This is a genomic window from Pseudoalteromonas sp. PAB 2.2, assembly GCF_001938575.1.
Taxonomy (GTDB): domain Bacteria; phylum Pseudomonadota; class Gammaproteobacteria; order Enterobacterales; family Alteromonadaceae; genus Pseudoalteromonas; species Pseudoalteromonas lipolytica.
In genome coordinates, this window is record NZ_LYPI01000022.1 from 1 (window position 1) to 57671 (window position 57671).

53 protein-coding genes, 3 rRNA genes and 1 riboswitch (1 of these 57 running past the window's edge) are annotated in these 57671 nt (G+C 41.5%); of the genes, 37 read left to right on the plus strand and 19 right to left on the minus strand.

Features of this window, described 5'->3' with window-relative positions:
• From BWD47_RS20205 to ung, 14 genes are all read left to right on the plus strand, one after another.
• Nucleotides 1-115, plus strand: a 23S ribosomal RNA gene (locus tag BWD47_RS20205); the annotation flags it as partial.
• A gap of 188 nt (nucleotides 116-303) precedes the next feature.
• Nucleotides 304-418 (plus strand): 5S ribosomal RNA (rrf, locus tag BWD47_RS17870).
• A 63-nt stretch (nucleotides 419-481) separates the two neighbouring features.
• Nucleotides 482-596: ribosomal RNA gene (gene rrf, locus BWD47_RS17875) — 5S ribosomal RNA — on the plus strand.
• A 323-nt stretch (nucleotides 597-919) separates the two neighbouring features.
• Entirely contained in the window at nucleotides 920-1348 is a 429-nt protein-coding gene (locus BWD47_RS17880; protein ID WP_065978673.1) for an FKBP-type peptidyl-prolyl cis-trans isomerase, read from the plus strand.
• A gap of 55 nt (nucleotides 1349-1403) precedes the next feature.
• Nucleotides 1404-2021: a histidine phosphatase family protein gene (locus BWD47_RS17885; RefSeq protein ID WP_036966373.1), complete on the plus strand. Its 618-nt coding sequence runs from the start codon at nucleotides 1404-1406 to the stop codon at nucleotides 2019-2021.
• Nucleotides 2022-2296: 275 nt separating this feature from the next.
• Nucleotides 2297-2419: riboswitch (cobalamin riboswitch) on the plus strand.
• A gap of 149 nt (nucleotides 2420-2568) precedes the next feature.
• On the plus strand, nucleotides 2569-3402 hold the full coding sequence (locus tag BWD47_RS17890) for an ABC transporter ATP-binding protein (protein WP_074989057.1): 834 nt from the start codon (nucleotides 2569-2571) through the stop codon (nucleotides 3400-3402).
• Nucleotides 3395-4384, plus strand: a complete 990-nt coding sequence (locus tag BWD47_RS17895) for an iron ABC transporter permease (protein WP_074989056.1) — start codon at nucleotides 3395-3397, stop codon at nucleotides 4382-4384. The genes BWD47_RS17890 and BWD47_RS17895 overlap by 8 nt, the downstream gene beginning before the upstream one ends.
• Before the next feature lie 3 nt (nucleotides 4385-4387).
• Entirely contained in the window at nucleotides 4388-5449 is a 1062-nt protein-coding gene (gene cobT, locus BWD47_RS17900; protein WP_075594418.1) for a nicotinate-nucleotide--dimethylbenzimidazole phosphoribosyltransferase, read from the plus strand.
• Between the two features lie 3 nt (nucleotides 5450-5452).
• On the plus strand, nucleotides 5453-6247 hold the full coding sequence (locus BWD47_RS17905) for an adenosylcobinamide-GDP ribazoletransferase (RefSeq protein WP_075594419.1): 795 nt from the start codon (nucleotides 5453-5455) through the stop codon (nucleotides 6245-6247).
• Nucleotides 6244-6771: a bifunctional adenosylcobinamide kinase/adenosylcobinamide-phosphate guanylyltransferase gene (gene cobU / locus BWD47_RS17910; RefSeq protein WP_075594420.1), complete on the plus strand. Its 528-nt coding sequence runs from the start codon at nucleotides 6244-6246 to the stop codon at nucleotides 6769-6771. The genes BWD47_RS17905 and cobU overlap by 4 nt, the downstream gene beginning before the upstream one ends.
• Complete coding sequence (locus BWD47_RS17915; protein ID WP_075594444.1) at nucleotides 6771-8255, plus strand: cobyric acid synthase; 1485 nt, start codon at nucleotides 6771-6773, stop codon at nucleotides 8253-8255. Before cobU ends, BWD47_RS17915 begins: the two co-directional genes overlap by 1 nt.
• Complete coding sequence (gene cobO / locus BWD47_RS17920) at nucleotides 8255-8854, plus strand: cob(I)yrinic acid a,c-diamide adenosyltransferase (protein ID WP_036966385.1); 600 nt, start codon at nucleotides 8255-8257, stop codon at nucleotides 8852-8854. The genes BWD47_RS17915 and cobO overlap by 1 nt, the downstream gene beginning before the upstream one ends.
• A gap of 37 nt (nucleotides 8855-8891) precedes the next feature.
• The gene (locus tag BWD47_RS17925) at nucleotides 8892-9713 is read left to right on the plus strand and encodes a cobalamin-binding protein (RefSeq protein ID WP_231387333.1); all 822 of its coding nucleotides are present in this window, start codon (nucleotides 8892-8894) and stop codon (nucleotides 9711-9713) included.
• Nucleotides 9710-10381 (plus strand): uracil-DNA glycosylase, encoded by a 672-nt coding sequence (gene ung, locus BWD47_RS17930; RefSeq protein WP_036966388.1) that lies wholly within the window; start codon nucleotides 9710-9712, stop codon nucleotides 10379-10381. Before BWD47_RS17925 ends, ung begins: the two co-directional genes overlap by 4 nt.
• Nucleotides 10382-10411: 30 nt before the next feature.
• Here ung and BWD47_RS17935 read toward each other — a convergent pair whose 3' ends face one another.
• Nucleotides 10412-10600 (minus strand): DUF3545 family protein, encoded by a 189-nt coding sequence (locus BWD47_RS17935; RefSeq protein WP_036966391.1) that lies wholly within the window; start codon nucleotides 10598-10600, stop codon nucleotides 10412-10414.
• Between the two features lie 189 nt (nucleotides 10601-10789).
• On the minus strand, nucleotides 10790-11740 hold the full coding sequence (tal, locus tag BWD47_RS17940; protein WP_036966394.1) for a transaldolase: 951 nt from the start codon (nucleotides 11738-11740) through the stop codon (nucleotides 10790-10792).
• Between the two features lie 221 nt (nucleotides 11741-11961).
• Between tal and yaaA the strand changes: the two genes are divergently transcribed.
• From yaaA to BWD47_RS17960, 3 genes are all read left to right on the plus strand, one after another.
• The gene (gene yaaA / locus BWD47_RS17945; RefSeq protein WP_036966396.1) at nucleotides 11962-12741 is read left to right on the plus strand and encodes a peroxide stress protein YaaA; all 780 of its coding nucleotides are present in this window, start codon (nucleotides 11962-11964) and stop codon (nucleotides 12739-12741) included.
• Between the two features lie 135 nt (nucleotides 12742-12876).
• Nucleotides 12877-13812, plus strand: coding sequence for a mechanosensitive ion channel family protein (locus BWD47_RS17950; RefSeq protein ID WP_075594421.1), 936 nt, complete (start codon nucleotides 12877-12879; stop codon nucleotides 13810-13812).
• Nucleotides 13813-14210: 398 nt separating this feature from the next.
• Nucleotides 14211-14597, plus strand: a complete 387-nt coding sequence (locus BWD47_RS17960; RefSeq protein ID WP_143474508.1) for a hypothetical protein — start codon at nucleotides 14211-14213, stop codon at nucleotides 14595-14597.
• A 151-nt stretch (nucleotides 14598-14748) separates the two neighbouring features.
• Here the strand turns inward: BWD47_RS17960 and serA are convergent, their stop codons facing one another.
• The 5 genes from serA to BWD47_RS17985 form a co-directional block, all read right to left on the minus strand.
• A complete protein-coding gene (serA, locus tag BWD47_RS17965; protein WP_065978662.1) occupies nucleotides 14749-15978 on the minus strand; it encodes a phosphoglycerate dehydrogenase in 1230 nt (409 codons plus the stop codon).
• Between the two features lie 14 nt (nucleotides 15979-15992).
• Nucleotides 15993-16646, minus strand: coding sequence for a ribose-5-phosphate isomerase RpiA (rpiA, locus tag BWD47_RS17970; protein ID WP_065978661.1), 654 nt, complete (start codon nucleotides 16644-16646; stop codon nucleotides 15993-15995).
• 67 nt (nucleotides 16647-16713) lie between these two features.
• Entirely contained in the window at nucleotides 16714-17310 is a 597-nt protein-coding gene (locus BWD47_RS17975) for a 5-formyltetrahydrofolate cyclo-ligase (protein WP_075594424.1), read from the minus strand.
• 13 nt (nucleotides 17311-17323) lie between these two features.
• Nucleotides 17324-17875, minus strand: a complete 552-nt coding sequence (locus tag BWD47_RS17980) for a hypothetical protein (protein WP_036966421.1) — start codon at nucleotides 17873-17875, stop codon at nucleotides 17324-17326.
• A gap of 117 nt (nucleotides 17876-17992) precedes the next feature.
• Nucleotides 17993-19510 (minus strand): S10 family peptidase, encoded by a 1518-nt coding sequence (locus BWD47_RS17985; protein WP_075594425.1) that lies wholly within the window; start codon nucleotides 19508-19510, stop codon nucleotides 17993-17995.
• 242 nt (nucleotides 19511-19752) lie between these two features.
• Between BWD47_RS17985 and BWD47_RS17990 the strand changes: the two genes are divergently transcribed.
• The 5 genes from BWD47_RS17990 (at nucleotide 19753) to mrcB (ending at nucleotide 25487) form a co-directional block, all read left to right on the plus strand.
• A complete protein-coding gene (locus tag BWD47_RS17990; protein ID WP_036966426.1) occupies nucleotides 19753-20991 on the plus strand; it encodes a diguanylate cyclase domain-containing protein in 1239 nt (412 codons plus the stop codon).
• Nucleotides 20992-21163: 172 nt separating this feature from the next.
• Nucleotides 21164-21502: a P-II family nitrogen regulator gene (locus BWD47_RS17995; protein WP_036966429.1), complete on the plus strand. Its 339-nt coding sequence runs from the start codon at nucleotides 21164-21166 to the stop codon at nucleotides 21500-21502.
• Between the two features lie 9 nt (nucleotides 21503-21511).
• Entirely contained in the window at nucleotides 21512-22741 is a 1230-nt protein-coding gene (locus BWD47_RS18000) for an ammonium transporter (protein ID WP_036966432.1), read from the plus strand.
• Between the two features lie 165 nt (nucleotides 22742-22906).
• Nucleotides 22907-23068 carry a YqaE/Pmp3 family membrane protein gene (locus BWD47_RS18005; protein WP_074989046.1) on the plus strand — a complete coding sequence of 54 codons (162 nt, stop codon included), beginning with the start codon at nucleotides 22907-22909 and terminating at the stop codon, nucleotides 23066-23068.
• Between the two features lie 94 nt (nucleotides 23069-23162).
• Nucleotides 23163-25487, plus strand: a complete 2325-nt coding sequence (gene mrcB, locus BWD47_RS18010; protein WP_075594426.1) for a penicillin-binding protein 1B — start codon at nucleotides 23163-23165, stop codon at nucleotides 25485-25487.
• Nucleotides 25488-25909: 422 nt separating this feature from the next.
• On the opposite strand, the gene BWD47_RS18015 is transcribed toward mrcB, so the two are convergent.
• From BWD47_RS18015 to BWD47_RS18045, 7 genes are all read right to left on the minus strand, one after another.
• Nucleotides 25910-28837: a TonB-dependent receptor gene (locus tag BWD47_RS18015; RefSeq protein ID WP_075594427.1), complete on the minus strand. Its 2928-nt coding sequence runs from the start codon at nucleotides 28835-28837 to the stop codon at nucleotides 25910-25912.
• A 519-nt stretch (nucleotides 28838-29356) separates the two neighbouring features.
• On the minus strand, nucleotides 29357-30637 hold the full coding sequence (gene hemL, locus BWD47_RS18020; protein WP_075594428.1) for a glutamate-1-semialdehyde 2,1-aminomutase: 1281 nt from the start codon (nucleotides 30635-30637) through the stop codon (nucleotides 29357-29359).
• 72 nt (nucleotides 30638-30709) lie between these two features.
• Nucleotides 30710-31726 carry an aspartate carbamoyltransferase gene (locus BWD47_RS18025; RefSeq protein ID WP_036966441.1) on the minus strand — a complete coding sequence of 339 codons (1017 nt, stop codon included), beginning with the start codon at nucleotides 31724-31726 and terminating at the stop codon, nucleotides 30710-30712.
• A gap of 105 nt (nucleotides 31727-31831) precedes the next feature.
• Nucleotides 31832-32266, minus strand: coding sequence for a CopD family protein (locus tag BWD47_RS18030; RefSeq protein WP_036966443.1), 435 nt, complete (start codon nucleotides 32264-32266; stop codon nucleotides 31832-31834).
• Between the two features lie 20 nt (nucleotides 32267-32286).
• On the minus strand, nucleotides 32287-33969 hold the full coding sequence (locus BWD47_RS18035; RefSeq protein ID WP_036966445.1) for a chloride channel protein: 1683 nt from the start codon (nucleotides 33967-33969) through the stop codon (nucleotides 32287-32289).
• Nucleotides 33970-34048: 79 nt separating this feature from the next.
• Entirely contained in the window at nucleotides 34049-35278 is a 1230-nt protein-coding gene (locus BWD47_RS18040; RefSeq protein ID WP_075594429.1) for a transporter substrate-binding domain-containing protein, read from the minus strand.
• 205 nt (nucleotides 35279-35483) lie between these two features.
• Nucleotides 35484-37856: a diguanylate cyclase domain-containing protein gene (locus BWD47_RS18045; protein ID WP_083633686.1), complete on the minus strand. Its 2373-nt coding sequence runs from the start codon at nucleotides 37854-37856 to the stop codon at nucleotides 35484-35486.
• A gap of 179 nt (nucleotides 37857-38035) precedes the next feature.
• Between BWD47_RS18045 and erpA the strand changes: the two genes are divergently transcribed.
• From erpA to BWD47_RS18065, 4 genes are all read left to right on the plus strand, one after another.
• Nucleotides 38036-38374, plus strand: a complete 339-nt coding sequence (gene erpA / locus BWD47_RS18050; protein ID WP_036966451.1) for an iron-sulfur cluster insertion protein ErpA — start codon at nucleotides 38036-38038, stop codon at nucleotides 38372-38374.
• 103 nt (nucleotides 38375-38477) lie between these two features.
• Complete coding sequence (locus BWD47_RS18055; RefSeq protein ID WP_036966455.1) at nucleotides 38478-39575, plus strand: efflux RND transporter periplasmic adaptor subunit; 1098 nt, start codon at nucleotides 38478-38480, stop codon at nucleotides 39573-39575.
• Nucleotides 39576-39577: 2 nt separating this feature from the next.
• Nucleotides 39578-42652: an efflux RND transporter permease subunit gene (locus tag BWD47_RS18060; RefSeq protein ID WP_065978657.1), complete on the plus strand. Its 3075-nt coding sequence runs from the start codon at nucleotides 39578-39580 to the stop codon at nucleotides 42650-42652.
• A 503-nt stretch (nucleotides 42653-43155) separates the two neighbouring features.
• Entirely contained in the window at nucleotides 43156-43395 is a 240-nt protein-coding gene (locus BWD47_RS18065; RefSeq protein ID WP_036966461.1) for a helix-turn-helix transcriptional regulator, read from the plus strand.
• A gap of 117 nt (nucleotides 43396-43512) precedes the next feature.
• On the opposite strand, the gene BWD47_RS18070 is transcribed toward BWD47_RS18065, so the two are convergent.
• From BWD47_RS18070 to BWD47_RS18085, 4 genes are read right to left on the minus strand one after another with little or no spacing between them, the layout of a single operon-like run.
• Complete coding sequence (locus BWD47_RS18070) at nucleotides 43513-44892, minus strand: MFS transporter (protein ID WP_075594430.1); 1380 nt, start codon at nucleotides 44890-44892, stop codon at nucleotides 43513-43515.
• 39 nt (nucleotides 44893-44931) lie between these two features.
• Complete coding sequence (locus BWD47_RS18075; RefSeq protein ID WP_036966468.1) at nucleotides 44932-45549, minus strand: peptidylprolyl isomerase; 618 nt, start codon at nucleotides 45547-45549, stop codon at nucleotides 44932-44934.
• 2 nt (nucleotides 45550-45551) lie between these two features.
• Entirely contained in the window at nucleotides 45552-46103 is a 552-nt protein-coding gene (locus BWD47_RS18080) for a YajG family lipoprotein (RefSeq protein WP_036966471.1), read from the minus strand.
• Nucleotides 46104-46116: 13 nt separating this feature from the next.
• Nucleotides 46117-47250 carry a methyltransferase gene (locus BWD47_RS18085; protein WP_075594446.1) on the minus strand — a complete coding sequence of 378 codons (1134 nt, stop codon included), beginning with the start codon at nucleotides 47248-47250 and terminating at the stop codon, nucleotides 46117-46119.
• Between the two features lie 42 nt (nucleotides 47251-47292).
• On the opposite strand from BWD47_RS18085, the gene BWD47_RS18090 reads away from it, so the two are divergent.
• The 11 genes from BWD47_RS18090 (at nucleotide 47293) to nqrM (ending at nucleotide 57144) form a co-directional block, all read left to right on the plus strand.
• Nucleotides 47293-47880, plus strand: coding sequence for an alpha-ketoglutarate-dependent dioxygenase AlkB (locus BWD47_RS18090; RefSeq protein ID WP_075594431.1), 588 nt, complete (start codon nucleotides 47293-47295; stop codon nucleotides 47878-47880).
• A gap of 71 nt (nucleotides 47881-47951) precedes the next feature.
• Nucleotides 47952-48263, plus strand: a complete 312-nt coding sequence (locus BWD47_RS18095) for a BolA family transcriptional regulator (RefSeq protein WP_074989043.1) — start codon at nucleotides 47952-47954, stop codon at nucleotides 48261-48263.
• 109 nt (nucleotides 48264-48372) lie between these two features.
• A complete protein-coding gene (gene fabV / locus BWD47_RS18100) occupies nucleotides 48373-49566 on the plus strand; it encodes an enoyl-ACP reductase FabV (protein WP_075594432.1) in 1194 nt (397 codons plus the stop codon).
• A 349-nt stretch (nucleotides 49567-49915) separates the two neighbouring features.
• Entirely contained in the window at nucleotides 49916-51259 is a 1344-nt protein-coding gene (locus BWD47_RS18105; RefSeq protein ID WP_036969071.1) for a Na(+)-translocating NADH-quinone reductase subunit A, read from the plus strand.
• Nucleotides 51260-51263: 4 nt separating this feature from the next.
• Nucleotides 51264-52466, plus strand: coding sequence for an NADH:ubiquinone reductase (Na(+)-transporting) subunit B (locus BWD47_RS18110; protein WP_036966483.1), 1203 nt, complete (start codon nucleotides 51264-51266; stop codon nucleotides 52464-52466).
• On the plus strand, nucleotides 52459-53211 hold the full coding sequence (locus BWD47_RS18115) for a Na(+)-translocating NADH-quinone reductase subunit C (protein ID WP_036966485.1): 753 nt from the start codon (nucleotides 52459-52461) through the stop codon (nucleotides 53209-53211). Before BWD47_RS18110 ends, BWD47_RS18115 begins: the two co-directional genes overlap by 8 nt.
• Nucleotides 53211-53843, plus strand: coding sequence for an NADH:ubiquinone reductase (Na(+)-transporting) subunit D (locus tag BWD47_RS18120; protein ID WP_036966488.1), 633 nt, complete (start codon nucleotides 53211-53213; stop codon nucleotides 53841-53843). The genes BWD47_RS18115 and BWD47_RS18120 overlap by 1 nt, the downstream gene beginning before the upstream one ends.
• 10 nt (nucleotides 53844-53853) lie before the next feature.
• Nucleotides 53854-54462 (plus strand): NADH:ubiquinone reductase (Na(+)-transporting) subunit E, encoded by a 609-nt coding sequence (gene nqrE / locus BWD47_RS18125; protein ID WP_016708692.1) that lies wholly within the window; start codon nucleotides 53854-53856, stop codon nucleotides 54460-54462.
• Between the two features lie 17 nt (nucleotides 54463-54479).
• Entirely contained in the window at nucleotides 54480-55706 is a 1227-nt protein-coding gene (nqrF, locus tag BWD47_RS18130) for an NADH:ubiquinone reductase (Na(+)-transporting) subunit F (RefSeq protein WP_036966491.1), read from the plus strand.
• Between the two features lie 115 nt (nucleotides 55707-55821).
• On the plus strand, nucleotides 55822-56853 hold the full coding sequence (locus BWD47_RS18135) for an FAD:protein FMN transferase (RefSeq protein WP_075594433.1): 1032 nt from the start codon (nucleotides 55822-55824) through the stop codon (nucleotides 56851-56853).
• Between the two features lie 78 nt (nucleotides 56854-56931).
• A complete protein-coding gene (nqrM, locus tag BWD47_RS18140; RefSeq protein ID WP_036966498.1) occupies nucleotides 56932-57144 on the plus strand; it encodes a (Na+)-NQR maturation NqrM in 213 nt (70 codons plus the stop codon).
• Between the two features lie 66 nt (nucleotides 57145-57210).
• Here nqrM and BWD47_RS18145 read toward each other — a convergent pair whose 3' ends face one another.
• Nucleotides 57211-57671: the final stretch of a M14 family zinc carboxypeptidase gene (locus BWD47_RS18145; protein ID WP_075594434.1), read on the minus strand. It continues 895 nt past the right edge of the window; the window shows 461 of its 1356 coding nt (coding positions 896-1356); its start codon lies off the right edge, out of view; the stop codon is at nucleotides 57211-57213.

The following is a 57671-nucleotide window of genomic DNA, read 5'->3' on the forward strand; positions in this document are numbered from 1 at the left end:
CTTTCTTTTAAAGTCTCTGAAGGGCCGTTGAAGACTACAACGTTGATAGGCAGGATGTGGAAGTGGTGTGAGCCATTAAGCTAACCTGTACTAATTACCCGTGAGGCTTAACCATACAACGCCAAACGCGTTTTATGACAGCGTAACAGACAGAAGTTAGTATACTAAAGTAGATTTTACGATTATCAGATTTCCGAATTTTATGTAGGGTGAACCGCAGCGCTTAATGCGAAATCAGTTCACCTTGCGCAAAGGACTYGTAAGCGCGATGCGCTTTGTCGAGAATCCTTTCCACGCATTTTGCTTGGTGACAATAGCGTTTTGGACCCACCTGACCCCATGCCGAACTCAGTAGTGAAACGAAACAGCGCCGATGATAGTGTGGCATTTGCCATGTGAAAGTAGGACATCGCCAGGCTCCTAATTCAGTCGAAAGACTTTAAATTTAAAAATTAATAATAAGAAAATTGAAAAGAATTTTCTTGGTGACAATAGCGTTTTGGACCCACCTGACCCCATGCCGAACTCAGTAGTGAAACGAAACAGCGCCGATGATAGTGTGGCATTTGCCATGTGAAAGTAGGACATCGCCAGGATCCTAATTAAAGAAAGCCCGACTCGAAAGAATCGGGCTTTTTTGTGTTTAATGCTTTCTACTATATCGGATGTCAGAAAATAGATGTCTGATCACACAGATTGAAAGGTTCTCTTAAATCGCTTATTTCACCTCACGCTGAGATAATTAGGACGTAAAAGGCACTTTAGTGCTGAAAAGTCTCTGAATTGCCACTGTAGTGTATCTTTCAGATTAAGACATTGTTGAGTTTTTAGCGCTTGCTACTCTACTTTAAACTCCTTGCTTCCCTATCTTTGTTATGCGATAAAGCGCTTTATATTTGTAATACAATTAAGGTGTTTTGTGTCTCGTAAGAAAACAACAAAATCGAAAGGCTCATCAGGTTTAAACCGTAAGAATAGTGAAGCATTTATCAGCAAATTTTCAGCTCATCCAGATACACAAGTGTGCCCATCGGGTTTGATGTATAAAGTTGTAGAGGATGCGGCAGGTGACAAGCTCACAGAGTTTGATACTGTTGTTATTAATCAACGAATTATGCTCGCTGACGGTCATGTTATTGCCGATAGCTATAAAGCGGGTATGCCGGAGGTGTTTGCTTTATCGGAAGCGATTGAAGGCCTAAGAGAGGGGCTTTTGTTGATGAATATAGGATCTCGCTATGAATTTGTGATCCCTCCTGCGCTTGCGTGGGGTAAAAAGGGGAATGGTGGTAAAATTGGTGCAAATGCAGTGCTGCATTTTGATGTTCGCTTAATTCGTTTAGCCTAACTCGACACTGAGCTAGAAACGCGTTACCGTCTTGTATGGCTGATTAAGGATATTTATGGACGCATTTACTTCACGGGTTTACTTACTACGTCATGGCGAAATTGCAACTCCGGGCATTCTTTGTGGGCACGTTGATGTTGCTTTGTCAGATGTAGGCTATGAACAGATGCGTCTAGCAAGCGCAAAATTATCTCGCTTCGATGCTATTTATAGCTCTCCGCTAAAACGTTGTTCAACGCATGCAGAATTCTTAGCTCGTCAGCATACAATCAATGTGCAATATAACAATGCATTGAAAGAGTTTAATTTTGGTGACTGGGATGGCCAAGATTACCAACAACTTTGGCAACAAAATGGTAAACCTCATGTCGGTGATTTTTGGCAACATCCGTGGCAGGTTAAAGTGCCAAATGGTGAATTAATGGCTGACTTTTACGCGCGAGTCGAAGCATGGTGGCAGGCATTTTTAGTTTCGCTTACAGAGTCCAAACATACGCAATCATTAGTGATTAGCCACGCCGGTGTAATTAAACAAATCCTCGCTATTATTTGTCATATGCCTAAACAAACGAATACTCACCTTAATGTTTTTCATTTACCTTATGCAGGGTTAATAACGTTAGATGTATATATAGATGAACAAGGGCAAGTGTGGCCTAAAATAGTTTTTTAGCCATCTAGAGTGATATTCATTGAATTATTTACTTAGCCCGCCATAATATACCGAACTACCTCAAAATTTAGATTTCGGCGTTTTACAGGGGCTTTATATCAAGGCGTTACTTTGCAGCACGTTTATAAGTAACAACTTAGAAAGTAAGTTTTTGAACAACGCTCTGCGGGTTGGTATAAAGCGATTAATTCCGCGTTATTGATTTTAGGAAGGGAATAACCATTCTGTGTAATCAATTTCTTTTGCCTATATTGCTTTAATTCCAACAGAAACTCGCATCATGAGGTCGTTTAGGTATATCTATATGCTATGGAATGGGGTGAGATTCTCCAGCTGTTCCCGCAACTGTAATCCATGATGAACATGGTCAGCCAGATACTTAGCAACAACAATTAGTCTTATTATGCTAATACAGTAGAGTGTTTATCGATTTGAGCGATTTAATATTCAAACTAATTAGTATCATTGAGCGGGTCAACTCACGTTATCTACTGATATAGGTCAGTGCTTTCTGGTGCGTTGATAAAACTCGCCAAGAGAGTGTAATTTGCAATTAAAAAGCCAAGGCACAACCCCTTTAATTTCAGTATCTGATTTAAGCTGGGGAATTGCTGATAAAACAATTCTTAAATCAATCAATTTGCAGTTAAATGCAGGTCAATTCATTGGTTTGCTGGGGCCTAATGGTGCCGGTAAATCAAGTTTATTGCGTTGCTTATATCGCTATTTAAAACCACAACAAGGTGCAGTCTTTTTAGCTGGCGATAACATTTGGCAAATCAGTGCTGATGAATTCGCTAAAAATGTTGCTGTGGTTTTACAAGAGTCTCCTTCGCAATTTAATTTATCTGTTTTCGATGTAGTTAGTTTAGGTCTCACCCCACATAAAACCCTGTTTAGTGCGACTAATGCCGATGATAAAAAGCGTATTTATCAAGCAATCGAGCAGGTTGGTTTAAGTCATCACACACAGCAAAGCTTTGATTCACTTTCGGGTGGAGAAAAACAGCGTGCACTTATAGCCCGCTCAATTGTTCAGCAACCAAAGTTATTGATTATGGATGAGCCAACCAGCCATCTTGACGTTAAGTATCAAATTCAAATTATGGAGCTTGCTAAGTCACTTGATGTCACTGTGCTCGCTTCATTTCATGATTTAAATCTAGCTGCTAGCGTATGTGATGAGTTACTTGTTATCGATGAAGGTCAATTAATTACGCAAGGCACACCAAAAGAGGTGCTTACAGAGCAGCTGTTAAGTGATGTTTTTGGTGTTTGTGCAAGAGTGTCTGCTCATCCTCAGTCAACCTCGTTTGATGAGTTCGTGCCACATATTACCTACTATTACGGCTATAACAGACAGGAGCATCAAGATGACTGATAGGGTGCGTTTTAGTCTCTGTGTATGCGTTGCACTTGTCAGTTGCTTTTTAGCACTCAGTTTTGGTGCCGCGAGTACATCAATGAGTGATGTGCTGCATAGTTTAATCAGCCAGGGCAGTGATGAATTTATCCAGCGTATTATTTTGCAACTGCGCATGCCACGTATGATATTGGCGTTTTTAGCTGGAGCTGGGCTCGCGCTTGCTGGGCTTATATTACAAACCGTAACGCGAAACCCGTTGGCAGACCCTTACTTATTTGGTATTTCTTCAGGTGCCTCATTTGGTGTGGTTTGCTTTATATCGCTTACCGGTGTGAGTTTTGGCTTTAGTATGTCGATTGCTGCATTTTTGGGCAGCTTACTCTCTATGTTTTTGTTGATTGGCATTGCTGGGCGTCGCCATGTAGGGCAAGTTGAAGCGATGTTATTGGCGGGGGTCGCACTGTCATTTCTGTTTAGTGCTTTAACCAGTTTATTACTTTATTTTAGCGATCCTCAAGCGATTACAGCTATCTTATTTTGGACTATGGGAAGTTTTTCACGTGCTGAGTGGGGAACGCTCTGGATCCCGCTCACCGTAATCATTGCGTGTATGACGTTAATGATCGCTTTTCGTCGTCAGTTAAACGCTATGTTACTTGGTGATGAAAGCGCGGCAACACTGGGGATTCATGCTCAACGTTTTCGTATTTTAATGTTACTGCTTAGTTCGTTAATTACTGCTGTTTTGGTCGCTATGTGTGGGGGGGTTGGCTTTGTTGGGCTTATGATCCCGCATATTGTCCGCTACTTTACGTCGCAAGGCTCAAGCCACAACCTTTTAATGACGAGCCTTGTTGGTGGTACATTTATGGTATGGGTCGATGTGCTTTGTCGTACTTTACTGACTAATCAAGAATTGCCTGTGGGTGTGATCACTGCGGCTATAGGCAGTGTGTTCTTTTTATCTTTACTTTATTTTCGTAAACAGCGCAGGTAGCCCATGTTTAATATCGCACCTCTTAACTCGCAGTATGCATCTGTAATTCAACAAAAAATAGATCTTAAAACCAAACCCTTAGGAGCGCTTGGTCAATTAGAAGAGTGCGCAAAAACGTTGACACTCATTTTAAGTCAATCTCTTAACTCAGAGCACGCTGTAGATGAATTTAAACCCGTTATTAACGCGCCGACACTCGTCGTTTTTGCAGGTGACCATGGTGTTGCTAGCCAAGGGGTTTCGATTGCGCCAAGCAGTGTGACTTCACAAATGATTGCGAATTTTGCGCATGGTGGAGCGGCAATTAATGTATTTTGTCGTCAACTTGGATGGCAGCTTGAGGTCGTTGATGCAGGCACTTTGTCAGAACAGCATCATATTAGTGTTCATAATCAACGTTTAGGGCATATTACTGAGTCAATAAATACCTCAATGGCGATGTCGCCAGCGCAAGTTGAACAAGGCTTTAAGTTTGCTAAGCAGCGTGTGAATGCAATAAAAAATACAGGGTGTAATACCGTAGCATTCGGTGAAATGGGGATTGGTAACACAACCAGTGCGGCAGCACTAATGGCTGCTCTATTATCATTACCTGCCGCTCAATGTGTAGGTAAGGGCACGGGCGTAACGGATGAGGTGGTAGCTAAAAAAATTGCGGTTGTTGAACAAGCCGTTAATTTGCATCAGGCACATCTAAACGATCCATTAATGACATTAGCGGCGCTGGGTGGCTTTGAAATAGTTCAAATAACAGGTGCTATTTTAGCCGCGGCGGAATTAGGCATGGTGGTGGTTATTGATGGCTTTATTTGCAGTGCCGCAGCATTGGTTGCGACACGTATAAACGCGCATGCACGTGATTATATGATTTTTGCTCACGCCTCAGATGAGCAAGGACATAAAGCCATGCTGGCAGCGTTAGACGCATTGCCATTATTAAACCTTAATTTGCGCTTGGGAGAGGGCAGTGGTGCCGCCTTGGCGTTACCATTATTACAATCATCGCTTGCATTTTATAACGAAATGGCAAGTTTTGCAGATGCACATGTTGAGCAGGTTGTTTAAGCAATGAATACACACAACCCATCGCCTTCTCAAAAGCAGCTATTATTGCTAGCTGTTAGTTTTTTAACACGTATACCTGTGACGCTTAATTTTGAGGTATCAACGACGGCATTGAACCAAGCCAGTCGCTATTTTGCTTTGGTAGGGGTTCTACTTGCGGGGATTTTAAGTTTAGGTTATCTCGTGTTTAGTTACTTTTTTCCTGCTTCAATTTCCGTGGCACTTGTTATGGCCTTAGGGTTAATTTTGACGGGGGCATTTCATGAAGATGGGTTAGCAGATGTATGGGATGGCTTTGGTGGTGGCTGGAAAGTTGAAGATAAGCTGACCATTATGAAAGACAGCCGTTTAGGAACTTACGGAGCGGCTGCACTTATTATTGTGCTGCTTATTAAGTTTCAAAGTTTAGTTGTGTTGTCTGAGTCACTAAATTTGCTACTCATTGCGTTGCTATTAGGGCAGAGCTTAAGCCGAATTGTCGCAACGAGTTTAATTGCTGACATGGATTATGTTAGTCACGATGCAACCAGCAAAGTAAAACCCGTTGCGATGTATTTAAGCACCGAAAGTTACCAAATACTGCTTGTGACAGGCGGGGCAGTGATACTTTTCGCATGGTTATTTTCAGTGTTCAGTATTTGGCACATCTTCACTGTAATCCTTGTACTTACTATAACGCGTTTTATATTGATTCACTGGTTTAAAAAACAGTTATCAGGTTATACCGGAGACTGCCTAGGTGCCGCACAACAAATTGCTGAGCTGGCTGTATATTTAACCTTAGTGAGCATGTTATGAAGCAACCACATACCTTGATTTTAGGTGGCGCACGCAGTGGTAAAAGCCGCTTTGCAGAGCAACTAGCTAGCAATTCAGGCAAATCGATTATTTATCTTGCGACAGCCAATGCGGGTGATAGTGAAATGGCTGAACGCATTGCACGTCATCAATTAGAGCGCGATGGGCGTTGGCAAGTTATCGAAGAGCCACTGCAATTGGCTAAAGTGCTCAAAGAGCATGGCAAAGCAGACCGCTGTATTTTGGTTGATTGCTTAACACTTTGGCTGAGTAATTGTTTATGTCAGCACGGTGAAGCATATTGGCTAGAGCAAAAAGCAGCACTACTTGATGTGCTTAAAGAGCTTCCCTGCGAGGTTATTTTTGTTAGCAATGAAGTAGGCCATGGTATTGTGCCATTGGGTGAATTGAGCCGCCAGTTTGTTGATCATTCGGGTTGGTTACACCAATCACTTGCCAAGCAGGTTGCTCGGGTTGAGTTTATTATTGCTGGCCTTGCACAAACATTAAAGAGGGAGCAATGATGAAAACCCTTATGGTGCAAGGCACGACATCTGATGCAGGTAAAAGCACTTTAGTGGCGGCATTGTGTCGCATTTTTGCTAAACGCGGCATTAAGGTTGCGCCTTTTAAGCCGCAAAACATGGCACTTAATAGTGCTGTAACCGCCGATGGAGGCGAGATAGGGCGTGCACAAGCACTGCAAGCAGTGGCAGCTAATGTGCCCGCTGAGGTTGATTTTAACCCTATTTTACTAAAACCAAATAGCGATACAGGTGCACAAGTTATTGTGCATGGAAAAGCGCTTTCGAATATGGAAGCCGGCAGTTACCACGATTATAAAAAGGTCGCTATGGACGCTGTACTCACCTCTCAAAAGCGCTTAAGCGAACGGTTTGAGCTATTAGTTGTTGAAGGCGCAGGCAGTCCAGCAGAAATTAATCTCAGAGAAAATGATATTGCTAACATGGGTTATGCTGAGGCTGTCGATTGCCCAGTGATCATTATTGCCGATATTGATAAAGGCGGGGTTTTTGCTCACCTGGTTGGGACGTTAGCGTTGTTATCTGAATCAGAGCAAGCGCGCGTAAAAGGGTTTGTAATAAATCGTTTTCGTGGTGATATAGCACTGTTACAAAGTGGTTTAGATTGGCTTGAGCAATACACGAATAAACCTGTATTGGGGGTTTTGCCATACTTACATGATTTAGCCTTAGATGCCGAAGATGCCGTGGCTATTGCTAATAAAGTTGCTGAGCCACAGTTACACATTGCTGTTCTTCTTTTACCTCATATTAGTAATCACACTGATTTCGATGTCCTCAGACTGCAACCAGAAATAGACCTTCACTATGTCCGTCATACACAATCGATTCCTGATGTTGATCTAATTATTATTCCAGGTAGTAAGAATGTGTTAAGCGATTTAGCCTTTCTAAAAAATGAAGGGTGGGACAAACAAATACACCGCCATCTTCGTTATTCAGGCAAAGTGCTGGGGATTTGTGGTGGCCTACAAATGTTAGGGATGCGAATTGCCGATCCTCATTCTGTCGAGTCTAGACTTGGGGAAGCAAAAGGGTTGGGAATCGCTAATTTTGAAACTCAGTTAGGCCAACAAAAAGTGCTGACACAAGTAACTGGAATATTGCATTTAAACAGCAGCGAACAGCAAGTTTGTGGTTATGAAATACATGCCGGAATAAGTGAGGGGCCAGCGCTTGAACAGCCTTTTATAACGTTTGAACAGCATCCGAATGGCTTTACCCATGACGGCTTTATTAGCGATGATAACCAAGTAGCAGGTACTTACTTACATGGGCTTTTTGATACACCTGATGCAGTAAATCAGTTGGTCAGATGGCTAGAGCCTGAGACGAAATTGACACCTATCGATCTTAATCAACACCGCGAACAGCAGTTAAATAGACTCGCAGACGTAGTGGAAAAACATATGGATATTGAGCAAATTATCAATATTTATGACACCTTTAGTAAGGAAAAATAATGAGCGAAAACAACCAAGATAAGCACCAACAGCGCCAACAAAAAGTAAAACAAAAAGTAGACGAGCGCATCGCCGCGGCTCAAAAAGAGCAAGGTATTTTTCAGGTCATTACAGGTAACGGGAAAGGAAAATCAACCTCAGGCTTTGGTACTGTAGCGCGTGCTGTGGGTCATGGCATGAAAGCAGCTGTTTGTCAGTTTATTAAAGGCACTTGGGAGTGCGGTGAACGTAATTTACTCGAAAAAGCAGGCGTCGAATTTGTCATTATGAATACGGGTTTCACTTGGGAGACTCAAAATAAAGACTCTGACACAGCGGCAGCGCAAGTAACATGGCAAGAAGCAAAACGAATGCTAAAAGATGAGTCTATTAATTTAGTGATGCTCGATGAAATCACTTATATGATTACCTATGGCTACATTGATTTAGATGAAGTCATTGCTGCAATTAGTTCGCGACCTGCAATGCAATCAGTGATTATTACAGGGCGAGGCGCGCACCGAAAACTCACAGAACTTGCAGACACAGTGAGTGAAGTACGTAACGTGAAGCATGCATTTGATGCTGGCATAAAGGCACAAAAAGGGTTTGATTACTAATATGAAAGCACTGACCTTTAGTTGCTTATGGGCATTGATGTGGTTGGCTCAGTTTTCTTACGCACATGAAATTAAAGAGCCTCAGCGTATCGTTGCTTTGGCTCCGCATATAGTCGAAAACCTGTTTGCAATTGGTGCTGGAGATCGCATCGTTGGAACCGTCGATTATGCCGATTACCCTGCACAAGCCAATGAAATTGAACGAGTGGGAGGTTACTATGGCATCAATATGGAAAGGCTCTTATCGCTGAAACCTGATCTTGTTCTTGCATGGAAGACCGGTAATAAAGCTGAAGATCTTGCTTACATTGAGAAATTAGGTATTCCGGTTGCTTACAGTAACCCAGACCAAGTGGATAATGTGGCTGATGAGTTACGTAAATTAGGTGAGTTAACCCATTTAAAAACGCGAGCCGATAGAGTCGCCACTGAGTTTGAAGTAAAGCTTGCTGCCATCCGCGCTTCACAGCAGGATAAACCCCCAGTGAGTGTGTTTTATCAGTTATGGCCAGAGCCGATGATGACGGTGGGTGGTAACACATGGATTAATCAGTTACTAACGATTTGCCATGCTGACAATGTATTTGCAAACAGTGAAACCGATTATCCGCGTATCAGTATTGAAAATGTGCTGGTAAGTAAACCCGAGGTGATTATTATCCCCGATGAAAAATCGAAAAAGCCGCAACCTCAAATAGATTGGCGACAATGGCCTGAATTACCGGCCGTTCAGCATAACCAATTTATAAGTGTTAACGCTGATTTATTACATCGCTTTACAACCCGCATGCTTGATGGCTTGAGCGAGATGTGTGGTAAAATAGACATTTCAAGAAAGCAAATACAGGCTTCAAAATGACCAACTGGCAAGATTTTTTAAAGGCTGAATTAGCCAAGCCCTATATGCAAGACACACTAACCTATGTTGCTGATAAACGCGCTGCGGGTGTTGTTGTATTCCCACCTGAAGAACAGGTTTTCTCAGCCTTTAACGCCACTCCTTTAAACGATGTGAAAGTGGTTATTTTAGGGCAAGACCCTTATCACGGTGAAGGGCAGGCACATGGATTATGCTTTTCAGTGCAACCTGAGGTTAAAAAACTGCCACCTTCACTTAAAAACATCTATAAAGAACTGGCCACAGATATCGACGGATTCGAAATACCTGAGCATGGTTACTTACAAAGCTGGGCAGAGCAGGGCGTGTTTTTATTGAATACAGTACTGACCGTTGAGCAGGGAAACGCGCATTCACATAAGCACTTGGGATGGGAGCAGTTTACAGACCAAGTTATCGCACTGATCAATCAGCAATGTGAGGGAGTTGTGTTTGTTTTGTGGGGGGCACATGCACAAAAGAAAGGTAAACACATCGATACATCGCGTCATCATGTGATCCAAGGCCCTCATCCCTCACCTTTGTCTGCACATCGAGGTTTTTTTGGGTGTAAGCACTTTTCAACGATCAATCAGCGACTGAGCGAACAGCATAAAACACCGATTAATTGGCACCTTCCTAAAATTTAATGCAAACAAAAGGCCCTTGCGGGCCTTGGTTTAAAAGTCTAGCTCATCAATCGCTATACTGTCTGTAAAGTAGTCTAACTCCTGTAGTTCTTTACGTAATCTGTGCTTATCTTTCAAAGCTTCGATTTCGCGCCATTTTCTCTTTTTATTTTTTGTAGAGGTCTTTTTTGTTGTACTAGGACCTTCTAATATTTCTAAAATATCGTCTAGGCTATCCATGAACTTCTCCTATTGATTATTTTGAACCTCGGAAATACCTATACCACAGGCTAGACAAAAATAGAATAAAAAAGTGACGATATTGTTACAGAAATGTGATTGCTAGATGAATAGATCAAAATTTTGTATGGTATATAAACAAAAACGCCACCGAGAGCGGTGGCGTTTATTTATAATGATTTTTGCAGATTACATTGCTTTAAAGCGTGCTTCTAATTCAAGCTGCGCTTCGGCAAAAGAGCGAATGCCCTCAGCTAGTTTTTCTGTCGCCATGGCATCTTGATTATGTAACCAACGGAACTCACTTTCAGTCAGTGGTGCTGGTTTTGGTTCAACGGTAAAGTCGCTTTCAAGTAAGTACTCTTGTGCGTCTGTAAGCTCACCAAGCTCTTCAAGTAATGCAGGGCTGATTGTTAATTTATCACAACCAGTAAGCGCGATGATTTCACCCGTGTTACGGAAGCTTGCACCCATCACGACTGTTTTATAGTCATGGCGTTTGTAGAATTCATAAATACTACGAACAGACTGTACACCAGGGTCTTGCATTGGATCAGTCGGTTTTTCCATACCATTCGCTACATGCCAGTCAAGAATACGGCCAACAAACGGTGAAATTAGAAATACATTTGCGTCGGCACAGGCACGTGCTTGTGCTTCTGAGAATAACAGCGTTAAGTTACACTTAGTGCCTTCTTTTTCTAATTGCTCGGCAGCTTTGATGCCTTCCCACGTTGATGCAACTTTAATAAGAATTTTATCTTTGCTTACCCCTTCTTTTTCGTAAAGGCTAAGTAAAGTATGTGCTTTATCAATCGTCGCTTGTGTATCGAAAGATAAACGCGCATCGACTTCTGTCGAGATATAACCCGGTACAATTTCGCTGATTTCTTTACCAATTAATACGGCAAAATAATCGCAAGCAAGTTCAAGTTGCTTGGCTGCATCTTGCTCTGTTTCTTTTGCGTATTGCCATGCCTTGTCTAGATAAGGTTTATACGCTTCAATTTCACTGGCTTTTAAAAGTAAAGATGGGTTAGTTGTTGCATCTTCTGGTTGGTGCTTTTTGATAGCTTCAATATCACCTGTATCTGCAACAATAGATGAATGCTGTTTAAGCCTTTGTAGTGCTGAAGTCATTTGCTTTCCTCATTCCAAGCAAGTTAAAAGAAAATCCATTATAGCCACCTTAATGCTGCAACACTATGACAGTGTTTAATAGGTCAAATGTCCTTAACTAAGAAAACTAAGGCATTAGATGTGAAAATGCAGCGAATTAAGGCGGGGCGAAACAAAACGTGCATTTTGATTCATTTAATGTTGAAATTGACATCAAACAAATTACAAGTCAATAGCTATCTATGATCACAGTTATTTCACCTGCAAAAAATTTAGATTATGAAACACCAGCCACGACCGACAAATTCACTCAGCCTGAATTACTCGAGCACAGCGAAGAGTTAATGTCAGTTTGCCGTGATTTAACCCCTGCCCAAATTGGCAGTTTAATGAAAATCAGTGATAAACTAGCCGGTTTAAATGCAGCGCGATTCGCACAGTGGTCACAGCCGTTTACAACAGAAAACGCAAAACAAGCCGTCCTTGCATTTAATGGTGATGTGTATGGTGGTTTAGATGCACAGTCGTTAACACATTCTGACTTAGATTATGCACAGTCTCACTTACGAATTTTATCTGGCCTTTACGGTGTGCTTAAGCCGCTCGATTTAATGCAAGCTTACCGCCTAGAAATGGGCACCAAGCTTGAAAATCCACGCGGTAAAAACTTGTATGAGTTTTGGGGGAGTGTGATAGCCGAAAAACTCAATACAGTCTTGGCAGAGCAAGACAGTAAGTACTTAGTAAACCTTGCTTCAAATGAGTATTTTAAAGCAGTTGATAAAAAAGCCTTAAATGCACAAATTATTACACCTCATTTTAAAGATTGTAAAAACGGCCAGTATAAAGTGATCAGCTTTTACGCGAAAAAAGCCCGCGGCATGATGGCGCGTTACATTATTGAGAATAAAATTACTCAATTGAGTGATTTAAAAGATTTCACAGTAGCGGGTTATTACTTCAGTAGCGATGCAACCGCGAAAGAGCTCGAACCTGTTTTTCTGCGAGAAGAACAGCACTAGAAAAAAGAGCCTACTTTAGTGTGTTAAAAGCCGTGCGATGCACGGCTTTTTTTATGGTTTTTATTTGTCTGATTAAACATGGCGTTCATTTTGCAAATTACCGAGTTAGTTAATATAAGATAACAAGGTATAAACATGCTAAAAATTCCATCCGTTAGTGAAGCTGAAAAGCTCATTGAAGAGAAGCTTGGTGGTTGGATTGATATTGTTATAAGTCATATTCCTAACTTCATCGTCGCAATCATAATAACCATTTTATTTTCGCTTTTAGCGCGAGTGTGTGGCTCAATGCTGCGTAAAATCTTACGTCGCTCTTTGGAATCAACGCAAATTGCTGATTTGATGTCGTCTATTGCAAAAGTGGTTATTCTTTGTGTAGGGCTGTTTGTTGCGCTCGATTTTTTAGGCCTCAGAGGCACCGTGACTTCATTACTCGCAGGTGCTGGTATTGTTGGTCTTGCTATCGGTTTTGCTTTTCAGGATATGACCGAAAACTTAATCGCAGGTATTGCCATGGGTATCCGTAAACCCTTTAAAGCAGGTGATGTCATTCGAACGGAAAGTGTATTTGGTACAGTGAGCGCGATTAACCTAAGAAACACCCTTATCGAGAATTTTTATGGACAACTAATTCTCGTACCTAATAAAATTTTATTTAGAAACATACTTAGTAATTACAGTACGTTAGGCGTTCGCCGTATTGAGGTGCCTGTGGGTATTTCGTATGCCGATGACCCAGAGCAAGCTGCAGAGGTTATCGTTAAAAAAATCAATGAATTTGATTTTGTGATCAAGCAAGAAGAGACCGCCGTGTACGCCGAAAGCTTTGGCGATAGCAGCATTAATTTACTGGTGTGGTTTTGGATTAAGTACCCCGGTGAAGCTGACTTTATGACTGTACGCCACAAAGCTGTTGTGGCTGTTAGAAACGCCTTAAGCGAAGCTAATATGACCATTCCATTCCCAATCCGCACGTTAGATTTTGGTATTAAAGGCGGCGAGAAATTAAACACCATGATCAGCGAAAAACAGCCAGATAAGGCCGCGGATGCAAAGCCAGCCGATAAGTAAAATTTACTGACTCACCGGCGTGATTTACACAGGGAAGTGTACGTGAGCTGGTGGTTGTTTCCGTTTTATTTTCAGTCTAACCAAGCCAAACCGATTCTGCCCCAAAACAAGTTAGGGTAAATCCTTTAATGATTGCTTTGAGCAATCAAGAGAGGGTCCAAGTCGTTTAATACTATTGGCTCTATTTTGCAAAACGAATGTTCCGCTAACGCATTTTCTTTTTCTGAATATTCTAAGTGATAATAAAAATATTATAGTTGGCAATGCATTACGTTATTTGTTAGAAATAGATTTATTAATACATGAGCGTGACATTGGCAGAAAGATGCGCGAAGCGCGCACTATAAAATTGTTAGGCATATATGATCGACTTTAGGAGCTTAATCGGAAAAAGTCTTGTGGCTGTTCAAACTGGTCACAATCACGAAAAAGTTCATCCGGCATGGCGTGATGAGACTAATGAAGGCTTTTTAATTTGCTATGACATAAACTTAGTGTTTCAAGGCCAAGAATCTTACTCAATCAAACCGTGTGAAGTAGATATTACCGATCGTTTTCCTGGTTTAGGGTTAATGCTAGAAAAGGTAGATACGATAGAGTCATCCATACCTTTTAATATTACTGACCTGCCATTGCGAATAAGTGAAATGTACCAGAGTGATCATCTAGGTGAGGATGTTATAAACCAATACGTTTTTGTTTTAGAGAATGGATCAAGCCTCGTTATCAGGCATATTTTTCCACCAATGACGCTGGGTATTAATGTAGTGTCAATAAATGCCTAACAAAAACAAGCACAGGAGCGGTTTTAAGCTGCTTTCGCTCCGCTCTTATCTTCACACAAAATTAACTGAGAGAGGGTGGCTTAAGCTCAACATCAAAAAAGCGCAATCAGTCAAACTGGTTGCGCTTTTTGCTTATTCGCTGTGTGAGCGATTAGTGTAAGATACGAGCTCTGATTGTACCTTCAACTGCACTTAGTTCTTTAAGTGCGACTTCTGAATGGTCTGTGTCTACATCAATTACTACGTAACCAATCGCTTCGTCAGTTTGTAAGTACTGTGCTGCGATATTGATACCGTGCTGTGCAAACGCTTGGTTAATTTGCGTTAACACGCCGGGTCTATTTTGGTGTACGTGCAATAAGCGACTGCGGTTAGCGAGTTCAGGCAGTGATACTTCAGGGAAGTTCACGGCTGTAATTGTTGACCCATTATCTGAATATTTAGCAAGTTTACCCGCAACTTCAATACCAATGTTCTCTTGTGCTTCTTGCGTTGAGCCACCAATGTGTGGGGTCAAAATAACGTTATCAAAACCACGCAGAGGTGAAACAAATTCTTCGTCATTCGATTTTGGTTCAACAGGGAATACGTCGATAGCAGCACCGCTTAGCTTTTTCTCGCGCAGTGCTTCTGCAAGCGCATCAATATCAACCACTGTACCGCGTGAGGCATTGATTAAAATCGCGCCTTGCTTCATGACTTCAAGCTCAGCCATACCAATTAGGTTTTTAGTTTGCGGCGTTTCTGGTACGTGTAAGCTAATTACATCGGCACGTTGCAATAACTGGGTAAGGTTATGTACTTGTGTCGCATTACCAAGCGATAGTTTGTCTTCGATATCAAAGAACTCTACGTTCATACCGATGTTTTCAGCCATGATACCGAGTTGTGTACCAATGTGGCCGTAACCAACAATACCTAACGTTTTACCACGGGCTTCAAATGAACCGTTGGCTGATTTTAACCAACCACCGCGATGAGCGAGGGCGTTACGCTGTGGAATACCACGAAGAAGTAATAAGATTTCACCAAGCACTAACTCTGCAACAGAGCGCGTGTTTGAGAATGGTGCGTTGAATACAGCAATACCACGCTCACGTGCAGCTTGCAGATCAACTTGGTTTGTACCGATACAGAAGCAGCCTACTGCAACAAGCTTTTCAGCTGCTTCTAATACCGCTTGATTAATATGAGTACGAGAACGAAGGCCAACAAAGTGCACATCTTTAATGCGCTCAATGAGCTCGTCTTCAGGTAAGGACGTTTTCACGTAGTCAATGTTACTGTAACCATTACGCTTTAGCGTTTCTACAGCACTTTGGTGCACGCCTTCCAGCAAGAGAATTTTAATTTTGTCTTTTGCTAACGATACCTTACTCATATCCTCATTCCTATTTACTTGATTTGCGGCCCATTTTTGGTGCCGATAATAACTTTGTCTGCACCGCGATGGGCAAACAAGCCGTTTGTAACTACCCCAACAATCTGATTGATTGTTAGCTCTAATTCTTTGGCATTGCTGATATCAAGATTATGCACATCTAAAATGATGTTGCCGTTGTCTGTCACTACACCTTGGCGGTACACTGGATCACCCCCAAGTTTTACGAGTTCACGAGCAACGTAGCTGCGAGCCATTGGGATTACTTCAACTGGCAGTGGGAATGCCCCTAATGTCTCAACTTCTTTTGATTCATCAACAATACATACAAATTGTTTTGCTACCGCAGAGACTATTTTCTCGCGTGTTAGCGCAGCGCCACCGCCTTTAATCATTTCGTTGTGTGGGTTGATTTCATCAGCGCCATCAACATAAACATCAAGGCTTTGCACATCATTAAGCTCAAATACTTCAATACCAAGTGCTTTTAACTTTTCAGTTGAAGCTTCTGAACTTGAAACAGCACCCACAAGGGTGTCTTTTACCGTGTCTAGTGCATCAATAAAATGATTTACTGTTGAACCTGTGCCAACACCAACAATGGTGTTTTCTTTTACAAATTCGAGTGCTGCCCAGGCAGCGGCTTTTTTTAATTCATCTTGCGTCATAATTATGTGCTCAGTTGGCTGTCAGAGAGATACTTATTCAAGTGTTCATAGTATACAGAGAGAAGTGCTACCATTGGTAGATTTTCTCTGGGGTGATGATGTGTTTTAGCGGAACATCCCAAGATTCTATTGGTAAAGAAGGCACATGCTGACATTGATGCGCCAGACCGATTAATATCGGCTTTTGCCAGTTCTCTTGGTAGTATCGTGCTAATGTTTTGTCATAAAACCCACCGCCCATACCTAAACGGTTACCTTGATCATCAAATGCCACGAGTGGCATTAATAAAATATCAAGCTTGTCTAAAGGACATATTTGACTGCAATTCAACTTGGGCTCCAAGATACCATAGCGATTTGCAGTCATGGGTGAATTTTCTTCATACCTTTGAAAGTACAAAGTAGTGCCATTAAACGGGTGGATTATAGGCAAGTAAAGGGGCGCTTTTTTTTGCCATAATTCTTTAATTAACAATGAGGTATCTAGTTCTCCATCATTGCTAAAATAAATGCCTATACGGGGGTTTTGGGATGTATTTAATGATTTTAGGTGTTGAGTAAAATTCATTTTCAGCGCAATCGCTGCATTTTTTTGTTGCTCTTTGCTAAGAGAATTACGCTTTTTGCGAATAGATTGTCTTATTTCTGCTCGTATGTTGCTCATGTCAATATGTATATTAACTTTCTAAAAATGAGAATAGGTCAGGAAACAGTTCCACAATACCCAGCGCAATTAACAACACAACCACCATGGCAATCAATGAATAGAGCAGGGTGTTTGAACGCTTTTTAACAGGTTCGCAATATGCTTCTTCATCAAGCAAATCTTCTTCTTGCCAGTTATCGGTGCTGCTTAGTTCACTGCTGTTTTCAAGTTCAGGGAGCCGTTGTTCAAGGTCGTCTAGCTTTTCTTCTAAGCGAATAAGACTACTGGTTATGTAGTCAAGCGCATCAAAAATACGCTCATCACGTTGCTTTGCGTCAAGGCCAATACTCGCAGGCTGCTGACTAACTGGTTGTAATTTAGCTTTTATGCCAACACTGGCCAGTAGTTTAGCTTGCTTAAGTGCTTTTTCTTGATCGCTCGGAGCAAACAAAGGTTTGTGCTCAAAAAGCCCTGCAACTTTGTCTGTGCTGGTTTTTAATTTTGCGGCAAGTTGCTCAGTCGCTTGTGTTTGATCTATGCCTGATTCAAGCCCGGCAAACATCACACGAAATTTTTCTGCCATGCTGTGATTTCCAAATCTCTAGAGTGTATGGCTGAAAGTATAAACCTAAATAGATCAATGGATAAACAAAAGCCCGTAAAAACGGGCTTTTTTCTTTTTGGAATTTACTTTGCGTGATTAGTATTTGGCGGCTTTGCCTTCTGCTGGCAGCGATTTCAAAATAAATTCACGTAAGTCATTGTTTGATGATTTAAGGTCGGCATGACGTAAATACATCATGTGACCACTGCGGTAGCCTTTAAAGCTTAAGCGATCTTTCATTTTGCCACTTGGATCTAACTGCCACATTGTGTATTTAGCGTCAAAGTAGTTTGTTGCACCATCATAGTAACCAGATTGGATCATGACATTCAGGTACGGGTTTTGTGCCATTGCTAAACGCAGGTTTTCGCCAGTGTTATTACCTGAGCGGTCCCAAGGGTGAACATTACCAAATAAGTTGTATTTGATATCAGTTTTGTAATTTAACTCTTCACGTAGGTAGTAGTTAATTGCGGGTGTGAATGAGTGTAACCATGACGTGAGCTCTGCCCAGTAGTCTGGTGATTCACCCGCATCGCGTTTATCGATACCTAAGTAGCGTGAATCTAAACGACCCACCGTTTGACCGCGGTCACGTAGCAGCTCTTTCCAGAAAAAATCAGTTGGAATATCAAGGTTGTTTTGCTCAACAAATTTCTCTGATAAGCCAGCGTATTTAGCTGCTTGCTTGATAATAGCGCGTTTTTCATCAGCCGCTAAAAAGCCCCCTTTAGCAATCGCTGGAAGGAACTTATTTACCGTGAAGTCTTCAACTTCTGGTAGTAGCTCATCTAAGTCTTTAGCTTGTAAATCAGCACTTAAAGCTTTGTGATACCACGCAGTTGCTGCAAAGTAAGGTAAGCGATTAGCGGCTTCTACAGGGCCTTCGCGCTTAATGCCAATTTCAGTTGGTGAGACTAAAATAACGCCGTTGATATACATCCATTGACGGTTTTGTAATTCGTGAGCTAGGCCTGAAACACGGGTTGTACCATAGCTTTCACCAATTAAGAATTTGGGTGAGCGCCAGCGTTCATTACGCGATACAAAGGTGTTTAACCACTCCGCTAAGTATTTTATGTCGGCATTAACACCAAAGAACATTTTTTGTTGATCAGATTTACTTGGTAGTTCGCCTTTTTCGTTCTCTAATACGCGAGAGTACCCTGTATTCACGGGATTGATGTAAACAATATCTGCAACATCTAAAATTGAATATGGGTTATCTTTAACGCCATAAGGTTGCACAGGGTAACCTTCGTCATCAATTTTTAATACGCGTGGTCCAGTATAAGCAAGGTGCATCCACACTGACGCAGAGCCCGGTCCACCATTAAACGAAAACACCAGCGGGCGCTTTGTACGATCGTCTACTTTATCGCGCTGATAATAGGTGTATTGTAACGTGGCGACGGCATTTCCTTGTTCATCCCAAACAGGCTGGGTCCCAGTGGTTGCAGTGTAAGAGAAGCGCTCACCGTTTATACGTGCTTTGTGTTCAGTCACGACATTGCTGTCTACGTCGATACGACGTTCGTTCTCAGCAAAACTAGGCGTACTAAAGGTCAATGTTAGGGCGGTCACAGACAAACCAATAAAACTAACGAGTTTCATGTTGATTCCTTATTATTCGAATTGCAGTCATTAAAAAGAAAAGCGCGCGCGATGACAAACTATTGAGACTAGTCACCAATATTAGTCGTTAAACAGAGAAATAATGAGAATGGCTGAGAAAATACCAAAAAGCGCGTTTTTTATTAAAGATAGTTTGGTTAAATATTTAGCTAAATTGAAAAATAACGTATATTTAGCAAGTTTTATGATTTGTAATACATGCTTATAAAAGAGAAGTTGCGATGCAAAGAGTGTTAGTGGTTGAAGACAGTAAAGTAGTACAGCAGGTGTTACGTCACTTGGCTGCCCACTATTTAGATGTGGATGTCGACTTTGCGTGGTCTCTAAAAGAAGGCATTTCCTTAATTGCTAAGCATGAATATACCTTGGCGCTTGTAGATTTAACCTTGCCCGACGCGATGAATGGTGAGGTGGCTAAATACACACTATCAAAAAATATCCCAACAGTGGTTTTAACCTCAAAGATTGACGAATACATTCGCCAACAAATGTTAGAGCTGGGTGTGGTTGATTACGTTGTGAAAGATAATAGAGACTCTTATCACTACGCTATTAAACTCGTTGCGCAGTTACTGCGTAATCATGGTTGTAAGGCGTTGGTTGCTGATGACTCTGTACTTAGCCGCACGTTAATGAAACAAATGCTCGAAAAACAGTTGTTTGAAGTAAGTGATGCCCACGACGGTGAACAAGCATTGCAAATGCTCAAAGACGATCCTGAAATTAAATTGTTGCTCACAGATTATGCCATGCCAACAATGGACGGTTTTGAACTTGTTAAAGCGGTACGTAATTTTAGAGGCCGTGATGATTTAGCCATTATTGGGTTATCGGGGGCGGGCAAACACGGCTTATCTGCACGCTTTATCAAATATGGTGCAAATGACTTCTTAACAAAACCTTTTATGAACGAAGAGTTCCATTGCCGTGTTATGCAAACCATGGAGCAACTCGCTTTAATTGCCGACATAAAAGAAAGCGCATACCGAGATCACTTAACGGGTTTGTATAATCGTCGTTATTTTTATCAATATGCAGAAAAAGTACTGAAACATGTTGAGCAAGACAATGTGCTTGCCTTATTAGACATCGACTTTTTCAAAAATATTAATGATCAGTTTGGTCATGAGGCGGGCGATCAAGCATTAAAACAGGTCACTTCATTCTTAAAAACAAAATTTGATGACTTTACGATTGCACGTATTGGCGGCGAAGAATTTGCGGTTGTGCTGGACAATATGGGGCTTGAAAAAGCAGAGCTGAGGTTGAATACCTTTAGAGAGCAACTGGCCGAGCACGCGTTTTCTATCAATGGCGAGCCTTATTCATTAACCATGAGTATAGGGATTACGCCATTTTCTAAAGTATCACTGACTGGTGCTATGCGCTTAGCAGATAAAGCGTTATATCAGGCAAAACAGCAACAACGTAATTGCGTGGTTAGCTTACAGTCCAATTAAGTGCACCAGTGCTGGTAAATTGTTAAAAAAATGCACCATGAGGGTGCATTTTTTTTGTTTGAACGTCGTGGCTATCTCTTAACTTATTGAAATTATTTAATAAAAAATAGTGGCACAAAGGTTGGATTACATAAACCAACAGGATAACAATAAGCGTCCGAAGGGGGCCACTATGAAAATGATTAGTGCAATAATAAAGCCATTCAAACTTGATGATGTACGTGAAGCGTTGGCTGATTTAGGCATTGAGGGGATGACAGTTGTCGACGTTAAAGGCTTTGGCCGTCAACGTGGTCATACTGAACTATATCGTGGAGCTGAATACCAAGTCGATTTTATTCCAAAGATCAAACTTGAAATTGCAACGCGTAGCGAAAATTGTCAACGCGTCGTTGATACCATCACAAAAATTGCTTCAACAGGCAAAATCGGTGACGGCAAAATTTTCGTTTACGACCTAGACCAAATTGTTCGTATCCGAACGGGCGAACTAGACGAAGAAGCAATTTAAGGGGGATTTATGGAAAACACGATAGTAGAGTTGAAGTTCTCGCTCGACACATTTTACTTTTTAATGTCGGGTGTATTAGTCATGTGGATGGCAGCTGGTTTTGCCATGTTAGAAGCAGGTTTAGTTCGTGCAAAAAATACAACAGAAATACTAACTAAAAACGTTGCACTGTTCTCTATTGCTTGCACTATGTTCTTACTGGTGGGTTACAACATTATGTATGTTGATAACGCAGAAGGGGGTTTTGTTCCTTCGTTTGGTGCTTTAATTGGCACGCAGGCGTCAGATGCTAATCACTCTTTAGAATCTGATTTTTTCTTCCAAGTGGTATTTGTTGCAACGGCGATGTCTATTGTATCGGGTGCCGTAGCTGAGCGTATGAAGCTATGGGCATTCTTAATCTTCGCGGTTATTCTAACTGGTTTTATCTACCCAATTGAAGGTTATTGGACATGGGGTGCCGGGTTCTTATCAGAAATGGGCTTTGTTGATTTCGCAGGTTCGGCCATTGTACATGGTGCAGGCGCTGCAGCAGCATTAGCAGGGGTTCTTTTCTTAGGCGCTCGTAAAGGTAAATACGGTAAAAACGGTGAAATTTACCCAATTCCAGGTTCAAACCTACCACTGGCAACACTGGGTACATTAATTCTGTGGATGGGTTGGTTTGGTTTTAACGGTGGTTCACAACTGCTGATCTCTGATGCTGAAAACGCCACCGCTGTAGGTAAAATTTTCCTTAATACAAATGCTGCCGCTGCCTGTGGTGCAATTGCCGCATTGGTTGTCTGTAAAGTGTTATGGGGTAAAGCCGATTTAACAATGGTGCTAAATGGTGCATTAGCAGGTCTTGTAACGATTACAGCTGAGCCAGCGTCACCTTCTCCATTGCTAGCATGTTTACTTGGTTTATTAGGTGGCTCACTTGTGGTGTTTAGCATTGTTGCACTTGATAAAGCGAAAATTGATGACCCAGTTGGCGCTATCTCGGTTCATGGTGTGTGTGGTGCATTAGGTATCATGTTAGTGCCTTTATCAAACTCAGATGCAACCTTTGTTAATCAGTTAATTGGTTTAGTGTGTATCTTAGGTTTTGTGTTCATCACGTCATCAATCGTATGGGCAATTCTGAAAAATACCATGGGTATCCGTGTTACCGAAGAAGAAGAACTAAGCGGTATGGATCAACATGACTGTGGTATTGATGCTTACCCTGAGTTTGTATCAGTTCGCAGTAACTAATTTTAATGCGTGTGCCCAGCGCACACGCTAAATAATATCATTGTGTGTTCAAATCAAAGCTCTACTATTGGTAGAGCTTTTTTGCGTTAAAAATAAGTGTTTTCTTATAGGCGAGAGGTGGTTTTATTGACTATGCTGATAACACTTAACTAAAAAGGGAAAAACATGGATAACAAACTGTTACTAATCATTTTATCGTTATTTTTACCGCCTGTTGCGGTATTTCTGAAAGCGGGCGTAGGTAAAGATTTAATCATCAATATTATTTTGTGTTTTATCTTTTTCATCCCCGCTGTCATTCACTCACTTTGGTTGTGTACACGCTAACCGAGTTTAAGTGACTGTTAATTTTGCAGGTGTTAGTATTGCGCTGTTATGCAAAATATAACCCTGTAAAATTAACTGACCAATAGCGAACTCAATGGCTGATAAAAAAACTCCTGCAAAAAAGTCGTCAGGTAAAAAAACGACGGCAACGAAACGTTCAACTGCAAAGCGTTCAAACGCATCTCAACCGACAACTAAAGTACGCGTGCTTCGAAAAATGTGGTCAATTTTTTGGAAGCTTTCGTTGGCTGTGGTCATTACCATGGTGCTTTATCTTATTTATTTAGATGCCAAAATTACCCGTCAGTTTGAAGGCAACAAATGGCAACTTCCCGCCCAAGTCTATGCGCGCGCAATGAGCTTTTACCCAGGACAGTTCTTGTCTCAACAAGAGGTTGTTTGGGAGTTAAATCGTTTAAATTATTCGTCAGTAAATAAACTAAGTCGTACAGGTCAGTATGTAAAATCAGCTAACACCATTAAAGTATATCGCCGTGAATTTGAGTTTTACGATGGCCTTGAAGAGGCTCATGTTATTGAGCTGCGTTTTTCTGGGCAAAAGTTAGCAACCATTAAAGATAAATTCGGTCGTCGTTTAAACACCGCGCGCCTAGAGCCGGTGCAAATTGCGCGCATTGGTAACGACTCAAAACAAGACCGTGAATTTGTCCCGCTAGATAAGTTTCCAGCGATGTTAAAAGACACGCTGCTGGTGGTCGAAGATCGTAATTTTTATCAACATCACGGTGTGTCTGTTTGGTCAATAATGCGCGCTTTATACAGTAATATTAAAGCGGGTAGAACCGTGCAGGGTGGCAGTACGCTGACTCAGCAATTAGCAAAAAATATATATTTAACGCGTGAGCGTTCATTAGTGCGTAAATTTAATGAAGCATTAATAGCACTGATTTTAGATTACCGTTACAGCAAAGATGAAATTCTCGAAGCGTATTTAAACGAAGTGTACTTAGGTCAGTCTTATAACCAAGGTGTACACGGTATGGGGCTTGCCGCTGATTTTTATTTTTCAAAGCCTGTCGATGAACTTGAGTACGACCAAATAGCGCTACTTGTTGCCATGGTAAAAGGCCCATCGTATTACAACCCTCGTCGTTACAGTGAACGCGCCATGGAAAGACGAGATTTAGTATTGCGCTTAATGGTGGAGAACAAACTCATTGATACGCGTGAATATCGCGCCGCTTTAAAGCGTCCAATCGACATTGCACCTATGAAAGACAGCCTGCAAAAGTCGTATCCAGGTTATTTAGAACTGGTTAATCGTGAACTAAAACGATTACTGCCCGATCAACAGGTATTAGATGCGGGTGTGCGAGTTTTTACCTATTTTGACCTTCAAAAACAAACGGCGATGGAAGAGTCGATAGAAGCAAGTCTACCTTACTTAGAAAAACGCCCTAAAACAGAAGAACTTGAAGCAGCCATGATCTCTGTAAATGTTGAGAAGGGGGGGGTATCGGCACTCGTAGCAGGCCGAGATGTGCGTTACTTTGGCTTTAACCGTGTACTTGATACAAAACGTAACATTGGCTCGTTAGTGAAACCCGCCGTTTATTTAACGGCCTTTGAAAGCGGAAAATTTAATGTAGCAACTTTAGTGGATGATTCACCACTACAAGTAACAAATGAACAAGGAAAAGTGTGGCAGCCTGAAAACTTCGATAAGCAATTCCGAGGCCCAATGCCACTCTATAAAGCGTTTAGTAACAGTGTAAATATCCCAGCGGTCAATACGGGGTTAGATGTAGGTGTTGATAAAGTGGCTGATACACTGAAGCGCTTAGGCGTTGATGAACGTATCGAACAATACCCGTCACTGTTATTAGGGGCGTTAGAGCTTTCAAGTTTTGAAGTGGCTCAGCTTTACACAACGCTTGCGGCAGATGGGCAATATCGTGAGCTTACGTCTATCTCAGCGTTAACAGACTCGGTTGGTAAAGTACTTTATAAACATGATGTTGAATCGCAGAAGCGTTTTGATGATGCCTCTGTATACATGACAAAATATGCCATGAAGCGGGTAACAAAAGATGGCACTGCTAAACGTTTGAATGCCCACTTTCCATCTATTCAACTGGCTGGTAAAACGGGTACAAGTAACGATTTACGTGATAGCTGGTTTGCAGGCTTCGATCAAAATACAGTGACGGTGGCATGGATTGGTCGCGATGATAACAAGAGCACGGGGTTAACGGGCAGTGTTGGCGCACTTGAAGCCTATATTCGTTATCTTAAACCGCTCAATCCTGAAGCGATAGCTGACACGCGTCCAGCATCAGTTCGCTGGGCATTCATTAATGAAGAAACCGGACTACAAGCACCGCCAGGCTGCGGCAAAGTAGTGCAGTTACCAATTCGCGCCAGTGAGTTTGAACCACGGCCGAACTGCCAGCGTTAAAAGTTTTTCATTGGTGGCTAAATGGAGGCAGAGCAACTGCCAAGAGTAACTAATTACTGGAACTTGGCTTAAAATAGCTCTTTTAATTAAGCAAATTGGTATACAGCATTTTAAAGAGTACTTGCAGAGTTTTAAGAATTTCGTATGAATGCTGTTTTACCTAAATTAGTTTTTAAAGACGAGTAATTTGAAGTAGAGAAAAGTTTAATAGAGTTAAATAGTTAAACTTAGATACGCTTATCACCAGCCTCTTTGTAAAAGTACTAGCTTAAAACTATATAGAGTAGTTAATTCATACTCATAATAGAGAGGGAAAATCATATTTTTATTGAATACAGAGTCACTTAAAACATTAAAAATGAAATAAAAGCCTCATTGAGAGGCTTTTAGGTTATCTACTTATCTTGTTCAATTAACTGAGGTTAAAAGTCGTAAGAAGCAGATATTTGGACTCGACGAGGAGATTGATAACTTTGCGGTAGACCGAATGTTGCACTGTCATCACCAGCCGCTATTTCAGCGACTTCGTCGTAACGAGTTGCTGTAGCTGCATCAAATACATTGAAAATATCTAATGCGAAGCGCACTTTTTGGTCATTGAAATGCAAGTTGTACGTAAAGTTAAGATCTAATCGAGCTGTCCAGGGAGTTGTTCCCATGCTGCCGCGAGGGTAGCGTTTATCACCTACATAATAGGTATCGCCATAATCATATAAGTCTGGGTTTGGTGTATAGCCCGCACCTAATGCTGTCCAAGGGCGACCAGAAGAAACATTTAAGTTTGCGCCTACTAAGAAGTCTTCAGTAACTGCGAATGCACCGTAAACTTTAATATTGTGACGACGGTCTGCAGGTAAGTTACCGTTAGCACCATCCATAAGGTAAGGGTAATCCCAATCTTGTGTTAAACCAGCATCATCTTGACCATTATCAGATTTAACAAAACCTTCAGTGTTACCGTAGTTATGTGACCAAGTGTATAGTGCTTTTAAAGACCAAACACTGTCCCAGCTTTTCTCAATAGATAGGTCAACGGCAGCGTATCGACGTTTAGCTTCAGGATAACCTAGCTCTTCGGCGGTGAAACTGTATTCTTCAGTTACTCCATCACCATCTAGGTCAAAGTTAAATGTTGCACCATTTCCTGGGTTAAATAAGAACCAATTTTCACCAAGTTTTTCACCATCTTCATCAGTGAAGATATATGAGCCATCATCAATTTGATTGCCAAGTGTGCGGTATGTCCCTTTGATGCTCCAAGACCAGTCATCATTTATAGCCGCTTGATAACCTACAATAATTTCATCATTGTACATTGGCTCAAGATCTTTATCTGCTAAGGTATTTGATGGTTTTGCAGTACCATCACCCCCGTTTGAAATCGCAGGTTCACCTAACTGGTTACTTAGACCAATTGGAGTACCGTCAGCATTTAAACCTTCATATTCATACCAAGTTTGAATATAGGTTTCTGCGCCAGCTAAACGAATGTTCGTGTTTGCTGCAACAGGTAAATAATAACGTCCAGCAGTAATAAATAACTTACTGTCACCATCACCGTTGATATCCCAAGATGCACCTAATCTTGGTGCAATTTGGTTATCAATAGAAACAAACTCGTCACCATCAGCATTATAGTTTGTGAAGCTGTCATTACGAAGCCCTAAGGTAAGCGTTAAGTTTTCAGTAACGGCCCATTGATCTTCAAGGTAAATAGCCCAGTTTTCAACTTCAAATTCACCGCCATTACTATAATTACGTACGCGGGTTGTCTTCATATCCTCAGTAAGAACATAACCATTTGGGAGACGAGCACCTTCTTCGTATGTTCTGTAGTAGTAGTAAATACCGCCTGAGTTGATTGTCGTTGCATTCGATGAATTGGTTTCTGAGTCATAACCAAATCTTAGCGTATGCTCATCATTTAAGTACCAATCAAAGTCGACGCGCAATTGCTCGCGCTTATCTTCGTTAGCACCAACAGTGAAGTTTACATAACAAGTAGTATCAACACCTAAGTCTGCATCATAGCCAGTAGGGCAGTCATCAAAATCTGAATAATCAGTTTCTGAAAATTTAACTTCACCGTACATTGCAGACATGCTTAAGTCATCAGTCAAGTTACCTGTATAACGTACTGCAAAACTTTCACCACCGCGCTTGTGATAAGCTGTACCGCCGTCTAAAGTGTAGTTACCAGTGCCATTAGGATCTTCGATTGTGCTTTCTGAGTATGTGCGTTCATCACTAAATCCCCAGAGCATTAATTGATGATCCTCATTAATGTTCCAGTCAATACGCGCTAGATAATAAGGGTCATCATCTTTCTCTTTTGTTAGAGAGGTTTGAGAAGCGTTACCGTACTCTGTTTCATTATCACGGAATGTATAAATACCATAGAAGAAAAGTGTATCTTCAATCAACGCACCTGATGCATAAATATTTGTTTCAAATGAGTTTGCATAGTCATCTTGGTTGTTAACAAATAAGTCACCGATACAGTGGCCATCAGCATCCTCACAACGCTCATTTTGTAAGTAAACCGAATTTGGTGCTTGTTCTCTTAATGAATCAGGCGAATAAATTGATTCAACACCAAAGTGAAAGTCATTAGTACCTGATTTTGTAACTGCAGAGATTAAGCCACCCGTTGTTCGACCAAATTCAGAAGAATAGCCGCCAGTTTTTATCTGAAAACTATCGTAGGCTGAGAATGGGATGGTTGCACCGCCTAAGCCATTACGAAAGTTAGTCATGTTCAAGCCATTTACGTAATAAGCATTTTCGGCGACAGATGAGCCACCAAATGATGCTTGATCACCAAAGCGACTATCACCTTCAGTTGCACCTGGCGCTAGTAAAGCAACCGATGTTAATGAGCGAGCAACTGGTAATAATTCAAGTTCTTCTGAGCTAATGTTTAATGATGATTCAGTAACAGAAACATCAACGGCACGAACTGCACCACCTACAACGGCGATACGTTCAATATTACCTTCGACTAATGGAATTTCGAGAAGGGCTGTTTTACCTACACCGATGATTACATCATTTATCTGTGCTTTTTCAAACCCAGCTTGTGACACCACTACATCATATTTACCAACAGGTACTTGGTTAAGGTTAAACTGGCCATTTGCATCTGCAGTAAGTGTTTTTTCATAACCTTTGCTTTTATCACTAATAGTAATTGTTGCGCCAGCTAAAGAAACACCTGATTGAGTTGTAATATTACCTTTTATTGCCCCATTAACATTATCAGCCATAGCAGGCATAGCTGCACTTAAGGTCATCGCAACGGCTGCAGCCGTGAACGAACGCTTAAATGTTTTTGAAAAGTTGTTTTTCATTGAGATTTCCCTGTGAAAATTTAATTGTAAATTGTTGTTATTTGTTAATAACTTTCACGCCTTGTATTTTTTTATTTGTGTTTTTCACTTTAAATAAAAGGGTGAAACAAATTGGTAACATGGCGGGAACATACAGATCAATCTTTTATATTATAAATACGATAAACCAACAAAAAAACGCCTTGGAACGATCTAATTTTTATTTATAATGTTTATTTACACATAAAATAAACATATGTAACTATATGTAATTGCTTTAATTTTTTCTTAATTATACTTTAAGTTATTTTAAAGTAAGGTTTTAGGTTCAAGTTTGCGAGTAGATTCTTTTATAAAGATAACAATCAGGAAGGAGAAGGTTTTTATGTATAAAATATGTTTTATTTGTAATTTATAATGTGTTTTTATCTGATTTTTTTGTATTGCTTATCTGATTATTAAGCGGATCATGATGTGACAAAAGAGATGAAGTTACTATTAGGATTAAGACCACCTTAAATAAGGTGGTCTGTTCAGATATTATAATTTAGCGAAAGCTCGCTCTGCTGCTGCAATGGTGTCTGCAATTTCTTTTTCAGAATGCTCTGCACATACAAAGCCTGCCTCAAATGCAGAAGGTGCTAGGTATACGCCTTCATCAAGCATTAAGTGGAAGAACTTTTTAAAGCGCTCTAAATCACACTCTGTTGCTTGTTGGTAGCTGGTTACTTTCTCTTTATCAGTAAAGAAGAAACCATACATGCCGCCAGCATAATTGGTTGTTAGGGGAATGCCTGCTTTTTTCGCTGCTGCTTCAAAGCCGTCACATAACGCTTTGCTCTTAGCTTCAAGTTCATCATGTAAACCATCAACACTTAATAGCTCAAGCGATTTTAAGCCGGCAGCCATGGCTATTGGGTTACCTGATAAAGTACCTGCTTGGTAAACCGGACCAACGGGCGCGATATAATCCATGATTTCTTTTTTACCGCCAAAAGCACCCACTGGCATACCGCCACCAATAACTTTACCAAGGCAAGTAAGGTCTGGTTTGATGTTGTAATATGCTTGTGCGCCCCCTAAAGCAACACGGAAACCTGTCATCACTTCATCAAAAATAAGCACTGACTTGTACTCATCACACACCTCACGTAGACCTTCTAAAAAGCCTGGTACTGGTGGGATACAGTTCATGTTGCCAGCAACTGGTTCAACGATGATACAGGCAATCTCGTCGGCGTATTTGGCAAAAATGGCTTTTACTTCGTCTAAGTTATTAAACGACACCGTTAATGTGTGTTTAGCAAAATCCTCTGGAATGCCCGGTGAGTTAGGCACGCCCATAGTCAATGCACCTGAACCTGCTTTAACAAGCAGTGAATCAGCGTGACCGTGGTAACAGCCTTCAAACTTTAATATTTTGTCACGGCCAGTGAAGCCACGAGCAAGGCGAATCGCACTCATTGTTGCTTCAGTGCCTGAGCTCACCATACGTACTTTTTCGATTGATGGAACAAGCTCTTTTACTTTTTCGGCCATTAAAATTTCGGCTTCAGTGGGGGCACCATAGCTTAAGCCATTTTCAACTGCCTCGAGTACTGCCTGTTTAATAGCTGGGTGATTATGCCCCATGATCATTGGGCCCCAAGAACCGACATAGTCAATGTAGCGGTTACCATCGGCGTCGAACGTAAACGGACCTTCGGCTTTGGTGATAAAAAGAGGGGTGCCGCCTACGCCATTAAATGCACGAACGGGTGAGTTAACACCGCCTGGGATTGATTCTTGCGCGCGATTAAAAAGATCTTGGCTAATTGTCATGAATAGTCCTATTTGGTTGTCACGTTAAATGAGAGGTTTGCAAGGGCTCAAGCGAGCCCTAAACGTAGATTATTAGCTGTTACGTTTACGGCTAAACCACGGTACGTTGACTTCATATTGCTCAACTTTGTCAGCAACATCTAAGGTCAGAGCAAACAAGGCCATGCGAATTAATACGCCGTTTTGAACTTGGCGGAAAATTGCAAGGTTATCGTTGCTGTTTAAATCGTTATCAAGCTCGTTTGCTTCTAAACGGCTGTCACGTGGGAGTGGGTGCATCAGTACTGAATTTGGCTTACAGTGTGTGTTGTAAATTGCTTGGCTGATACGGAAACCACCACGGTATTTGTTTGCTTCTTCTTGCGAAGGAAAGCGTTCTTCTTGGATGCGGGTTTGATAAACAATATCTGCCGCAAGGTTGCCTTCCATTTTGTCAACCAGTTGAATTTTATGACCCGCATTATCAACAGCATCTAAAACATAGTCTGGCATTTGTAAGCCGTCAGGCGCGACCATTGAAAATTTAATGTCTTTATAGTGGCACAGTAATTTAGATAACGAGTGAACAGTACGGCCATATTTTAAATCACCAACAAGGGCAATGTGCATACCGTCTATTGGTTGATTAAAACGCCCCAGTTCACGTTCGATAGTTAATAAATCGAGTAGTGCTTGAGTGGGGTGTTCATTAGGACCGTCACCGCCGTTAATGACAGGTACATCACAGCCTGTTGCAAACTCGGCTACCGAGCCTGCATCTGGGTGACGCATTGCAACGGCATCAGCATAAGCTGAAATAACACGTGCTGTGTCGTACAGTGATTCACCTTTGGCTAACGCTGAGCTTTGCATGCCCGTAGTTTCACGCACTAAACCACCGAGTAGATTAAAGGCGGTGCCAAAGCTGACACGTGTTCGCGTGCTTGGCTCGAAGAATAAATTAGCTAATATAGCGCCTTCTAACACATTGGTGCGCTTTTGCTTTTTAGCATAGGGCTCCATTTTCTTAGCAACTGCAAAAATACGTTCAATACAATCGCGATCAAGTTGATTGACCGACAGGATATTTTCACCTTGGAAACTTAACATGGGGCTTGTTCCTAATCACATTTATAAAGGCGCTGACACTCTGTATGGGAGGTCGCATAAATTTGCGCCGTACTATAGCAAATTTTTAGCGTACACAGCAGCAAATTATAAGCTAGGTTTAATAATTGCTAATGCGACAATCGCCAATAGAATCAGCACCGGAATTTCATTAAAAATGCGATAAAAACGATCGCTACGTGTGTTGCGATCATGCTTAAAATCAGCCAATAACTTAAAACAGTAGGCATGGTAGATATATAAGATAATAACGAGCACTAACTTATAGTGAAGCCACATGCTGTATTTGAACCATTCACGGCCATATTCAACAATTGTCAGTACCCCAAAAACCAGTGTTAATACCGCAAAAGGGGTAACGAATAACAGTAAGCGTCGCTCCATTACTTTTAACATTGAGTTACAGGCTTTTTCTTCGCTCATGGCGTGGTAAACAAATAATCGTGGTAAGTAGAAAATACCAGCGAACCAAGCAATCATAAAAAATACATGAAACGTTTTGTAAATTAATAGCGCACTCATTTATTGATCCATTTTAATTGTTATAACAGGCTATTGCGTATGGTCAGAATATGTCTAATTTGGTCCCAACGCAAAAGCCCCATAATTTGCTGATTATCAAGTAAGTTATATATATACACCGCACCGCTTCGTTTATCTTTAAGCAAGTCAAAGGCATCCGCGAGTGTGGCTTGGCTACTTAAACCTGCGAGACTGACATATTTAATATTACTGTTTTGATCTGACATCAAGCTCAAGTCATATTCTGCTAGGCGATAGCCATTTTCGTCATCGTGAACAATTAATGGTGTTTGACTGTCAATGGCATCGAGAGATGCTTTTATTTGTTCTTTATCATCGCTGTATAGCAGTTTGAAATGCTCATCCATTTCTTCCATCACACCCACTTTTTGCAACGCCTCGGTTGCTGGCGAAATTTGATATTCAAGTCCTTGGAAATCCAGTTGTTGCATAAAGATAGAGCGGTTACCAAAGAATTGCAGCGCGGTAACATACGCTGTTGAGATAACGAGCATGGCAGGCACAATAATCTCAGGACTTGAAGTTAGCTCCATCACGGTTGTAAGTGCGGCAAGCGGCGCATGTAAGGTGGCCGCAAGTAAGCCTGCCATTCCAAGCATGCTGTAAGTACCTGCAATATCAACCCCTGGGCTAATAAACTGCGCAAAAAATGCCATTAACGTGCCCATAAGTACGCCTAATCCAATCACGGGGCCAATAATACCGCCGGGTATCCCCAAGCCAATAGCAAATAAAGTTGCTAATAGCTTGGCAATTAAAATGGTCGTCAAAAACTGCACATCATCGGGTGATTCAATGGCAATGGTAATTGCACTCATACCAGAGCCCATCGCATGCGGCACCATGTAGGCAATTAAACCTGCAATTAACCCTGCAAGTAATAAACGTGGAAACATGCTTAATGGTTTAAAAGTGCGAATGATCAACATTAAGTTTTGATTAAACGCATACGCAACTGCTCCCAGCGCCATACCAAATAAGATTAAAAATGGGTAATGCCAGCCACTGAGTGGGTTCATGGTAATAAGCGCCAGTTCAGATGCATCACCAAACACAAATTGGGTGGCGAGTGCGCCTGTCACCGCGGCAAGCATAATTGGCACAAATATGTGTACTTTGTATTCCCTAAGTACGACTTCCATTACAAAGATTACCGCAGCAAGTGGGGTATTGAATGAGGCTGCGATACCCGCTGCAACACCGCAGCCAGTCAGGGTTCTCATGGCATTGTGGGGTAAATGCAATTTATCGGCAAGCAAACTTGCACCCGTTGCTCCCATGTGGACAGAAGGACCTTCACGACCCACTGAAAAACCACTAATTAACGCCAACGCTCCACCAACAAATTGGTTAACGGTGTTGTACAGTGGCATTTGGCCATAATGCTTTTTGATTCGGTGAATTACAAAGGGGATCCCTAAACGGTAGTGTTTAAAACCCGTTAATGCGGCAAATAAAGCAATTAATAAGGCAGCGCCGACAGGGAGTAATACACGTTCAAGTGTGGGAAGAGTCGTAAAGTCGTCAGGTTTTTCTAAAAATAAGCTTTGGAAAAACATGATCGTGAGGCGAAATAATATGATCAACACTGCCGCAATTAGTCCCGCACTTACACCAAGTAAGCACAATTGCACAGATGTTTTAGGCTTTGCTAATCGACGCCTTAGCCTTTCAAGCCACATGCATTCTTCCTCACAGCACTTTTGAGCCTGAAGTTTAGCAAATCAAACTCGCTAAGTCGTTGGGATTTTATAAATTTATCTAGTTTTTGGGTAAATTTGACTGTTTTATGTTGTCTTTGTCTAGTTGCCTTTTTAATTCGGGTAGCCGTGCTTTAATTGCTTTTGATAGTTCAGGTATCAGCGCTGCGTGTTTTTTATTTATCACGGTATTGACTGCTAACTGACGTAATACGATTACGTGAAATTCTTTTTTTAAAGAGGCTAGTTCATTTTCAAGTGCGGGATACAGAATATAATTTATTCGTTTTTTTCTTAATAAATCAAGGCTGTGATTGAGCGCTTCGTTGTGCGTAATACGCGCTTTAATATCAAACTCACTTAAAAGCTCAGTATTGCCAGTGGTGCTGATAATATTCTTGCTAGGATCGTACAATATTTCTCGACTGCAAGGTAACGCTTGTCGGCATAATAATACAATGTTTATCACGCTGAGACTTGGCTCTACGACAACGACATTTTCAAACTCTTTAATAATACTTTTAGCTCTGACAACGTCTGCATCAATGATCCCCGCGTTGAGCAACAAAAGCCCTCTTCGTGCAGGCGTTGCTTGTATTTGGGTTTTAATGCCAATGTCATCATATATTTGGCTAATGAACTCATTAAACGGTGAGATACTCGGTATGTCTATATAGGTTAATAGCAGCTTTTTTGGTTTTGTGTAGACCATCGTTTCGAGGTTATTGATGCTAAATAACGATTGTAAACGCGTGGCTTTTTCGCGGTTTTCAGGCGCATTACGAATGCCTATCACTAAAGGGGAATCGACAAACTGGCTAACAATATGGGGTTTAGACACATTTTTCTGCGTGGCAAAGTAGTTGAATACTTCAGGGGCTGCAATGGCAAAGTTTATTTGGTTTGTCTGAAGTAAGTGAAAAAGCTCTTCATCATTTGCGGCGCGAATAATACTGCTTTCGTAAGCTTGAATGACCTTTTCAACTTCATCAGGGTAAATATAAGCACCAACGATACCCACTTTACTTTTACTAAATAGTTGCTCAATGCTTTCATAGTGTTGCACGCTACTTTGGCTGGTCATCACAGCAAGTTGTGAAGTTAAAATGGGGGATGAAGCAATAAACCCTGCTTGTATCTCAGAAAGCCACGCGGGATAGTAACCTAGATACCCCGGTTGCTCTGCTTTTTTTAGTGCATCTTGCCACGGTAAATATTCCACGCTTAGCGCTATCCCTTCTGCGGCAAGTGAGTCTCTTAATAAGGCGATTGCATCTCCGCCATTGGCCATTTTACTGCTCGCATAAGGCGGCCATTCTAACGAGATTATTTTCCATGTTTGTTGCTCATTAGCGCTCGTGAAAGCAGCATGAAATATGCAAAGCAGAAATAGAATGACGGATAAATAGGGTGCGCGCATGGAAAATATTTTTTATTAATCGTTTAATAAGTATACGCAAAAAAACACGTTGCAGACATTTTATCTTTTTAATTATTCATTTGTACTGGGGTATGCTTTCATGGCTACTGCGTTTTTGTTTATACATGCGCTCATCGGCTTTATGAAGTAGTTCATCAAGTGATTTAGCATCATCAGGATAGATGGCATAGCCAACGCTCGTGGCAATATTTAAATAGCCAACTTCAGAGGCGATAGGAGCCGAAATAGCATTGATAAACCGTGTAAGTGCCCGTTTCACTTGGCTAAGGTTTTCGATATCGGTTATGACAACAACAAACTCATCGCCACCAATACGCGCGACACAATCTGTTTTACGAGCCGTATCTTGTAATCGTTTGGCTACTTCAACAAGAACAAAGTCACCCATTAAATGGCCGTGGGTATCATTAATAGGTTTAAACTTATCTAAGTCAAAGTATAAACATCCCACCTTTGCCCCGGTGCGTTCACTGCGATCAAATTCGTGTTTTATGAACTTACTGAGTGCATTTCGATTAGCAAGGCCTGTTAAATGATCTGTTTGTGCTAACTGCCTTATTTTCTTCTCTGCCATTACCCGTTTAGTAATGTCAAAGTTAACCCCAATCATACGGTTGCCATAAATACGTCCATCGGCATTTAGGTAACGAGTTTGCCCAGAGGGTAATACTATTTGAAATTCAGCATGAAACTCTTCGTTGTTTAATAGAGCAATCTTGAGTTTATTGGTAACTCGCTCATATTCATCAGGGTGCAGAGTATTAGCCCATGTTGCGTAATCGCCTTTAAACTGTGACTTGGGTATTTCGAACAGGGTATGCATCCAGTCATCCCAAATTAATTCGTTGGTTTCAAAGTTCCACTCCCAAATACCAATGTGCGCTGCATCGGCAGCCATCGACATGCGTTGATGCAAGTTTTCAAGTTCTGTTTTGGCTTGTTTTAGCTCTGTCACGTCTTCTGATACATCGAGTAAATATCGTGCTTTTCCATTACTGTCTTTAATAGCCAGTTTACGAGTACGTAAGTAATGTGTTTTACCGTCAACCGTTACTGGCTTTTCATCTAATGTGATTATTCCGTCTTTATTAAGCACGTCTCGGTCTGTTTGGGCAAAGTTTGCAGCTTCGTCATTACTAAAAATATCAAAATCATTCAGACCTATTAATTGCTCTTTACGTCTGCCAAGCAGTTCTTCGCCAGCTTTATTTACATGGCTAAAACTTAAATGCTCAGCTTCTTTTACAAACAGCATGATGGGCAAGTTATCAAAAATGGTTTGTGTGAATGCTTCCTGATTTTGGATGTCACTTAAATCTTTAATCGTGGCGACATAGGGGCCTTTTTCTTGTTTGCCTATCGAGCTGATTGTGAGTGTGATGGGAAACAACTGTTTATTTGCTCTTTGTCCTTTTAACAGTCGACTTTTACTTTTTTTTGCGTTTGGTATGTTAAGTTGAGAGCCGTTAAATATATCGCTGAGTTCAGCTGATTTTTCAGGGATAAGAAGGTGAATATGTTTACCAATTAAATCATCGGACCGGTAGCCAAATACAGGTAACACGGCTGGATTCGCAAATTCTATAATTCCCGTGCTATTAAAGCTTATAACGACATCTTGAACAGTGTTAAGCACGGCTTTGAGTTTGGCGGATAATAAACTTCGGGCTCTTAATTCAACAATCCCCAGCACAAGAAGGCTCAGCGCCAATAAAACAGTCATCACAAGTTGTGCAAGGGTGGAGTTGTCGTGTGTGTTTATATATACGGTGTGCTCTGTTTCAAATACAGACATCGAAATCATACCAATATAATGCATGCCCGATATAGCACTGCCCATTATAATTGCGCCAAGCAGATTAATGCGGGTGTGATGAATGCCTCGAGATTGTCTCAAATCGTTAATTTTTAACGCAATACCCGAAAGAACAATGGCAACCAAAATAGACAAAGAGAATAACCAAGGCTCATAAGCCATATGAGCTGGCATCATCATGGCCATCATGCCAACAAAATGCATACAGCCGATCCCAGCCCCCATTAAAATACTTCTGAATATGAGTCTTCGACCGTGGCTAAGTGCCGGTGACAATACAATGTAGCTTGCAAATACACTGGGTAGTACCGAGAGTAAAGTAATGGTGGTGTTGTATTCAATGGCAATGGGGAGGGTATAAGCCAGCATACCAACAAAGTGCATGCCCCAAATGCCAATCCCTAAAAAGCAGGAAGCCAGTATTGTCCATATTAAGCTTTCGTTTTTTAAGTGTGAGCTTTTAATGCGACTAGATAGTAAAAAAGACACATACGATGCGAACACCGCAGTAATTATCGAGGCAAAAACCAATAAACCATCATAGCTTGCGGGGATAACCGGTGCGCTATCTATATTGGCATTAATAAAATGGAGCCTTAAATGATCTATCACTATGATGATCCCTCATCGTTAAATTTTGCTTAATTCAAAAGTAGTACAAATAAACATTAGCTCAATGCTAATGGGTTGGCCAATTCGGTCTCGTAAAATATGATGACTTTGTGGCGATACTTGATTAAAACACTCGGGTATTAGATAATCGTCATATCATAGGTTTTGAGGGTTTTGGTATGTCGGATGAGTTGCCAATAAAGTTCAGCGATGCAGCAGCTGTTCGTGTTAAACAGTTAATCGAAGAAGAAGAGAATCCAGATCTAAAATTACGTGTTTATGTAACAGGTGGTGGTTGTTCAGGTTTCCAATATGGTTTTACTTTTGATGAAAAAGCCAACCCTGGCGATTTAGAAATTGTAAAAAACGGGGTGACCTTAGTTGTTGATCCAATGAGTATTCAATACCTTGTCGATGGCACAGTGGATTACACTGAAGGCCTTGAAGGAGCACGCTTTTTTGTCAACAACCCCAACGCAACAACAACCTGCGGTTGCGGCGCTAGCTTCAGCGTTTAAAAAATAATTTGAAAAAAGCCACTTGATGTGGCTTTTTTATTGCTTACACTTCCTAATTATCCCAGCCTAACTATACTTACGCATCATTAGAAGGAATTTTGCGTTGCTAAATCTAAGAACAGCACTCGAAAAGAAACCTTATATTTTAGCTATTTTTATTGTACTTGTGATTGTACTTTGGATGCTTTCTGGCATGACTGAGTCACCGGAAGTCGATGATGAAAATAATCACCAAGTTACAAATTCAGACCGAATTGCCAAAGTACAGGTGGTGCGGTTAACCGCACAAAATATAAATAAAAACCTTACTTTTTATGGTAAATCAGAGCCAGATAAAACCGCCAATATTAGTGCCAGACAAGCAGGCCAAGTAACTGAAATTTTGGTTGAAGAGGGGCAGTTTGTAAAACAAAATGAGATTATCTTACGGCTTGATAAATCAGATTTAAAAGCTCAAATAACCTCGGCCAAAGCGCTGGTTGCTCAATATGAAACTGAATATGAAGGCGCATTAAAACTGAATCAGCAAGGTCTGCAAAATAAAGTACAAACGATGCGTGCTCAAGCATTATTGCAACAAGCTAAAGCGGCGCTTGCGAGTTTAGAGCTGATGTATCAGCGCACAGATATTCGAGCGGCATTTGATGGTGTGATCAACAAACGCTTAGTACAAATCGGTGATTATGTTGGCATTGGTGACCCAATTCTGCAATTGGTTGACCTAGACCCTCTGATAGTGAGAGCCGATGCGACACAAAAAGAAATTCAAGGTTTACAGGTTGGTCAAGCCACGTTTGCCCATGTTCTTAATGATAAAACCTACCCAGGAAAAATTCGTTACATCGCCTCCGTCGCAGATGAAAGCACAAATACATTCAGAGTGGAGGCTGCATTTGCGAACCCAGGTATGCACTACAAAGCCGGGTTTTCGACACAATTAAATATCGAGTTACCCGCAGAACCTGCCATGCTTTTAAGCCCTGCTTTTATGGCATTGGATGAGCAAGGCAATATCGGGGTAAAAATAGTCAATGATGATAATAGGGTAGAATTTAAATCGGTAAATTTAGCAAAAACTACCGAAGAAGGTGTGTGGTTGTGGGGCCTAGGTGAGCAAGCAAATGTGATAACTTTAGGGCAGGGCTTTGTCAGAGCAGGAGATAAAGTTGAGCCTGTATTTGCTGAGGTAGCGAGCAAGTAAGTATGAAAAACTTAATTGAGGCGTCGTTAACTCATACCCGCACGGTATTATCTATTTTTATTCTATTGTTGATATCGGGATGGGTGACTTATCAAACCATTCCAAAAGAAGCCAATCCAGATGTCACCATTCCTTTTATATATGTTTCGATTATTCATGATGGCATTTCGCCAGAAGATGCCGAGCGCCTGCTTGTAAGGCCTATGGAGATAGAGCTCCGCTCAATCGAAGGGGTTAAAGAGATGACAGCCGTGGCAAGCGAAGGCCATGCTTCGGTCACACTTGAGTTTCTTGCCGGTATGGACCCTAAAGAAGCGTTGGCAGATGTACGCGATAAAGTGAGTTTGGCAAAAGCGAAGTTACCCTCTGAATCAGAAGAGCCAGAAGTACATGAAATACTGATGGAAGATCAGCAACCAACCATTACTTTAACGTTGTCAGGTAATTCGCCAGAGCGAGGGTTACTCACATTAGCGCGAAACCTTAAAGATGAGCTTGAAAGTATTTCTAGTGTCCTTGAGGTCGATGTCGGTGGTGACCGAGAAGACATGGTTGAAATTGAAGTTGACCCATTAGCCATGATTTCATATGGGCTAGAACCAAGCGATATCATTCAACTGCTGTCGAATAATAACCGTTTGGTCGCAGCAGGAACCCTCGATACAGGCAAAGGTCGTTTTGCGGTAAAAATACCGTCGGTTTTCGAAACGATTCAAGATGTAATGGAGCAACCTGTCAAAGTCGTGGGTGACCGCGTTGTGCGCTTTATGGATGTCGCAAAAATTCGCAGAGCCTATAAAGATCCAACCTCAATAGCGCGGATTAATGGTCAACAGGCTGTTTCGTTAGAAGTTAAAAAGCGTGCAGGTGAAAATATTATTGATACCGTTGAGCAGGTTAAACATGTGGTTAATGAAGCTCAAAAGCGTTGGCCTGAGCATGTTCGTGTGGACTACACCGGTGATATGTCGAAAGACGTTAAAATGATGCTGTCAGATTTGCAAAACAACGTGCTTTCGGCCGTTTTGCTGGTGGTGATTGTTATTGTGGCTGTACTAGGTGCTCGTACCGCTTTTTTAGTTGGCATTGCTATCCCCGGTTCATTCCTCACTGGGATTTTGGTTATCTCCATGTTTGGCTTAACGGTAAATATTGTGGTGCTATTTGCACTTATTATGGCCGTGGGGATGCTGGTTGATGGTGCGATTGTGGTTAGTGAGTTTGCTGATCGGGAAATGAGTGAAGGAAAACCTCGCAAAATAGCCTACCGTCATGCAGCCGAGCGAATGGCTTGGCCTATTATCGCGTCAACAGCCACAACCTTAGCTGCATTTGCGCCATTGATTTTCTGGCCGGGAATGATGGGCGAGTTTATGAAATACTTACCAATTACATTAATTGCTACGTTATCGGCATCACTGTTAATGGCCCTTGTATTTGTTCCTACTATTGGCGGCTTAATTGGTAAAACGAGGCCATTATCTGCACAGCAAAAACTTGACTTGGCACTGGCTGAATCGGGCGATTTAACGCAAATAAAAGGGTTGCTTGGGCGTTATATCCGAATGCTTGACTTTGCTACGCAGCGACCGTGGTGGAGCTTAACTGCTGCGATTATATTCTCTGTTTTGGTGTTTTTTACTTTTGCCGTATCAAAATTAGGGGTTGAGTTTTTCCCCGATGTTGAACCTAATGGCGTCAATATTAAGGTGCGTTCGTACAGCGATTTATCTATTTATGAAAAAGATGTGATCATGAAAGAGATAGAATCAAGGATCTTAGAAGTCCCAGGTATAAAAACCTTGTATGCAAGGACTGGGGGCAAAGATCAGGTGGGGACGTTCAGAATGAATCTTAAAGAGTGGGATGAACGACCGCCAGCCGAGAATATTATTAGCCAAGTAACGGAAATAACAGCCGGTTTCGCAGGTGTTGAAATTGAACTACGCAAGGATGAAAACGGGCCCGGTGGCGGCAAAGCACTGAGTATTGAGCTAAGTTCAAAGTTTGTAGACGTATTAAATAGCGAGGCAAAAAGAGTACGGCAAGCGATTGAAGATGACGGGGCGTTTCGTAATGTAGACGATACAGCGTCTAAGCCGGGGATTGAGTGGCAGCTTAAGCTCAATCGCTCAGATGCAGCGCGCTTTGGTGCCGATGCAAGTATGTTAGGTGCGAATGTGCAGCTTATTACAAATGGTTTGAAGCTCGGCGAGTACCGACCAGATGATGTCGATGATGAAATTGATATTCGAGTTCGTTTTCCTCACGATAAACGAGATTTAGGCCGCTTAGAAACGTTACGTGTCAAAACCATACACGGACAAGTGCCGATTAGTCATTTTGTTGAGCGCCAAGCCGCTCCTAAAGTTGATACAATTCGCCGTGTTGATTCACAGCGTGTAGTTACCGTTAATGCCGACATGAAGCCAGGTGAGCAGCTTGCCAAAGCGCTGCCACGCTTACAGGCGCAATTAGAAGAGCAAGGTCTCGACCCGCGAGTAAAAATTAAAGTGCGGGGTGAAACTGAAGATCAAGATGAGTCAGAGCTTTTTCTTGAGCAAGCATTTGTAGTTGCCTTGTTCGTGATGGGGATTATTTTGGTTACTCAGTTCAATAGTTTCTATCAGGCATTTTTGATTTTAAGTGCCGTGTTATTCTCAACTGTTGGTGTATTTCTAGGTTTAATTGTACTTCAACAGCCCTTTGGTATTGTTATGTCGGGTATTGGCGTAATTTCACTGGCAGGGATTGTCGTTAATAATAATATTGTGCTGATTGACACTTATAACGTGTTGCGTCAGCAGGGCTTGGCTGCAAAAGATGCAATCCTCAGAACAGGGGCACAGCGTTTACGGCCCGTACTGCTTACTACCGTTACGACAATTCTTGGCTTAATGCCGATGGTGCTACAGGTCAACATTGACTTATTTAATCGCCAAATCGACTTTGGGGCACCTTCTACGCAGTGGTGGGTGCAATTAGCAACGGCCGTAGCGGGCGGGTTAACATTTGCAACAGTTTTAACGCTGGTGTTAACACCCTGCTTGCTTATGCTACGAGATCGCGCGCGCTAGTTAATATAAAGTGACCCTAGTGTTGGGTCACTTTAATCATTAGTAAGAAAAAGCCTAAAACCACTCCAGATATGATCAAAATATAGACGAACCCTTTTTTGCCTTGCTTAATTGGTACACGATTTTGTTTTAAAAAAAGGTACCACGCTACACAGAGTACAATTGGCAACAAAAATAATATACGAAACATTTCCTAGCCTTTTTCAGTATTTACATACACTTTAAGCATAAGTATGCAATTTTTAAAGTTATATTTTCAATTTTACAAGGTTCCAATTGAACGATTTTTTGGTACAGTTAGGCAACTAATAATAGAGCTTGTGCTTTAATTTTAGCTTAAACTTAGACTTGTTAACAAAAACGGTCTATACCTAAAAAGTGGACATTTGTATAATTAACCGTTCACAGAAAAAGTTATTAGTATATAATGTATCCAAGAGTGAGACGGGCAAAATTTCGCTCTAAATTTATTAACTTGAATCATCTAGTAGGAGATGTATTTTATGATGGGTAAAACAGTTTCTTCTGAAGAAAACTCAAAATTAACAAAATGGTTAAAAACTAAACGCCATGAGAAAGGCCATACAATGCGCAGCCTAGCACAGGTTTTAGGTACGCCGCATTCGTTCATTGGTAAAATTGAAAACCAAGAACGTCGTTTAGATGTAATCGAATTTATGCGCTATTGTGATGCGCTAGAAGTGGACCCATACGAAGGTCTTAACTTACTTAAAGAAGCTTAATTATTCATTACACGCAGACAGCCCTTAGCGTGCGTGGTAATGCAAATAGTGCATGGATGCACTATTTAAGACCCCTCTAAATACTGGTTACATTTAATCACATACGTTCTTATTTTGTTAATTGCTCTTATGATAGTTGCTTTCTAATGCATAAAGTTTGTGGCGTATTAAGAATAAAAATACCAGCGACGGAATAACCATAACGGCAGTAAGCACAAAAAACAGTGCCCAATTCCCTGATAACCAGTCATCAATCACCACACCACTGTAGCTTGAGAGTAGAGTTCGGCCTAAATTTCCTAATGAGGCAAGTAAGGCGTAGTGCGTTGCACTGAAGGCTCGGTCACAGAGCATTGATATAAACGCCACCATGGCAACGAGTGACCAAGCTTGTGTAAAGCCATCAACAATAATAGCAAACGCGTATAGGCTTAATTTAGGGCCTGCCACGGCAATCCACGCAAAGGCTAGGTTAGAAGCAGCCATTGCAATACCACTGATAAATAAGCCTTTTACAATGCCGTAGCGCTGATTGAATAGACTACCTACGAAAGTAAAAGCGATAGTAAGAAAAGCGGTACCCACTTTTGAGAAGGTAGCGATGTCGCTATTGCTAAAGCCAATCTCTTTGTAAAACACGATAGACATGCGCCCTAAAAATGCTTCCCCTATTTTAAATAAGAAGATAAACGCTAGTAGCGCGAGCGCGGTTTTTACCCCGTTGCGTGCAAAGAAGGTTCTAAATGGATCAAAAACGGTTACCGCTAACCATGCAAGCACTTTGGCAAATCGCGTTTGCTGTCCCCCAGCGAGTTTTTGCTGGTAGGTGTGCTCAAGTTCAGCTTGGACAACTTCACGGTTTGATTCAGGCTCTTTTGCCCAAAACACACTGCTCATTAATAGCAGCATGACAACGGATAAGAAAAAATAAACTTGGGGCCAGTCAATGGATGGAATATCTGCCATATAAAAGGGCAGGGCACCTAATAGTGCGTAGCCACTCCACCAACCTGATGTCGCCATAGCGGCGGCTGCGGTCGCTTTATGGCTTTCATCCTCGCTTAACGTATCAATACGAAACGCATCAATGGCTATATCTTGAGTGGCAGAGGCAATGGCGATAACTAAACACAGTGCAGCAGCAAACCAAAGGTTCGCTTTGATATCTAGTCCTGCCAGTGAAAAGGTGCCTATAAAAATCACTGACTGACAAAGCAAAATCCAGCTGCGACGCTGGCCAAGCCATTTAAATAATACTGGCAACTTTACGCGGTCGACCAACGGAGACCATAAAAAGTTAATACTGTATGCACCAAACACAATGCCAAATAAGCCAATCATGCTGCGGCTTAACCCTTCATCTTTCAGCCATGCTGACATCACCGAGCCAATCAGTACCCAAGGAAAGCCACTGCTAATGCCGAAGATAAAAATATTGATCAGACGTTTGTCTTTGAAGTACGAAAAGTACTCTGAAATTGAAAGGGTTTTTGTCATAGTGTTGCCGTGTTTGTGGGGGCACCAGCCCCCTAATTATTATTGATTAGCTTCGAGTACTTTTACATTTAAAATAACGACAGGGGTTTTAGGCACAAAGCTGTAACCTATTTTTTCATTGAATGCAGTTTCAACACGCATGATCTTGTCTAAGGTCTCATAACCATCCATAACCATACCAAACACAGCAAATCCCCAATCACGGCCCGGATTCAAGTGATCGTTGTCATCCATGTTAAAGAAGAATTGACGTGTACCTGAGTGCGGTTTACGGTCTTGATAGGCCATGGCGATACTGTACATGTCATTTTTTAGACCGTTACCGCTCTCGTTGAAGATAGGGTCGTTCTCGTGCAGACCGTCGTAGTCTTTATCGTAACCCCCCCCTTGAATTACAAAGTCGCGTTCATTATCTTCATCACGTTCAACGCGATGAAACACGCTTCCTTGATAGCTGCCGTCGGCCACATAAGTTAAGAAGTTATTGACCGTTATAGGGGCGCGAGAGCGGTCCATTTCAACAACAATACTTCCCAACGTGGTCACTATTTCGACCCGTGGAAACATGTTGTCTTTTTGAATAAATTTACCTTCAGTTGCCGCGAATGAACTGTGAGCAAATAATAAAATAAAACTAAGTAATAAAATGCGCTTCATAGTTAACCTTCTAAATAGGCGATTAATTCTGGGTCAGATACAATGCGGGTAATTAATTGTTCAGTCAACTTATTCAGCTGACTCTCAATTTTGGCTCGGTCATGGCTTAGAGGGCCTTCAAGGTTCGCATTGCCATGGTAGACTTTACTGAAGCTACTGTCGTTTCTGATAACTCGCACACCAAACTCGATGCTTGCGGCGCTGGTGTGAGTCATCATTTTTTCAGTGACCACTGCTTGTAATTTATGGATATCAATTTCGAAACGCGTGGTGGCAAGATTAGAAATACTGACACCATTGCGGCTCAACGCGCTATCAAGTGCACTTTTAACAGAATCGGTAATCCCCGGACTTGCAAGCGTTTTGGTTTTATCTGATTCGATAATTTTTAACGTAACATTGTCACCACGTAAATCAATGACACTGGTGCTCACATTACTATTAATTTGAGTGATTTTACCGCTTTGATATACGGGGTTTAAAATTAACTGATTTGGTTGATTGCTGCACGCAGCCAGCAAAAGCACCGCACATAAAGGAAGTATTTTTCTCATTTATATTGCTCCATTAATTATTTTTAATCGCACTAAGCACGACAAACTTTTTATTAGAACCTAATAACTTACAGTTGCCGAACATACGCTTTAATTTTTCATGATAGTCTAAATGACGATTACCAATTATTCTTAACTCGCCGCCAGGTTTAAGCGTCTGTTTAGCTTGTTTAAACATCTGCCAAGCAATGTGGTCTGTGACAGCTTGCGCCTGATGAAAAGGTGGGTTACATAACACCAGGTCAACACTATTCGCTGCAAAATCGGTTAAGCAGTCGTTTTGCACAAACTCACAGTGTGCTAGTTGTTCGGGTAAATTAGTTTCAACATTGAGTCGTGCTGACTCAACTGCCATATACGATTCATCAACAAACGTAAGCTGTGCTTTAGGGCAACGTTTTAAAGCCATTAAACCCACCACACCATTGCCACAACCTAAATCGATGATACTGCGCGCTTTACTGGTTTGTGGTAAATAGTTAAAGAAAAAGCGGGCGCCGATATCTAATGAATCGCGCGAGAAAACATTTGCGTGGTTTTGAATTTCAAATTCGCTGCCCTCCAGTGGCCAGCTAACCGGAAATGCAGCGTGTTTATCTAATCCACTTGTTTTACTTATGACTAAGCGTGATTTTTTTACGGCTAAGCTGGTTGTTGTTTCACCGATAAACTGGCTAAACGCTTTAATTGTCGAGTTATGAATCTCTTTAGTTTTTCCCGCGGCTATTACATCAATACCAGCAGGTAATGCTGCACTAATCGCTGCTAATTGATGTTGCAAATAGCCTAAATTTCGTGGCACTTTTAAGATCACTAAATCAACATGGTTTGGTAAACTCTCAAGTGAGTTTAAGCGCGTTAACGAATCCGCTTTTAACTCATTGGCGTTTAAATTATAAAGGGTGGCCTGATGGGCAATATACGAATCATTAACTGAATAAACGGTTAACTGGTTAAATGCACATGCCAATGCCCCAAAGCTGTCATTGAGAATAAGGACAGAATTTGCGTGTGAATGGTGTTCATGTACATAATCAATTAGGTACTCATCACCAGAGTCCCAGGCCTGGAGGCTACGATTTTTTTGATCTAAAGGAAAACGTTCAAGGGTATAGGTGCTATCACCGAGCTGTGCTTGGGTGGTCATCATGTTTTTACGATAAGTATTTAAGTATAGGTAAATTCTAACATGCAACAGCCAAACGCCAACCCTAATCATCTACCAAATGGCTTTTCTTATCAGGCCCAAGCTCTTAGTGCCCAAAAAAGCCTCGACTTATTTTATTACTTAGAGCAAAACCTACATTGGCAACAGCCCGAAATTACGGTGTATGGCAAACGTCATGTTATCCCACGCTTGCAGTGTTTTATTGCTGATGAAAACGTTAATTACGCTTACTCAGGATCAACATTGATTGTTGAGCCTTGGCCTGATGTGCTGGATGCCATGCGAAAACGTTTAACGGCGCAGTTACAGATACCTTTTAATGCTTTATTGGTTAATTTGTATCGAGATGGTCACGACTGTATGGGGTGGCACAGTGATGATGAACCCGAACTTGGCAAGCAACCGACGATTGCGTCTATTTCGCTGGGGGCTGAGCGTGTGTTCAAAATAAAACATAAACACACCAATGAGCAACAGAGTATCGTGCTACAAAGTGGCAGTTGCTTAGTAATGAATGGCACAAGCCAACGGGATTATCTGCATAGTTTACCTAAGCAGCAAAAGCTTAAGCACCCACGAATTAACCTGACCTTTAGATCAATAATGTAAAATCATTGGAAAAATGAACCATCCCCTTGATATAGTAACGCTCAATTATTTTGCTAAAAGGTTTATGACAGATGTCAATGCAACAACAAATTGAGCAAAAGCTCGCCGCGGGTATTCAGTGCAAGCACCTGAATGTTGTTAATGAAAGTCATATGCATAGTCGCGGCACTGATTCACATTTTAAAGTGATTGTAGTGAGTGAAGAGTTTGCAGGTAAGCGCTTACTAGCCCGTCATCGTCAAATAAATGAGTTACTAAAAGATGAGCTTGCTAATCATATTCATGCTTTAGCGATACACACGTTTACGCCTGATGAATTTGCACAACATCAAGGGCAAGCGCCTGAATCACCTGCGTGTATGGGCGGTTCTAAGTTTGATTAATTGGATGGTGTGATCAGTTATATATTTTATATGACTGATCAGACCTGTATTTTTACTATTAGCCTTTAAACTAGCGCTAATTTTTATTGTGATAGATATAGGATGATCAATGGTCATTAAGCCTAAAATTCGTGGATTTATCTGCACTAACGCGCATCCAGTAGGGTGTGCTGAGCACGTACAAGAACAAATTAATTATGTGAAAGCGCAAGGACCACTAAGCAATGCACCTAAAAATGTATTAGTCATTGGTGCGTCAACAGGTTACGGCCTAGCATCACGTATTACGGCTGCATTTGGTGGCGGCGCAAACACCTTAGGTATCTTCTTTGAAAAAGAAGGGGCAGAACGTAAAACAGGGTCTGCTGGCTGGTACAACACCGCTGCATTTCAAGCCGCTGCGGAAGAAGCTGGTCTGTGGTCTAAAAACATCAATGGCGATGCGTTTTCAAATGAAATCAAGCAAAAAGCAATTGAGACTATCAAAGCAGACTTAGGTAAAGTTGATTTAGTTATCTACAGCTTAGCGTCACCACGTCGTACAGACCCAAATACGGGTGAGACATATTCGTCTACATTAAAGCCAATCGGTTCAGATATCACGACTAAAAACTTAAATACGTCTAAGCGTGTGATTGATGAAGTAACGGTTGAAGCGGCAAGCCAAGAAGACATCGACAATACAATTAAAGTAATGGGCGGTGAAGATTGGGAAATGTGGATTGATGCATTAAAAGAAGCCGATGTACTTGCTGATAACTTCAAAACAACAGCGTATACCTATATTGGTAAAGAGTTAACGTGGCCAATTTACGGTCATGCGACAATTGGTAAAGCAAAAGAAGACCTTGACCGTGCAACGCAAGCGATTAAAGAGTCAACAAAAGACTTAAATGGCGAAGCGTATGTGTCTTCTTTAAATGCTGTGGTAACGCAGGCAAGCTCGGCAATTCCAATTATGCCACTTTATATCTCTGCATTATTTAAAGTAATGAAAGCAGACGGTACGTACGAAGGCACCATTGAGCAAATTCATGCGCTATTTACTGAAAACCTTTACGGCGACACGCCTCGTTTTGATGAAGGTGGTCATTTATTCCAAAACTACAAAGAGTTGGAAGACGATGTGCAAGCACGTATACAACATGTTTGGGATACCGTTGATACAGAAACGATTGACGAATTAACCGATTACGTGGGTTACCATAATGAGTTTTTACGTTTATTCGGTTTTGGTATCGACAGCGTTGATTACGAGCAAGATGTGAATCCTGTTGTTGAAATTTCTCAGTTGATCGATTAATCGATAAAAAACGTTAAATTTATAAAAGTCGCTTTTTTAAGCGACTTTTTTGTTTTTTCTCTAAAATAAAACGGCATCAATAGCACTTTGGTCTATATTGAATTTTATTCAAATGGATTTTGTAGTCTAAATAATCACATCAGTCGTATAAATTTAATATTTGCTCTCGCATAGTCACCCTGATTGATGTTAAAATTCGGGCAATATATGTGAGGAGTTTACTGCGTTGCTTGTTTGGGGTGTTAAACAAGCTGTTCTTAGATACTAAGAATTTGACTTGAGCATATCAAAGAGCGACGTAGTTGGTACGATTTTTCAGTTTCTTTCCGTTAATGTAATGCAAGTGCGTATGATCAACATAAAAAAAGGTCTGGATTTACCGATAGAGGGCGCACCTCAGCAAGTTATTCATGATGGCTCTGCCGTCAAACGTGTAGCTGTGCTAGGTGAAGAATATATTGGTATGCGTCCAACCATGCATGTCCGCGTGGATGACCAAGTCAAAAAAGGCCAGGTACTTTTTGAAGACAAAAAGAACCCAGGCGTATTATTTACTGCACCAGCTTCTGGGGTAGTTAAAGAAATTAATCGTGGTGCTAAACGTGTGCTGCAATCTGTTGTTATTGAAGTTAATGGCAGTGAGCAAATCACCTTTGACTCTTTCAAGGCCGACGAGCTTTCGAGCTTAGACCGTGAAAAAGTGAAAGAAGTACTTGTTCAGTCAGGCCAATGGACAGCACTTCGTGCTCGCCCATTCAGCAGAATAGCTGCGTTGGATGCAAATCCTAGCTCTATTTTTGTAACGGCTATCGACACTAACCCGTTAGCTGCAGATCCTGCAGTTATTATTGCTGAGAATTCTGCAGCATTTGAAGCGGGTTTAGCGGTGGTATCTCGTTTAACTGACGGCAAAGTATTTGTTTGTAAACACGCTGGTAGCCAAGTGCCTAGTTCATCAATCCCTCAAGTAGAAGTACATGAGTTTGGTGGCAAACACCCGGCAGGCCTAGTGGGTACACACATTCATCACTTAGACCCAGTTTCTGCTAGCAAGCAGGTTTGGCACTTAGGTTACCAAGACGTTATTGCCTTTGGTAATTTATTCCTAACAGGTGAAATATTCACAGATCGTGTTGTTTCGCTTGCAGGTCCTCGTGTTAAAAACCCACGCCTAGTGAAAACTCAGTTAGGTGCTTCTTTAGATGATTTAGTCGCTGGTGAATTAGAAGACGGTGATAACCGTGTTATTTCTGGTTCTGTTTTATCAGGTTCTATTTCACAAGGTCCACATGCGTTCTTAGGTCGTTACCATGTTCAAGTATCTGTATTACTTGAAGGTCGCGAAAAAGAATTGTTTGGTTGGATTGCGCCAGGTTCTGACAAGTTCTCAGTAACACGTACCTTCTTATCTCACCTAACGCCAAGCCGTCTATTCAACATGACGACTTCGACAGGTGGTTCTAAGCGTGCCATGGTTCCAATTGGTAGCTATGAGCGTGTTATGCCTTTAGACATCTTACCTACATTATTGCTACGTGACTTAATCGCACGTGACCTTGATAGTGCTATAACGTTAGGTGCTCTAGAGCTTGATGAAGAAGATTTAGCGTTATGTACCTTCGTTTGTCCAGGTAAATACGAGTACGGTTCAATCCTACGCGATTGCTTGACTACGATCGAGAAGGAAGGCTAGAGAGATGGGTTTAAAGAAATTTCTAGAAGATATTGAGCCGCATTTTGAACCGGGTGGTAAACACGAAAAATGGTATGCGCTTTACGAAGCTGCAGCGACTATTTTTTACACGCCTGGTTACGTAAATAAAGGCAAAACACACGTTCGCGATAACATCGACCTAAAACGTATGATGATTTTAGTGTGGATGGCGACGTTCCCTGCTATGTTCTTTGGTATGTTCAACATCGGTCATCAGGCCGCAGGTGCGCTTGCACAAGGTTTTGAACTAGCAAACTCGTGGCAAGTTGGTCTGTTCCAATTGTTTGGCGGTGAATTATCTGCTGAATCAGGTTGGGGCGCGAAAATGTTTTACGGTGCCTGCTTCTTCCTACCAATCTACGCGACAACATTTATTGTCGGTGGTTTCTGGGAAGTATTATTTGCTTCAGTGCGTAAGCACGAAGTAAATGAAGGTTTCTTCGTAACGTCTGTATTATTTGCACTAATCCTGCCTGCAACGATTCCTTTATGGCAAGTTGCGCTAGGTATTACGTTTGGTGTTGTAATCGCTAAAGAGATCTTTGGTGGTACAGGTCGTAACTTCCTAAACCCTGCGCTTGCTGGTCGTGCGTTCTTATTCTTCGCATACCCTGCACAAATTTCAGGTGACACAGTATGGACAGCAGTAGATTCATTCTCTGGTGCAACTATGCTAGGTCAGGCAGTTGTTGGCTCACTTGATTACAGCAACATGGAACTATGGTGGAATGCATTCTACGGTTTCATTCAAGGTTCTGTTGGTGAAACATCAACACTTGCACTATTAATCGGTGGTTTATTCCTGATTTATGTGCGTATCGCGTCATGGCGTATCGTGCTAGGTGTTTTCCTAGGTATGGTTGCAACGTCATTCTTACTAAACACGGTTGGTTCTGAAACGAACGCTGTATTTGCTATGCCTTGGCATTGGCACTTAGTATTGGGTGGTTTTGCATTTGGTATGTTCTTCATGGCAACAGACCCAGTATCTGCATCATTCACAGACAAAGGTAAGTTCGCTTACGGTGCGTTAATCGGCTTTATGGTTGTAATGATCCGTGTTGTTAACCCGGCATTCCCAGAAGGTATGATGCTAGCAATCTTATTTGCTAACTTATTTGCGCCATTATTCGATCACTTTGTAGTGCAAGCTAATATCAAGCGGAGGTTGGCACGTAATGTCTAGTAATAACGAATCAATCGGCAAAACGCTAACCGTTGTTGTTGCACTATGTTTAGTGTGTGCAATCATCGTATCGTTTGCTTCAGTTCAGCTTCGTCCTTTACAGCAAGCTAACAAAACACAAGATATTCAGCGTAATATCTTAGCGGCTGCAGACATTGAAGTTTCGGGTACTGTTTCAGATACCTTCAACTCAAAAATTGAAGCACGCGTAGTAGATATGAGCACAGGTGAGTTTGTTGAGGGTGTTGATCCTAACTCATTTGATTTCGAGAAATCTAAATTCGACCAAGCGCGTAGCTTTGCGTTGAAAGCAGAAGGAATTAAAGACATCGCGGGTATCCAGCGTATGACGAAAAATTCACCTGTTTATATCTCGAAAAAAGCAGATGGTTCTACAGATGCAATCATTCTTCCTATCCAAGGTTACGGCCTTTGGGGTGTAATGTATGGCTTCTTAGCGCTTGAGAGCGATGGTGAAACTGTTAAGAACATCAATTTCTTCAAGCACAATGAAACGCCTGGTCTTGGTGGTGAGATTCAAAACCCACAATGGACTGCTAAATGGCAAGGTAAAGAGTTACCAATCAATATCATGAAGAGCGGTGCGAGCAATGAACATCAAATCGATGGTCTTTCAGGTGCAACGTTAACTTCAAACGGTGTTGATCATACAGTTGACTTCTGGACTGGCGAGCATGGCTTTGGTCCATTCCTTGCGAAAGTACGTGAAGGAGCGTTGAAATAATGGCTGATACTAAAGAAATGAAGTCGGTCCTATTTGGCCCGGTATTCGCAAATAACCCAATCGCACTTCAAGTACTTGGTATTTGTTCTGCGCTAGCGGTTACATCAAGCTTAAAAAATGCACTAATCATGTCAATCGCATTGACACTTGTAACTGCGTTTTCTAGCTTCTTTATCTCATGTATTCGTAACCAGATCCCATCATCTGTACGTATCATCGTGCAAATGACGATCATTGCGTCACTGGTAATCGTTGTTGACCAAGTTTTACAGGCATTCTCTTACGCAACTGCAAAAGAGCTATCTGTATTCGTTGGTCTAATCATTACTAACTGTATCGTAATGGGTCGTGCGGAAGCATACGCAATGAAATCACCACCACTGATGTCTTTCTTAGACGGTATCGGTAATGGTTTAGGCTACTCAGTCGTGCTATTAACGGTTGGTTTCATCCGTGAGTTATTCGGTAAAGGTTCACTATTCGGTGTTGATATTATCCCACTTGTACAAAATGGTGGCTGGTATCAACCAATGGGTCTATTGATTTTACCACCGAGTGCATTCTTCATTATTGGTTTATTCATTTGGGTACTTCGTACCGTTAAGAAAGACCAAGTAGAAGCAAAAGCGTAAGGGGCGAGCAGTGGAACATTATATTAGTTTATTTGTAAAAGCGGTTTTCATTGAAAACTTAGCTTTAGCCTTCTTCCTAGGTATGTGTACTTTCCTTGCAGTATCAAAGAAAGTAACCACATCAATCGGCCTAGGTGTGGCAGTTATCGTGGTATTGGGTATTTCAGTACCAGTAAATAACTTGGTTTACCACGCTGTTCTTGCACCGGGTGCATTAGAGTGGCTTGGCTACCCAGAAGCAGACCTTAGCTTCTTACGTTTCTTGACATTTATTGGTGTTATTGCAGCACTTGTACAAATTCTTGAAATGGCATTAGATAAGTTCTTCCCTGCACTATACAACGCGTTAGGTATCTTCTTACCTTTGATCACAGTTAACTGTGCGATCTTCGGTGCGGTATCTTTCATGGTTGAGCGTAACTATAACTTCGGCGAGTCTGTTGTTTATGGTATCGGTTCAGGTGTGGGCTGGGCACTAGCAATTACATTACTTGCTGGTATCCGTGAAAAAATGAAGTACTCAGACGTTCCTGATGGCTTACGTGGTTTAGGTATTACCTTCATCACTGTTGGTCTTATGGGTCTTGGCTTTATGTCATTCTCTGGTATTTCACTTTAAGGTAGCGAGGATAAATCATGAATGAGATTTTCTTAGGTGTTGGTGTTTTCATCGCTATCGTTGTACTACTAGTTTTAGTCATCATTGGTGCTAAATCTAAGTTAGTTGCAAGCGGCGATATCATCATCGGTATTAATGGCGACCCAGAAAAAGCTATTAAAACATCTGCAGGTAGCAAGCTATTAGGCGCGCTGTCTGATTCAGGTATTTTCGTATCATCTGCATGTGGTGGCGGTGGCTCATGTGGCCAGTGTCGTGTACACATTAAAGAAGGTGGCGGCGATATCTTACCAACAGAACTTGATCACATCTCTAAAGGTGAAGCCCGTGAAGGCTGCCGTTTAGCGTGTCAGGTTAATGTTAAAAACGACATGGAAATTGAACTTGAAGAGTCAATTTTCGGTGTTAAGAAGTGGGATTGTGAAGTTATCTCAAACGATAACAAAGCAACGTTTATCAAGGAACTTAAGTTACAAATTCCTGATGGCGAATCAGTTCCGTTCCGTGCCGGTGGTTATATTCAAATCGAAGCCCCTGCGCACCACGTTAAATACGCTGACTTCGATATTCCTGAAGAATATCGTGGCGACTGGAACCACTTTGGTTTCTTCGATCTGGAGTCTAAAGTAGACGACGAAACAATTCGTGCTTACTCAATGGCTAACTACCCAGAAGAAGAAGGCATTATTATGCTTAACGTGCGTATCGCTACGCCGCCGCCAAGAGACCTAAGCCTTCCATGTGGTAAAATGTCGTCGTACATTTGGTCACTTAAAGCAGGCGATAAGGTTACTATTTCTGGTCCATTCGGTGAATTCTTCGCGAAAGACACTGATGCAGAAATGGTATTCGTAGGTGGTGGTGCAGGTATGGCACCAATGCGTTCACATATCTTTGACCAACTTAAGCGCTTAAAATCTAAGCGTAAGATGAGTTTCTGGTATGGTGCGCGTTCTAAGCGTGAAATGTTCTATGTTGAAGATTTCGACGGCTTAGCAGCAGAAAATGATAACTTTGTATGGCATACAGCACTGTCTGATCCACAACCAGAAGATAACTGGGAAGGTTACACAGGCTTCATCCATAACGTACTTTATGAAAACTACTTGAAAGATCATGAAGCGCCAGAAGATTGTGAGTTCTACATGTGTGGTCCTCCAATGATGAATGCAGCTGTTATCAACATGCTTAAAGACTTAGGTGTAGAAGACGAAAACATCTTATTAGATGACTTCGGTGGCTAACACCCATACACAAAACAATTAGTTTTGGTTAGAATACAAGCCTCGTAGCACACCGTGTTACGAGGCTTTTTTATTTCTATACCACTGTCGATTGGTATCCAAAAGGTGAGTTGCTATGAATAAAGTGTTTTATCGCCAAGGCTTTGTGGCCTTTTTCCTACTAACTGTTACTTTACTCATGGCTGGTTGCAGCCAAGCAGATAAAGCCCAAGAGCTCTATCTTGAAGGTAAGACCATGGGAACGACATACCACATTAAAGTATTTGCTGAACCTTCTAAGCTAGAAGGGATTGATTTGCACCCTGAAATTAAGCAAGTGCTGAAAGAGGTTAATCAATCTATGTCGACGTATATTCCAGACTCAGAAATTAATCAATTTAATCGTTTGCCTGCAGGGCAGGTTATGCCGATCAGTGATGATTTTCGTCAGGTCGTTGCGGAGTCTATTCGTTTGGGTGAATCTACAAAAACCCTTGATGTGACGATGGGTCCACTAATTGATTTATGGGGCTTTGGTCCAGATAAGAAACCGACTAAACGCCCAAGCGATGAAGCGCTGGCTGATATGGTCGCGAAAATTGGTGTTGATAAGCTTCAGTTAAGCGATGCTGGTCTTCTGAAGACGGTGGATGGCTTAGAATTGTCATTTTCAGCAACAGCAAAAGGCTACGGTATTGATAAGGTTGCGCAAGTAATTGAAAGCCATGGCTTAGAAAATTATATGGTCGAAATTGGCGGCGAGCTTCGTGTGTCAGGTATCAAGCCAGATAATATCACCTGGAAAATCGCTATCGAACAACCCGACGCTGAGCCGGGTGTGCGCAAAGTACATAAAGTGATTGAGCCGGGCACGAATGGCATTGCAACGTCGGGTGATTATCGCATTTTCTACGAGATGGATGGGGTAACCTATAGCCACTTAATCGACCCTGAGACGGGGATGCCAAGCCGCCATGATTTGGTATCTGTTACCGTATTGCACCCTTCGGCAATGACGGCTGATGGTTTAGCAACAGCATTGACGGTAATGGGAATGGAGCGGGCGCAAAAATACGCTGAACAACATGACCTGCCAGTGTATTTAATTGCTAAGTCAGACAATGGCTTGGTCACTTATTCTAGTCCTGCCTTTAAACCATATTTGTAGCAGAGCAAGAAGCAGTTTATAATACGTGCAGCCCAGTCGAATGGGCTTGATTTAATTGCTGACGATAGGGGCAAAGCAATGTCACTTTTTCTTCTTACTTTTGGTCTACTTATTTTAATTGTGGCAGCGATGGCTGTGGGCATGATTGTGCAAAAGAAATCAATGGCCAGTAGCTGTGGTGGCTTAGGTGCCGTGGGTATCGATAAAGCCTGTGACTGTGATGATCCATGTGACAAGCGTAAAAAGCGCATGGCAAAAGAACAAGCGTGGAAAGAGAATCAAATTCTGTAACCACACAAAAAAGCGCCTAAGGGGCGCTTTTTTAATGCCCGCGATTTTTTATTCTCGAATAGGCACCTAGTTCAACCCAATTAATTTAGCACCCAGGACTGCATATTGATTTGCATGGTTTGCTGTTAGCAAAAAGGCTGCAGGAGCATGAAGTGTTGGAATCGAGGTGAACACTCTTGGACACGTATATATAGGCCATTGTGAGTTATTCGTGAGTTTATGCACCTGACCTGAGAAACAGCTATAGCCTTCTTTTAATAACGCCTTATAAGTGCTGTCAGTCAATGTGATTGGTTTCGTAATAATGTAGCTGTTGCCTATATTAAAGCTCAATTTGCTGGCATCTAATGTCTGGTAACCTTGGCGAATACTACTTATATCGCCGAGTTCTTTGATGGTAGGCAATCTACCCTTATCATTTATGGCAATATCAATCTGATAGTCACCCATCTCACTGTTTACCATCACATCATCAATGAGTAGGTCGACCCAATTATCTTTCGCATTAAATGGGATTGCATGATACT

Excerpts from the sequence above, each read along its gene's own strand:
- cobO (WP_036966385.1), top strand. The coding sequence starts at position 8,255 with ATGAGCGAAAACAACCAAGATAAGCACCAACAGCGCCAACAAAAAGTA.
- tal (WP_036966394.1), bottom strand. The coding sequence starts at position 11,740 with ATGACTTCAGCACTACAAAGGCTTAAACAGCATTCATCTATTGTTGCA.
- BWD47_RS17925 (WP_231387333.1), top strand. The coding sequence starts at position 8,892 with ATGTGGTTGGCTCAGTTTTCTTACGCACATGAAATTAAAGAGCCTCAG.
- mrcB (WP_075594426.1), top strand. The coding sequence starts at position 23,163 with ATGGCTGATAAAAAAACTCCTGCAAAAAAGTCGTCAGGTAAAAAAACG.
- BWD47_RS18120 (WP_036966488.1), top strand. The coding sequence starts at position 53,211 with ATGGCTGATACTAAAGAAATGAAGTCGGTCCTATTTGGCCCGGTATTC.
- BWD47_RS17980 (WP_036966421.1), bottom strand. The coding sequence starts at position 17,875 with ATGGCAGAAAAATTTCGTGTGATGTTTGCCGGGCTTGAATCAGGCATA.
- BWD47_RS18065 (WP_036966461.1), top strand. The coding sequence starts at position 43,156 with ATGATGGGTAAAACAGTTTCTTCTGAAGAAAACTCAAAATTAACAAAA.
- BWD47_RS18080 (WP_036966471.1), bottom strand. The coding sequence starts at position 46,103 with ATGAGAAAAATACTTCCTTTATGTGCGGTGCTTTTGCTGGCTGCGTGC.
- BWD47_RS18115 (WP_036966485.1), top strand. The coding sequence starts at position 52,459 with ATGTCTAGTAATAACGAATCAATCGGCAAAACGCTAACCGTTGTTGTT.
- BWD47_RS17885 (WP_036966373.1), top strand. The coding sequence starts at position 1,404 with ATGGACGCATTTACTTCACGGGTTTACTTACTACGTCATGGCGAAATT.
- cobU (WP_075594420.1), top strand. The coding sequence starts at position 6,244 with ATGAAGCAACCACATACCTTGATTTTAGGTGGCGCACGCAGTGGTAAA.
- BWD47_RS17915 (WP_075594444.1), top strand. The coding sequence starts at position 6,771 with ATGAAAACCCTTATGGTGCAAGGCACGACATCTGATGCAGGTAAAAGC.
- BWD47_RS18040 (WP_075594429.1), bottom strand. The coding sequence starts at position 35,278 with ATGGCCAATGGCGGAGATGCAATCGCCTTATTAAGAGACTCACTTGCC.
- BWD47_RS17985 (WP_075594425.1), bottom strand. The coding sequence starts at position 19,510 with ATGAAACTCGTTAGTTTTATTGGTTTGTCTGTGACCGCCCTAACATTG.
- BWD47_RS18105 (WP_036969071.1), top strand. The coding sequence starts at position 49,916 with ATGATCAACATAAAAAAAGGTCTGGATTTACCGATAGAGGGCGCACCT.
- BWD47_RS17905 (WP_075594419.1), top strand. The coding sequence starts at position 5,453 with ATGAATACACACAACCCATCGCCTTCTCAAAAGCAGCTATTATTGCTA.
- BWD47_RS17895 (WP_074989056.1), top strand. The coding sequence starts at position 3,395 with ATGACTGATAGGGTGCGTTTTAGTCTCTGTGTATGCGTTGCACTTGTC.
- BWD47_RS18085 (WP_075594446.1), bottom strand. The coding sequence starts at position 47,250 with ATGACCACCCAAGCACAGCTCGGTGATAGCACCTATACCCTTGAACGT.
- BWD47_RS18005 (WP_074989046.1), top strand. The coding sequence starts at position 22,907 with ATGGATAACAAACTGTTACTAATCATTTTATCGTTATTTTTACCGCCT.
- BWD47_RS18000 (WP_036966432.1), top strand. The coding sequence starts at position 21,512 with ATGGAAAACACGATAGTAGAGTTGAAGTTCTCGCTCGACACATTTTAC.
- BWD47_RS17995 (WP_036966429.1), top strand. The coding sequence starts at position 21,164 with ATGAAAATGATTAGTGCAATAATAAAGCCATTCAAACTTGATGATGTA.
- ung (WP_036966388.1), top strand. The coding sequence starts at position 9,710 with ATGACCAACTGGCAAGATTTTTTAAAGGCTGAATTAGCCAAGCCCTAT.
- hemL (WP_075594428.1), bottom strand. The coding sequence starts at position 30,637 with ATGACAATTAGCCAAGATCTTTTTAATCGCGCGCAAGAATCAATCCCA.
- erpA (WP_036966451.1), top strand. The coding sequence starts at position 38,036 with ATGTCGGATGAGTTGCCAATAAAGTTCAGCGATGCAGCAGCTGTTCGT.
- BWD47_RS17975 (WP_075594424.1), bottom strand. The coding sequence starts at position 17,310 with ATGAGCAACATACGAGCAGAAATAAGACAATCTATTCGCAAAAAGCGT.
- BWD47_RS18095 (WP_074989043.1), top strand. The coding sequence starts at position 47,952 with ATGTCAATGCAACAACAAATTGAGCAAAAGCTCGCCGCGGGTATTCAG.
- BWD47_RS18030 (WP_036966443.1), bottom strand. The coding sequence starts at position 32,266 with ATGAGTGCGCTATTAATTTACAAAACGTTTCATGTATTTTTTATGATT.
- nqrM (WP_036966498.1), top strand. The coding sequence starts at position 56,932 with ATGTCACTTTTTCTTCTTACTTTTGGTCTACTTATTTTAATTGTGGCA.
- nqrF (WP_036966491.1), top strand. The coding sequence starts at position 54,480 with ATGAATGAGATTTTCTTAGGTGTTGGTGTTTTCATCGCTATCGTTGTA.
- BWD47_RS18090 (WP_075594431.1), top strand. The coding sequence starts at position 47,293 with ATGCAACAGCCAAACGCCAACCCTAATCATCTACCAAATGGCTTTTCT.
- BWD47_RS18070 (WP_075594430.1), bottom strand. The coding sequence starts at position 44,892 with ATGACAAAAACCCTTTCAATTTCAGAGTACTTTTCGTACTTCAAAGAC.
- serA (WP_065978662.1), bottom strand. The coding sequence starts at position 15,978 with ATGAGTAAGGTATCGTTAGCAAAAGACAAAATTAAAATTCTCTTGCTG.
- rpiA (WP_065978661.1), bottom strand. The coding sequence starts at position 16,646 with ATGACGCAAGATGAATTAAAAAAAGCCGCTGCCTGGGCAGCACTCGAA.
- BWD47_RS18025 (WP_036966441.1), bottom strand. The coding sequence starts at position 31,726 with ATGTTAAGTTTCCAAGGTGAAAATATCCTGTCGGTCAATCAACTTGAT.
- cobT (WP_075594418.1), top strand. The coding sequence starts at position 4,388 with ATGTTTAATATCGCACCTCTTAACTCGCAGTATGCATCTGTAATTCAA.
- yaaA (WP_036966396.1), top strand. The coding sequence starts at position 11,962 with ATGATCACAGTTATTTCACCTGCAAAAAATTTAGATTATGAAACACCA.
- BWD47_RS17950 (WP_075594421.1), top strand. The coding sequence starts at position 12,877 with ATGCTAAAAATTCCATCCGTTAGTGAAGCTGAAAAGCTCATTGAAGAG.
- BWD47_RS18135 (WP_075594433.1), top strand. The coding sequence starts at position 55,822 with ATGAATAAAGTGTTTTATCGCCAAGGCTTTGTGGCCTTTTTCCTACTA.
- BWD47_RS18060 (WP_065978657.1), top strand. The coding sequence starts at position 39,578 with ATGAAAAACTTAATTGAGGCGTCGTTAACTCATACCCGCACGGTATTA.
- fabV (WP_075594432.1), top strand. The coding sequence starts at position 48,373 with ATGGTCATTAAGCCTAAAATTCGTGGATTTATCTGCACTAACGCGCAT.
- BWD47_RS18015 (WP_075594427.1), bottom strand. The coding sequence starts at position 28,837 with ATGAAAAACAACTTTTCAAAAACATTTAAGCGTTCGTTCACGGCTGCA.
- BWD47_RS18035 (WP_036966445.1), bottom strand. The coding sequence starts at position 33,969 with ATGTGGCTTGAAAGGCTAAGGCGTCGATTAGCAAAGCCTAAAACATCT.
- BWD47_RS17990 (WP_036966426.1), top strand. The coding sequence starts at position 19,753 with ATGCAAAGAGTGTTAGTGGTTGAAGACAGTAAAGTAGTACAGCAGGTG.
- BWD47_RS17935 (WP_036966391.1), bottom strand. The coding sequence starts at position 10,600 with ATGGATAGCCTAGACGATATTTTAGAAATATTAGAAGGTCCTAGTACA.
- BWD47_RS18075 (WP_036966468.1), bottom strand. The coding sequence starts at position 45,549 with ATGAAGCGCATTTTATTACTTAGTTTTATTTTATTATTTGCTCACAGT.
- BWD47_RS18110 (WP_036966483.1), top strand. The coding sequence starts at position 51,264 with ATGGGTTTAAAGAAATTTCTAGAAGATATTGAGCCGCATTTTGAACCG.